The 57,671-nt window shown below is 42.4% G+C and carries 46 protein-coding genes (1 of these 46 running past the window's edge); 25 read left to right on the top strand and 21 right to left on the bottom strand.

Translation table 11 applies throughout. The features are described from left to right. From gatA to sov, 5 genes are all read left to right on the top strand, one after another. Nucleotides 1–1,208, top strand: partial view of an Asp-tRNA(Asn)/Glu-tRNA(Gln) amidotransferase subunit GatA gene (gatA, locus tag AC1DU2_RS25855; protein ID WP_477360986.1) — the 3' portion only. Its footprint begins 217 nt before the window's first position; the window shows 1,208 of its 1,425 coding nt (coding positions 218–1,425); its start codon lies beyond the left edge, outside the window; its stop codon occupies nucleotides 1,206–1,208. Nucleotides 1,209–1,272: 64 nt separating this feature from the next. Then, nucleotides 1,273–2,559, top strand: a complete 1,287-nt coding sequence (locus tag AC1DU2_RS25850) for a lytic transglycosylase domain-containing protein (protein WP_477387979.1) — start codon at nucleotides 1,273–1,275, stop codon at nucleotides 2,557–2,559. A gap of 118 nt (nucleotides 2,560–2,677) precedes the next feature. Beyond that, entirely contained in the window at nucleotides 2,678–4,954 is a 2,277-nt protein-coding gene (locus AC1DU2_RS25845; RefSeq protein WP_477360990.1) for an NADP-dependent malic enzyme, read from the top strand. Nucleotides 4,955–4,987: 33 nt separating this feature from the next. Then, nucleotides 4,988–5,572, top strand: coding sequence for a Holliday junction branch migration protein RuvA (gene ruvA, locus AC1DU2_RS25840; RefSeq protein WP_477360992.1), 585 nt, complete (start codon nucleotides 4,988–4,990; stop codon nucleotides 5,570–5,572). Nucleotides 5,573–5,606: 34 nt separating this feature from the next. Next, a complete protein-coding gene (gene sov / locus AC1DU2_RS25835) occupies nucleotides 5,607–12,635 on the top strand; it encodes a T9SS outer membrane translocon Sov/SprA (protein WP_477388002.1) in 7,029 nt (2,342 codons plus the stop codon). Between the two features lie 96 nt (nucleotides 12,636–12,731). Here the strand turns inward: sov and AC1DU2_RS25830 are convergent, their stop codons facing one another. Next, entirely contained in the window at nucleotides 12,732–14,537 is a 1,806-nt protein-coding gene (locus tag AC1DU2_RS25830) for a hypothetical protein (RefSeq protein WP_477387977.1), read from the bottom strand. A gap of 153 nt (nucleotides 14,538–14,690) precedes the next feature. Between AC1DU2_RS25830 and AC1DU2_RS25825 the strand changes: the two genes are divergently transcribed. The 9 genes from AC1DU2_RS25825 (at nucleotide 14,691) to AC1DU2_RS25785 (ending at nucleotide 23,727) form a co-directional block, all read left to right on the top strand. Then, entirely contained in the window at nucleotides 14,691–16,196 is a 1,506-nt protein-coding gene (locus AC1DU2_RS25825; protein WP_477387975.1) for a MiaB/RimO family radical SAM methylthiotransferase, read from the top strand. A 40-nt stretch (nucleotides 16,197–16,236) separates the two neighbouring features. Next, a complete protein-coding gene (locus AC1DU2_RS25820) occupies nucleotides 16,237–16,617 on the top strand; it encodes a four helix bundle protein (RefSeq protein WP_477360998.1) in 381 nt (126 codons plus the stop codon). A 27-nt stretch (nucleotides 16,618–16,644) separates the two neighbouring features. Then, entirely contained in the window at nucleotides 16,645–17,898 is a 1,254-nt protein-coding gene (locus AC1DU2_RS25815) for a sigma-54 interaction domain-containing protein (RefSeq protein ID WP_477361000.1), read from the top strand. Nucleotides 17,899–17,902: 4 nt separating this feature from the next. Further along, nucleotides 17,903–18,412 carry an LPS assembly lipoprotein LptE gene (gene lptE / locus AC1DU2_RS25810; RefSeq protein ID WP_477361002.1) on the top strand — a complete coding sequence of 170 codons (510 nt, stop codon included), beginning with the start codon at nucleotides 17,903–17,905 and terminating at the stop codon, nucleotides 18,410–18,412. 21 nt (nucleotides 18,413–18,433) lie between these two features. Beyond that, the gene (locus AC1DU2_RS25805; RefSeq protein WP_477387973.1) at nucleotides 18,434–19,891 is read left to right on the top strand and encodes a hypothetical protein; all 1,458 of its coding nucleotides are present in this window, start codon (nucleotides 18,434–18,436) and stop codon (nucleotides 19,889–19,891) included. A 13-nt stretch (nucleotides 19,892–19,904) separates the two neighbouring features. Continuing rightward, nucleotides 19,905–20,249: a preprotein translocase subunit SecG gene (gene secG, locus AC1DU2_RS25800; RefSeq protein WP_477361006.1), complete on the top strand. Its 345-nt coding sequence runs from the start codon at nucleotides 19,905–19,907 to the stop codon at nucleotides 20,247–20,249. A 241-nt stretch (nucleotides 20,250–20,490) separates the two neighbouring features. Continuing rightward, the gene (gene groES / locus AC1DU2_RS25795; RefSeq protein ID WP_090641441.1) at nucleotides 20,491–20,766 is read left to right on the top strand and encodes a co-chaperone GroES; all 276 of its coding nucleotides are present in this window, start codon (nucleotides 20,491–20,493) and stop codon (nucleotides 20,764–20,766) included. Between the two features lie 174 nt (nucleotides 20,767–20,940). Continuing rightward, on the top strand, nucleotides 20,941–22,572 hold the full coding sequence (gene groL / locus AC1DU2_RS25790) for a chaperonin GroEL (protein ID WP_477361009.1): 1,632 nt from the start codon (nucleotides 20,941–20,943) through the stop codon (nucleotides 22,570–22,572). Between the two features lie 366 nt (nucleotides 22,573–22,938). Then, nucleotides 22,939–23,727: a mechanosensitive ion channel family protein gene (locus AC1DU2_RS25785; protein WP_477361011.1), complete on the top strand. Its 789-nt coding sequence runs from the start codon at nucleotides 22,939–22,941 to the stop codon at nucleotides 23,725–23,727. A gap of 88 nt (nucleotides 23,728–23,815) precedes the next feature. Here AC1DU2_RS25785 and AC1DU2_RS25780 read toward each other — a convergent pair whose 3' ends face one another. Genes AC1DU2_RS25780 through AC1DU2_RS25750 form a run of 7 tightly spaced genes read right to left on the bottom strand, consistent with a single transcriptional unit; the run spans nucleotide 23,816 to nucleotide 31,097 of the window. Next, nucleotides 23,816–24,976 carry a hypothetical protein gene (locus AC1DU2_RS25780; protein WP_477361013.1) on the bottom strand — a complete coding sequence of 387 codons (1,161 nt, stop codon included), beginning with the start codon at nucleotides 24,974–24,976 and terminating at the stop codon, nucleotides 23,816–23,818. A 4-nt stretch (nucleotides 24,977–24,980) separates the two neighbouring features. Further along, nucleotides 24,981–26,327, bottom strand: a complete 1,347-nt coding sequence (locus AC1DU2_RS25775) for a DUF58 domain-containing protein (protein ID WP_477387971.1) — start codon at nucleotides 26,325–26,327, stop codon at nucleotides 24,981–24,983. A 10-nt stretch (nucleotides 26,328–26,337) separates the two neighbouring features. Beyond that, nucleotides 26,338–27,315, bottom strand: a complete 978-nt coding sequence (locus AC1DU2_RS25770) for an AAA family ATPase (RefSeq protein ID WP_090641457.1) — start codon at nucleotides 27,313–27,315, stop codon at nucleotides 26,338–26,340. Beyond that, nucleotides 27,305–28,489, bottom strand: coding sequence for a DUF4350 domain-containing protein (locus tag AC1DU2_RS25765; protein WP_477361017.1), 1,185 nt, complete (start codon nucleotides 28,487–28,489; stop codon nucleotides 27,305–27,307). Before AC1DU2_RS25765 ends, AC1DU2_RS25770 begins: the two co-directional genes overlap by 11 nt. Continuing rightward, on the bottom strand, nucleotides 28,486–29,268 hold the full coding sequence (locus AC1DU2_RS25760) for a hypothetical protein (protein ID WP_477387969.1): 783 nt from the start codon (nucleotides 29,266–29,268) through the stop codon (nucleotides 28,486–28,488). Before AC1DU2_RS25760 ends, AC1DU2_RS25765 begins: the two co-directional genes overlap by 4 nt. Further along, nucleotides 29,255–30,151 (bottom strand): hypothetical protein, encoded by an 897-nt coding sequence (locus tag AC1DU2_RS25755; protein ID WP_477361021.1) that lies wholly within the window; start codon nucleotides 30,149–30,151, stop codon nucleotides 29,255–29,257. The genes AC1DU2_RS25760 and AC1DU2_RS25755 overlap by 14 nt, the downstream gene beginning before the upstream one ends. After that, the gene (locus AC1DU2_RS25750; protein ID WP_477361023.1) at nucleotides 30,135–31,097 is read right to left on the bottom strand and encodes a stage II sporulation protein M; all 963 of its coding nucleotides are present in this window, start codon (nucleotides 31,095–31,097) and stop codon (nucleotides 30,135–30,137) included. The genes AC1DU2_RS25755 and AC1DU2_RS25750 overlap by 17 nt, the downstream gene beginning before the upstream one ends. Before the next feature lie 93 nt (nucleotides 31,098–31,190). Between AC1DU2_RS25750 and AC1DU2_RS25745 the strand changes: the two genes are divergently transcribed. Beyond that, nucleotides 31,191–31,934 (top strand): RDD family protein, encoded by a 744-nt coding sequence (locus AC1DU2_RS25745; RefSeq protein ID WP_477387967.1) that lies wholly within the window; start codon nucleotides 31,191–31,193, stop codon nucleotides 31,932–31,934. Here the strand turns inward: AC1DU2_RS25745 and AC1DU2_RS25740 are convergent. Beyond that, on the bottom strand, nucleotides 31,916–32,281 hold the full coding sequence (locus AC1DU2_RS25740) for a DUF2752 domain-containing protein (protein WP_477361025.1): 366 nt from the start codon (nucleotides 32,279–32,281) through the stop codon (nucleotides 31,916–31,918). The two genes, AC1DU2_RS25745 and AC1DU2_RS25740, sit on opposite strands and share 19 nt — an antisense overlap. Further along, nucleotides 32,281–32,748 carry a DUF5684 domain-containing protein gene (locus AC1DU2_RS25735; RefSeq protein ID WP_477387965.1) on the bottom strand — a complete coding sequence of 156 codons (468 nt, stop codon included), beginning with the start codon at nucleotides 32,746–32,748 and terminating at the stop codon, nucleotides 32,281–32,283. Before AC1DU2_RS25735 ends, AC1DU2_RS25740 begins: the two co-directional genes overlap by 1 nt. A 129-nt stretch (nucleotides 32,749–32,877) precedes the next feature. Between AC1DU2_RS25735 and AC1DU2_RS25730 the strand changes: the two genes are divergently transcribed. After that, a complete protein-coding gene (locus tag AC1DU2_RS25730) occupies nucleotides 32,878–34,305 on the top strand; it encodes an L-serine ammonia-lyase (protein ID WP_477387963.1) in 1,428 nt (475 codons plus the stop codon). 98 nt (nucleotides 34,306–34,403) lie between these two features. On the opposite strand, the gene AC1DU2_RS25725 is transcribed toward AC1DU2_RS25730, so the two are convergent. The 3 genes from AC1DU2_RS25725 to dcd all read right to left on the bottom strand — a co-directional run bounded on the left by AC1DU2_RS25725 (nucleotide 34,404) and on the right by dcd (nucleotide 40,439). Further along, on the bottom strand, nucleotides 34,404–36,827 hold the full coding sequence (locus AC1DU2_RS25725) for a carboxypeptidase-like regulatory domain-containing protein (protein WP_477387961.1): 2,424 nt from the start codon (nucleotides 36,825–36,827) through the stop codon (nucleotides 34,404–34,406). 62 nt (nucleotides 36,828–36,889) lie between these two features. Beyond that, the gene (locus AC1DU2_RS25720; protein ID WP_477387959.1) at nucleotides 36,890–39,610 is read right to left on the bottom strand and encodes a TonB-dependent receptor; all 2,721 of its coding nucleotides are present in this window, start codon (nucleotides 39,608–39,610) and stop codon (nucleotides 36,890–36,892) included. A gap of 292 nt (nucleotides 39,611–39,902) precedes the next feature. Next, complete coding sequence (dcd, locus tag AC1DU2_RS25715; RefSeq protein ID WP_477361036.1) at nucleotides 39,903–40,439, bottom strand: dCTP deaminase; 537 nt, start codon at nucleotides 40,437–40,439, stop codon at nucleotides 39,903–39,905. A 202-nt stretch (nucleotides 40,440–40,641) separates the two neighbouring features. On the opposite strand from dcd, the gene AC1DU2_RS25710 reads away from it, so the two are divergent. From AC1DU2_RS25710 to AC1DU2_RS25700, 3 genes are read left to right on the top strand one after another with little or no spacing between them, the layout of a single operon-like run. Beyond that, nucleotides 40,642–41,286 (top strand): 4'-phosphopantetheinyl transferase family protein, encoded by a 645-nt coding sequence (locus tag AC1DU2_RS25710; RefSeq protein WP_477387957.1) that lies wholly within the window; start codon nucleotides 40,642–40,644, stop codon nucleotides 41,284–41,286. Continuing rightward, entirely contained in the window at nucleotides 41,286–42,044 is a 759-nt protein-coding gene (gene lipB / locus AC1DU2_RS25705; protein ID WP_477387955.1) for a lipoyl(octanoyl) transferase LipB, read from the top strand. The genes AC1DU2_RS25710 and lipB overlap by 1 nt, the downstream gene beginning before the upstream one ends. Further along, nucleotides 42,041–42,778, top strand: a complete 738-nt coding sequence (locus AC1DU2_RS25700; protein ID WP_477387953.1) for an SGNH/GDSL hydrolase family protein — start codon at nucleotides 42,041–42,043, stop codon at nucleotides 42,776–42,778. The genes lipB and AC1DU2_RS25700 overlap by 4 nt, the downstream gene beginning before the upstream one ends. Before the next feature lie 54 nt (nucleotides 42,779–42,832). Here the strand turns inward: AC1DU2_RS25700 and AC1DU2_RS25695 are convergent, their stop codons facing one another. Then, nucleotides 42,833–43,705, bottom strand: a complete 873-nt coding sequence (locus AC1DU2_RS25695) for a hypothetical protein (protein WP_477387951.1) — start codon at nucleotides 43,703–43,705, stop codon at nucleotides 42,833–42,835. Nucleotides 43,706–43,818: 113 nt separating this feature from the next. Between AC1DU2_RS25695 and AC1DU2_RS25690 the strand changes: the two genes are divergently transcribed. The 3 genes from AC1DU2_RS25690 to AC1DU2_RS25680 all read left to right on the top strand — a co-directional run bounded on the left by AC1DU2_RS25690 (nucleotide 43,819) and on the right by AC1DU2_RS25680 (nucleotide 45,061). Then, nucleotides 43,819–44,100, top strand: coding sequence for an ATP-dependent Clp protease adaptor ClpS (locus tag AC1DU2_RS25690; RefSeq protein ID WP_147055964.1), 282 nt, complete (start codon nucleotides 43,819–43,821; stop codon nucleotides 44,098–44,100). 38 nt (nucleotides 44,101–44,138) lie between these two features. After that, nucleotides 44,139–44,696: a histidine phosphatase family protein gene (locus AC1DU2_RS25685; RefSeq protein WP_477387949.1), complete on the top strand. Its 558-nt coding sequence runs from the start codon at nucleotides 44,139–44,141 to the stop codon at nucleotides 44,694–44,696. 212 nt (nucleotides 44,697–44,908) lie between these two features. Continuing rightward, nucleotides 44,909–45,061 (top strand): hypothetical protein, encoded by a 153-nt coding sequence (locus AC1DU2_RS25680; RefSeq protein ID WP_477387947.1) that lies wholly within the window; start codon nucleotides 44,909–44,911, stop codon nucleotides 45,059–45,061. A 140-nt stretch (nucleotides 45,062–45,201) separates the two neighbouring features. Here AC1DU2_RS25680 and AC1DU2_RS25675 read toward each other — a convergent pair whose 3' ends face one another. From AC1DU2_RS25675 to ettA, 4 genes are all read right to left on the bottom strand, one after another. Continuing rightward, a complete protein-coding gene (locus AC1DU2_RS25675; protein WP_477361048.1) occupies nucleotides 45,202–46,269 on the bottom strand; it encodes a branched-chain amino acid aminotransferase in 1,068 nt (355 codons plus the stop codon). Between the two features lie 109 nt (nucleotides 46,270–46,378). Further along, a complete protein-coding gene (locus AC1DU2_RS25670) occupies nucleotides 46,379–46,924 on the bottom strand; it encodes a hypothetical protein (RefSeq protein ID WP_477361050.1) in 546 nt (181 codons plus the stop codon). Between the two features lie 102 nt (nucleotides 46,925–47,026). Continuing rightward, nucleotides 47,027–47,563, bottom strand: coding sequence for a hypothetical protein (locus AC1DU2_RS25665; RefSeq protein WP_477361052.1), 537 nt, complete (start codon nucleotides 47,561–47,563; stop codon nucleotides 47,027–47,029). A gap of 126 nt (nucleotides 47,564–47,689) precedes the next feature. Beyond that, the gene (gene ettA, locus AC1DU2_RS25660; RefSeq protein ID WP_477361054.1) at nucleotides 47,690–49,372 is read right to left on the bottom strand and encodes an energy-dependent translational throttle protein EttA; all 1,683 of its coding nucleotides are present in this window, start codon (nucleotides 49,370–49,372) and stop codon (nucleotides 47,690–47,692) included. A gap of 748 nt (nucleotides 49,373–50,120) precedes the next feature. Between ettA and AC1DU2_RS25655 the strand changes: the two genes are divergently transcribed. Beyond that, the gene (locus AC1DU2_RS25655; RefSeq protein ID WP_477361056.1) at nucleotides 50,121–52,655 is read left to right on the top strand and encodes an ATP-dependent Clp protease ATP-binding subunit; all 2,535 of its coding nucleotides are present in this window, start codon (nucleotides 50,121–50,123) and stop codon (nucleotides 52,653–52,655) included. A 65-nt stretch (nucleotides 52,656–52,720) separates the two neighbouring features. Here AC1DU2_RS25655 and AC1DU2_RS25650 read toward each other — a convergent pair whose 3' ends face one another. Both AC1DU2_RS25650 and AC1DU2_RS25645 read right to left on the bottom strand, forming a co-directional pair. Further along, nucleotides 52,721–53,833, bottom strand: coding sequence for a carboxypeptidase-like regulatory domain-containing protein (locus AC1DU2_RS25650; RefSeq protein WP_477387945.1), 1,113 nt, complete (start codon nucleotides 53,831–53,833; stop codon nucleotides 52,721–52,723). A 60-nt stretch (nucleotides 53,834–53,893) separates the two neighbouring features. After that, entirely contained in the window at nucleotides 53,894–55,015 is a 1,122-nt protein-coding gene (locus tag AC1DU2_RS25645) for a carboxypeptidase-like regulatory domain-containing protein (RefSeq protein ID WP_477387943.1), read from the bottom strand. Between the two features lie 129 nt (nucleotides 55,016–55,144). Between AC1DU2_RS25645 and AC1DU2_RS25640 the strand changes: the two genes are divergently transcribed. Continuing rightward, nucleotides 55,145–55,822 (top strand): GDSL-type esterase/lipase family protein, encoded by a 678-nt coding sequence (locus AC1DU2_RS25640; protein ID WP_477387941.1) that lies wholly within the window; start codon nucleotides 55,145–55,147, stop codon nucleotides 55,820–55,822. Nucleotides 55,823–55,910: 88 nt separating this feature from the next. After that, the gene (locus AC1DU2_RS25635; RefSeq protein ID WP_477387939.1) at nucleotides 55,911–56,300 is read left to right on the top strand and encodes a hypothetical protein; all 390 of its coding nucleotides are present in this window, start codon (nucleotides 55,911–55,913) and stop codon (nucleotides 56,298–56,300) included. Nucleotides 56,301–56,367: 67 nt separating this feature from the next. On the opposite strand, the gene AC1DU2_RS25630 is transcribed toward AC1DU2_RS25635, so the two are convergent. Further along, entirely contained in the window at nucleotides 56,368–57,159 is a 792-nt protein-coding gene (locus AC1DU2_RS25630; RefSeq protein WP_477387937.1) for a hypothetical protein, read from the bottom strand. Nucleotides 57,160–57,671 lie beyond the last annotated feature (512 nt).

The following is a 57,671-nucleotide window of genomic DNA, read 5'->3' as shown; positions in this document are numbered from 1 at the left end:
TTATAGCCATAAAAGACAACATTTGCTACAAAGGGCACCAGGTAACGGCCTCGTCCAAAATCCTTAAAGGTTTTACTTCAATATATTCGTCAACCATAGTTGAACGCCTGCTTGCAGAAGATGCTATAATTATAGGCCGCTGCAATTGCGATGAATTTGCTATGGGCGGCTCCAATGAAAACTCATTTTATGGTCCGGTAAAAAACTACGCCGATCAAAAAAGGGTATCGGGTGGGTCATCAGGCGGTTCGGCAGTTGCTGTACAGGCCAATATGTGCCACGCAGCCATTGGTACCGATACAGGCGGATCAGTTAGGCAACCGGCTGCATTTTGCGGGGTGATAGGGTTTAAACCCACTTACGGCCGTATCTCCAGGCATGGTATTATAGCCTACGCCTCGTCATTTGACCAGGTTGGGCCAATTACCCGGTCGGTTGAAGACACCGCCTTGTTATACGAAGTTATGGCAGGCCCCGATGACTACGATAACACATTAATTCAGCAGCCGGTATCGCCAATAACCGTGGATACTCAAAAACCGGGAAAGAAAAAAATCGCCTATTTACAGGAAGCTCTGTCAAGCCCCGGCGTTAATGCCGAGGTTAAGGACGTTCTGGTACAATACATTGATAAATTACGCGCCGAAGGCCATACGGTAAAACCCATAGCCTTTGAACAATTAGATTACCTGGTGCCTACTTACTATATATTGGCTACGGCCGAAGCCTCATCAAACCTGGCGCGTTTTGATGGCGTGCATTATGGTTACCGCAGCCCGGCAGCTGATGATTTGCAATCAACCTATAAACGGTCGCGTTCTGAAGGTTTTGGCAAAGAAGTGAAGCGACGTATTATGCTGGGCACCTTTGTACTAAGCGCCGGTTATTATGATGCCTACTATGCTAAGGCCCAAAAAGTACGCAGATTAATAAAAGAAAAAACCGAAGAGATACTAAACGAATACGATTTTATATTGATCCCAACCGCTCCGGAACCAGCCTTTCCGATAGGCGCTGAAGAAAAAGACCCGGTGGTAACGTATCTTTATGACATTTTTACCGTACAAGCATCATTAGCCGGTGTACCTGCCATATCATTGCCCACCGGCAATAATAGCAAGGGTTTGCCGTTAGGTTTACAATTATTAACGAAACATTTTAACGAACAACAACTGTTAGATTTTGCTGAATATTTCTTAAAGCTGTAAAAAAGCCATATTTTAGTAAAATTAACCGATGCAGGAAGCATCATTACTTAATCAAATCCAACGAATGAAGAGATTATTTACGCTTACCATCTGCCTGTCGCTGTTACAAATTATTCAAGCTAATGCCCTCCCGTCTGCAAAGCAAAGTCATCATTTTGCTGCTTTTCATGGCGAAATTAATGCCGATACCATCATTTTGCCGGTTATAAATCACCCGCTGCCAATGGGCGCGCAAGGCAATATTTATAAGCGCCGTCTTGACTCGATCAAGAAGGATATTCAGCTTGATTACAATGAGTATGTACAAAGCTACATTGAGCTATACATGCACAACCGCGATGAAATGGGCCAGGTTGCCGGCCTTACCAGGTATTACTTCCCAATTTATGAAAAGGCTTTTCATGATGCCGGGATTCCCGACGAGATAAAATTTTTATCGATAGTTGAATCCAAACTTGATCCAAACGCGGTATCAAGGGTAGGGGCAACAGGTTTGTGGCAATTTATGGGCACTACCGCAAAAATATATGGCCTTAACATGAATGAGTATGTTGACGAACGCCGCGATCCTATCCAGGCAAGTTACGCCGCCGCAGCCTATTTAAAGGATGCCTACCAGGAATTTGGTGACTGGCTGTTGGCCATAGCATCATACAACTGCGGGAAAAGCAATGTGGAGCATGCTATGGAAAAAGCAGGTGGCGGAAGCGATTTTTGGGCTATACGCCAGTATTTGCCTGCCGAAACCCGTGGTTATGTACCTGCTTTTATTGCCATGAATTATGTGATGAACTATTTTGGTAAGCACAACATCGTAGCGCAAGCCTGCAACTTTTCGTTGAAGACGGATACTGTTATGGTTAAAAAGTTTGTATCGTTAAGTAATGTTGCCCGTGCTTTAAATGTAGGCATCAGTGAAATAACCATCCTTAACCCGGCTTATCGCAGGTTAATTGTAAACGGTACGCCAAAAGCCCCGCGCAGGCTTATCCTGCCGCAAACCGCTAAAGAGAACTTTGCTGCTTTATATAATGTATTAAATAGTGCCGGTGATGCGGTGGCTCCTATGGAGTTTGCCAGGCTAGCCCCGGTTTATGCGGTAGCGGCCCCTGCCGCCCATCCGGCTTATGTGGATGTGCCAAAATCTGATCGAAAGATAACTACCTATCATAAAGTAAAAAAAGGGGAGACCCTGGCGGGTATAGCCGATTTGTTTGGCTGCGAGGTACACGATCTTAAAGTATGGAACAACCTGGAGAGCAACCGCGCTCCTGTTGGTAAAACAATAAGGGTTGCCGCCGGCGGTGATATCTCGGCAAGTGTATCTGCGGATACGAAACCGACGCTGTAAACACAGGATAATATCCGCTTAAACAATAGCCCGATTTTGACATGTTTCAAAACCGGGCTATTTTATTTCAGGTTACCATAAAAAGAATTGTAATTTTGGGCGCTTGAATTTTGAGAAGATGAACAAGAACAACCGTAAACAGGACGCGCTGAATTACCACTCCATGGGCCGCCCTGGTAAGATACAGGTAGTGCCCACCAAGCCTACCAATTCGCAACGAGATTTAACCATGGCCTATTCGCCTGGTGTTGCCGAACCCTGCCTCCGCATAGCCGAAAACGTTGACGATGTATATAAATACACCGCCAAAGGTAACCTCGTAGCTGTTATCAGTAACGGTACCGCCGTGTTAGGCTTAGGTAATATTGGTCCCGAGGCCAGTAAACCGGTAATGGAAGGTAAGGGCCTGCTGTTTAAAATTTACGCCGATATTGATGTGTTTGACCTGGAGGTGAATGCCAAAAGTGTTGATGAGTTTGTGGCGATAGTAAAAGCGCTTGAACCTACATTTGGTGGTGTAAACCTTGAGGATATTTCGGCCCCAACCTGTTTTGAGATAGAGCGCAGGCTTAAAGCCGAAATGAACATCCCTGTAATGCACGATGACCAGCACGGTACGGCTATTATATCGGCCGCTGCTTTGATGAATGCCTGCGAAATTCAAGGCAAAAAACTGGATAAAATAAAACTGGTAGTTAATGGTGCAGGTGCCGCCGCGGTATCCTGTTCAAAAATGTACCTTTCCATAGGGGTCAAAAAAGAAAACCTGGTGATGTTTGATATCAACGGTGTGCTCGATCAGCACCGTACCGATCTTGACGATATCAGGATGGAGTTTGCCACCACCCGTACCGATGTAAAAACATTATCGGATGCCATGAAAGATGCAGATGTATTTGTTGGCTTGTCTGCCGGTAATGTGGTTACCCCGGCCATGCTGAAATCGATGGCTAAAAAGCCGGTGGTTTTTGCAATGGCTAATCCCGTTCCCGAGATTGATTATGATTTGGCAACTGCCGCCCGTGAGGATATTATCATGGCAACCGGCCGATCAGATTATCCTAACCAGGTAAATAACGTGTTGGGTTTCCCGTACATTTTCCGTGGCGCGCTTGATGTAAGGGCTACCGCCATTAACGAGGAGATGAAGATAGCCGCCACTCACGCTATTGCCGAAATGGCCAAAAAGCCGGTCCCCGAAGCGGTGAACCTGGCTTACAATATCACCAACCTTAAATTTGGCAGGGATTACATCATCCCGAAACCGATGGATCAGCGGTTGATAACTGAAGTATCTATGGCGGTTGCTAAAGCAGCTATCGAATCGGGCGTTGCCCGTAAGGTAATTACCGATTGGGATGCCTATGCAGAGGAGCTAAGATCACGTTTAGGTAACAACGATAAACTGCTGCGCAACCTTACCAATAAGGCTAAGCAGAGCCCTAAAAGGGTAGTGTTTGCCGAAGCAGATAATTATAAGATCCTGAGATCGGCCCAGATAGTAAAGGACGAAGGTATTGCTACCCCGATATTATTGGGTAACATAGAAAAGATAAAACGAATCCTGCGTGAAAACGAGCTTGACCTTGGCGATGTGCAGATCATCGATCCACGCGAGGGCTGCGAAAACATGGACGAATACGTTAATTATTTATACAATAAACGCCAGCGCCGCGGCATTACCTTGTACGAGGCCAAAAAACTGATGGTCGACCGTAATTATTACGGCGCCAGTATGGTGCAGTTTGGCCGGGCCGATGCGCTGATTTCGGGTTTGACAAAAGATTACGTGAGTACCGTAAAACCGGCACTGCAAATTATTGGCACCGAAGAAGGCGTAAACCGCGTGGCGGGTATGTATATGATGATAACCCCTAAGGGTCCTGTGTTTTTTGGCGATACTACTGTAAACGTGAACCCAACGGTGCAGGAACTGGTAGATATTACTGTACTCATAGAGCGCTCGGTAAAACGCTTCAACATCACCCCCAGGGTAGCTTTATTATCGTACTCCAACTTCGGATCAAATGAGGGTGCAATTCCCGAAAAAACAAGGGAAACGGTAAAAATATTGCACGAAAAATATCCCGATATGGTTGTTGACGGTGATATGCAGGCAAACTTTGCCTTGAACTCGGATCTGCTGGCCGATAATTTTCCATTCTCTACGTTAAACGGAAAGCCGGCCAATACGCTGATATTTCCTAATCTTGAATCGGGTAACATTGCTTACAAATTGCTTCAGGAAATTGGTGGTGCCGAGGCGGTTGGGCCCATATTGTTAGGTTTAAAAAAGCCGGTGCACGTACTGCAGTTAGGCAGCTCAGTTCGCGAGATTGTGAACATGGTTACCATTGCGGTAATTACGGCACAGGCTAAAGCAGAGAACCAATAGTTTTTTGATAAACAAAAGAATAAAATAATATTTATGTACGATTATATTAGTGGTAAACTGGTTTTTAAAAGCCCATCGCATGTTGTTATTGATACGGGTGGTGTAGGTTATCATATCAATATATCGGTAAATACATATTCAAGGCTTGGCGCCGATGAAAGCTGCAAGCTATATATATGGCAACATGTAAAAGAAGATGCGCTCACCCTGTACGGTTTTGCCGATGATGGTGAGCGCCGCTTGTTTATGCACCTGATCTCGATATCCGGTATCGGGCCAAATACAGGCCGCATGATGCTATCTTCTATAACGCCGGCCGAGATACAGGCCGCTATTGTAAGCGGTAATGTTTCCCTTATTCAGCGTATTAAAGGGATAGGTCCAAAATCGGCACAAAGAATAATTTTAGAATTGCAGGATAAACTGCGCAAGGAAGGCCCGGATACCCTAACCGTTGTGCCAATAAATAAAACTGCTAAGGATGAAGCACTTACCGCCCTGGTAATGCTTGGCTTTGCCCGCAATACTGTCGAAAAAGTATTAGAGCAGGAAATGAATAAAAATAGCGGCGATTTAACTGTTGAACAACTAATTAAATTTGCTTTAAAAACCCTATAATTACGTATAAATTTCGACTTGACTTTTGATAAGAATATTTACTTATAATATTATTATAAGTGTATTGGTAATTCTCACTTTCGGTGTGCTTAACGGCGCTTATGCGCAGCAGCAAATACCGAAGATAAGGACCGATACGACCCGGAAAAGTGTACCGCTTGACTTAGCCCAACCCAAAAATGTTAGGGTCAGGGAAGGTATTTTTAGTTCCGATCCTCCGGGGCTTGTGCGTACGGTTGAATATGATGCGGCCACAAACCGCTATATTTTGTACGAACGGGTGGGGAATTTGCTATACCGGCCGCCGCAAAACCTCACCTTTGCCGAATATTTAAAACTTACAGATAAATCAAAACAGCGCAATTACTATAAGCAGCTGGCAGATAATTATGCCTACGATTCGCAGCAGCCAGGCTTTATTCCTGTCATAAAAGTAAGGAGCCGCACGTTTGAGCAAATTTTTGGCAGCCAGAACATTGATATCCGCCCACAGGGATCGGCAGAAATGATATTGGCCGGGCAGGTTAATAAAAACGAAAACCCATTATTTAATACCAGGCAACGGAGCCAGTTTAATTTTAATTTCGACCAAAAGATTCAGCTTAATGTTACTGGTAATATTGGCGATAAGCTGAAGATTACCACTAACTACAATACCGATGCGCAATTCCAGTTTGAAAACCAGGTAAAGCTGGACTATACCGGCTCGCCCGACGAGATCATTCAAAAAATTGAGGCTGGTACCGTGAGTATGCCACTGCCCACAACGCTGATAACAGGCAGCCAGGCGCTTTTCGGCGTAAAAACCAAACTGAAATTTGGAAGGTTGGATATCACCAGTATTTTATCGCAGCAGCGGTCGCAGTCAAAAACTATTACGATAACCAATGGTTCGCAGCAGGGCGAGTTCAGGCTTACACCTGCGGATTACGAGGCCAATAAGCACTTCTTTTTATCGCAGTATTTCCGCAATAACTATAACAAGGCGCTGGCCAATATCCCGATTATCAGTTCCAATATCAACATAACAAAAATTGAGGTCTGGACAACTAACCGTACCAACGTAACCACCGATTCGAGGGATATATTAGCGTTCCTTGATCTTGGCGAAAATAAACCTTACAACACATCAAGAATACAAGGCGGGGCTGGCTTTAGCGGCTTGCCGGCCGGTTTTAAGGGGCCTGGTTTTGCGCAGCAATCCAACTCGTTATTAACAAACCTGCCTGCCGATGCAAGGCAAACAAACTCAAACGCAGTAGCCAGTTATTTTCAATCAACAGGTAACACGGATAACTATGCCAAGCTCACTTACGCCCGCAAACTCACCGATAAGGAATATACGCTGCACCCGCAATTGGGCTATATCTCGCTTAATTATCCGTTAAATAACGATGAAGTTTTGGCGGTAGCTTATCAATACACCATTAATGGCGTACAGTACCAGGTGGGTGAGTTTAGCAGCGATGTAGCGGTTGACCCCAATACGCCTAAAGTGTTATTTGTAAAATTGCTCAAAAACGAACTGCTGAAAACCAATTTGCCATCCTGGGATTTGATGATGAAAAACATCTACTCGCTGGGCGCGTTCCAAATTGCTCCAACTAATTTTAAACTGACAGTGACCCGGTTGGACGATAAATCGGGTATCGAAAAAACGGTGATGGAGGAGGGGGCCAACCTGAAAGGTAAACTGTGGCTGCAGGTTGCAGGGCTTGATAATCTTGACCAGCAAAGCGCCAAACAGCCCGATGGGTATTTCGACTTTTTGGAAGGAGTTACTATCGACTCGCAAAACGGCCGCATTTCGTTCCCTACTATTGAACCTTTCGGCTCTGATTTGGCTGCCAAGTTTACCGCCGGCGAAACGGACCTTACCAAGCGTTACGTATATCAGCAACTGTACGACTCTACAAAAACCATAGCACAACAATATTTTCCGGCCTTAAACCGCTATGTAATTAAAGGTACTTACACCTCAACAGGCGGATCAGAATACCAGCTGAATGCTGTGAATATTCCGCAGGGATCAGTAACGGTAACGGCTGGCCAGCTTAAATTAACCGAGGGCACAGATTATACGGTTGATTACAACTCCGGCCGGATAAGGATATTGAACCAGGCCTTGCTGTCGTCTGGCCAAACCATCAGCGTAAAGCTGGAGAACAATGAGCTGTTTGGCGTTCAGCAAAAATCATTATACGGATCGAGGTTTGATTACCATGTGAATGATAAGCTGAATTTAGGCGGTACACTGATGCACCTTACCGAGCAGCCCATTACTCAAAATGAAACAGCAGGCGAGGAATCAATCTCCAACACCATATGGGGTTTTGATGTTAACTACAGTTCGGATTCGCGCATGCTTACCCGCCTGGTTGATAAAATACCGCTGATTCACACCAAGGCGCCATCGTCGGTTACCTTTTCGGGCGAGTTTGCACAGTTATTGCCCGGCAGCCCCGGCGCGTTAAATTTTGCAGGCTCAAAAAACGGTACGTCGTACCTGGATGATTTTGAAAACAGCCAATCCATCATCGATATAAAAAGTGCCAATGCCTGGCAAATTTCGGGTACACCGCAGTTATTCCCTGAAGCCAGCCGGTTTGATGACCTAAGCTATGGTTACAACCGCGCCCGCCTGGCATTTTATAACATCGATCCTATATTTTATACCAATTCAAATAATATCGCTATATCCAGGGCCGACCTGTCTAATCATTACGCAAGGCAGGTTCTGGAGCAGGAAGTATTCCCTTATAAGCAGTCGAGCACAGGGCAGCCATTAACCCTTGCTACACTGAATATGGCGTTTTATCCAAATGTGCGCGGTCCGTATAATTATACCACTACGGGCTTTAATCCCGATGGTACATTACAAAATCCAAAAACACGCTGGGGCGGTATGTTCAGGAAGCTCGAAACCAATGATTTTGAATCGTTAAACGTATCATATATTGAGTTTTGGGTGCTCGATCCTTTTATTTACAAACCCAACTCGGCAGGTGGCGACTTGTATTTTAACTTAGGCAGCGTATCTGAAGATATATTGAAAGATGGCCGGAAAAGCCTGGAGAACAGCTTGCCCGTGAATGGTGACGTTACCCAGGTTGACGAAACCAATTGGGGCCGGGTATCCAAACTACAGCCGGTAATAAACGCCTTTGACAATAATCCCGATGCGCGCCGTTTGCAGGATGTGGGTTTGGATGGATTAAATGATGCTGACGAGCAGAAGAAATTTGCGCCGGTAGTTACCCAGGTTAAAGGGCAACTGAGTGGGCAGGCGGCAACCAGTTTTGCAAATGACCCATCGTCTGATGATTATCAGTACTACCAGGGATCGGCACTTGACCAGGCAAGGTTAGGTATCCTTGACCGTTATAGCAAATACAATGGTACCGATGGCAACTCCAAAACATCGCAGCAATCGCAGGCCGAACTTGGGATCCAGAATTCGGCATCAACCTCATTGCCCGATGGCGAGGATATTAACCGGGATAATAACATGAGCCAGGAAGATTCATACTTTCAATACAAAGTATCTATCCGCCCCGGCGATATGGTTGTTGGGCAAAACAACATCAGCGATAAGGTAACCGCAAATGTTAAACTGCCCGATGGTACAACCCAATCGGTAAACTGGTACCAGTTCAGGATCCCGATTACCGATTACCAAAGCAAGGTGGGTAATATTGGTGATTTTAAGGCCATTCGTTTTATGCGGATGTTCATGACCAATTTTGCCGATACCGCCATCCTCCGTTTCGCGACATTGGAACTGGTGCGCGGCGAATGGCGGGCATTTAACATCGAGAGAAACCCGCTCAATGTTATTGCCGATCCATCTATCAGCAATCCACCATTGGATAACTCGACGCTTGATGTGCAGGCGGTAAACATCGAAGAGAATGGTAACCGTACGCCCATCCCTTACGTGGTGCCACCAGGCATTCAGCGCCAGCGTAATTACAACAACCTGCAAACAAATACTAAGCTGAACGAGCAATCGCTGTCATTAAATGTAAAAAGCCTTCGGGATGGCTATTCAAGGGCGGCTTTCAGGACGTTTTATAATGATTTGCGCAAATACAAACGCGTACAAATGTTTGTGCACGCTGAAGGCGAGCTATTGAAAGACGATGACTTGAACGCGTTTTTACGCCTTGGCGTTGATTACCAGGATAACTATTACGAGTACGAAGTGCCTTTAAAAATTACGCAGCCGGGCACCAGCAGCCCTGATGCTATATGGCCCGACGCCAACGCCATTGACCTGGAGCTTGGTTTGCTTACCCGTGCAAAACTTGCCCGTAACCACAGCAATGTATCCTTTAACCAGGTATTTAAATATACCGAAGGCACCCAAACTGTTTATATAAAAGGCCAGCCCGACTTAAGCCGCCTGCGTACAATTATGATTGGTGTACGTAACCCTTTAAAAGGAAGCCAGGCAACGGGTACAGATGATGGGCTGGATAAAACAGGCACGGTTTGGTTTGATGAACTGCGCCTGACAGATTTTGACCAGCGCGGTGGCTGGGCAGCTACAGCCAGGCTGGATACTAAACTGGCCGATTTTGCCGACGTTACCGTATCGGGCAGCAAAACCAGTATAGGCTTTGGTACGCTGGATTCACGGCTGAACGACAGGAGCCAAAGCGATAACCAGGTTTATGATATATCGGCCACTGCCGAGTTAGGAAAGTTTTTTCCGGCTAAAAGCGGGATAAGCATACCGGCCTACATCAATGTATCGTCGCAAACAAGCTTGCCTCAGTATGATCCGGGGGCGCCGGATATAGAATTGAAGCAATCACTTGCCGCAGCCACAAGTACCAAAGAGCGCGATTCGATAAGGAACGCGGCGGTTGATTACACTTTCAGAAAAAGCTTCAATTTTACCAACGTACATAAAACAAAGCTCGACCCTACGGCCAAAAATCATGTTTGGGATATCGAGAACCTGAGCGCCAGCTATGCCTTTACACAGTTTACCCATCATGATTTTACAACCCAAAGTGATTTAGAAAAAACTTATCACTTTACCTTTGCCTATAATTATACCAACGCGCCCAAATACTATAACCCATTTGCAAAAATCATTAAAAGTAATTTGCTGGCGCTGGCGCGCGATATCAACTTTAGCATATTACCATCAAGGCTAAATTTCAGTATTAATTTTGATCGGTTTTACTCTGAAAACACCTTGCGGGATAACGACCCTAATAATTTTATCCCCATACCAACAACTACCTTTAATAAATACTTTAACATTACCAGGGTGTACGGTATAGGCTGGAATTTGTCGAAATCCTTATCATTAGATATTGATGCCACCAACCTTTCGGTTGTTGATGAACCAGCCGGGCGTGTTAATGGTTTAAAGCGCGATACCCTTTGGGATAACCTGAAAAAGCTGGGCCGTACCACTAACTACAACCACACTATCAATATCAACTATACCCTGCCTATCAACAAAATTCCGGGGCTGGACTGGACATCGGTAACCACTCGTTACAGCACCCACTTTAACTGGCAAACCCAGCCGTTGTTTGCCATTAATGACCCTTCGTATGATGTGGGTAACAGCATCAGCAACCTGCGCGAAATCCAGGTGAACCCGACTTTTAACATGGTATCGTTATATAACAAGTTTCCTTTTATACGCAAGGCCGGTAACCCTAATTCGCCGGGTGGCATTAGCAAGGTGTTAATTGGCCTGCTTACCAGTGTTAAAAATGTAAGCGCTACTTACTCGCGCAAGCAGGGCATCTATTTACCGGGCTATCTGCCCCAATCAGGTATTTTTGGCCAAAACTCTGATTACAACGCACCGGGCATTGGCTTTTTATTGGGCAGCCAAACCGATATCCGTGCCAGGGCGGTGGCCAATGGATGGATATCTACAGATACCCTGCAAAACCAATTATATACAAAATCGCTTAACGAGGATATGCACTTCAGGGCTGTTCTTGAACCAATTCCTGGCCTTAAAATTGACCTCATCGCCTTTAAAACGCAGGATAATAACTACCAATCTAACTTTAAATACCTGGCTGCAACCAATAGTATAGAATCGTTAAGCCCGGTTACCACGGGTAATTATAGTGTCTCTTATTTAACTATAGGCACGGCGTTCAAAAAAACTACCGGTATTAATAATACATCGCCGCTGTTTCAGCAAATGCTTGCCAACCGTTCCATTATATCGCAAAGGCTTGCCGCGCAAAACCCTAATTCAACGCAATTGGTAGATTCTGTTGGGCTTAGAGATGGTTACGGCCAAAACTCACAAAACGTGCTGGTGCCAGCATTTTTGGCTGCCTATACGGGTAAAAAAGCGGCGAAGGCCAGTACATCTCAGTTTCCTAAAATACCTATCCCCAACTGGGATGTCAGGTACAGCGGCCTGGCCAAAATTCCGTTCTTCGCCGATATTTTCGACTCATTCGATCTGAGCCACGGTTACCGGTCGTCATATAACGTAAACGGTTTTACCACCTTGCTGCAATACCAGGAAGCCGCCGGCGCCAGCAGCGCGCGCGATTTAAATAACGACTTTTTACCGCTTTACCAGTTTTCGCAGGTTACCATTTTTGAGCAGTTTGTGCCTTTACTGGGAGCAAGCGCCAGGTTTAAAAACAGCATGACCGCCAACGTGGAGTTCAGGCAGAGTCGTACCCTTAGCCTAAGCCTGCTTAACAGCCAGTTGGCGCAGCAAAATGAAAAGATCATGGTTTTTGGCTTTGGCTATCACACCAAAAACTTTCATTTCCCGTTTGGCCTGTTCCCCGGTGGTAGCCCGAAGGATGTAAACTTTAAGCTTGATTTCTCGCTGCGCGATAATAAAACCCTTATTTACCGTGCCGATGTAGCAGCCGCCGAAATATCATCAGGCGCACAAAATATTACCGTGAGGCCATCAATTGACTATGTGATAAACCAGCGTTTTAACCTCAACCTATTTTACGATTCAAACATTACCCGCCCGTACACCTCGCAAACATTTAATACCGCCTTTACCAATTTCGGCATCAACCTGAAATTGTTGCTGCAATAAAATTGGAGCCGATTTGAAAATTTGAGAATTTGAAGATTTGAAAATGCATAGTAAGTCCCGTTAATTTTCAAATTCTCAAATCTTCAAATTCTCAAATTAATGTGAATCCATTTCCTTTGCCGCTTTTCTTTCAGCTTTATGCTGTTTGCGTTCGGCTTTCCTCACTAATCTTTCCTGCTTGTTTTTTTTGTGTTCGGTTAAGCGTCCCATCGCGGCCTGCTGCGATTTTTCATCCAGGCCGGCACATTCTTTTATGCCCTGTAACAATGTGCGCCAAACGGTCTTAAAAAATGGCGAGTCCTTTGGCCGTAAATAATTAACATCAGAAAAACGGGGCGCCTTGCCAATAGCATCAGGGTTGTTCCGTTTTATCACAAACAGGTTGGCAAATATGGATATCAGCTGCTGCTTTTTTAAACGGTTGTTGGCTGTGTCGGCTTCCAGGATTGATACCTTTAAATCGTTGTATAATAAAGATATCCGCCCCTTAAAGGCCTTGCGGTTGGCATGGATATCAAAATTAAATTGTTTGATATTGCCCGATGTTATCTTGAGCATCGCCAGCGGTACAGTGGCCTGGTTGAGCTTGTTGGCAACCATCGGGCTTAGGGAACCTTTATAGTTGAATGAGCCATCAGCATCGGTTAAATTAAACAGAAATTGAACATCCAATCGCCCGCGGTTCATGAAGTAGCTGCTGAGGCGTACATCGGTGATGTTATTTTTAACTATGGAGGCCTTGTTTGTGGTTACGTTATGAAACTCACCTTCCGTGTTGTCGAATTCAACCGATCCGGTCTTTTTTGTCTCGGCATTATATTCGGAGTAGGATACATTGATGTGTTTTAACCGGATGGTATCTATAGTCAGATCGGCATCGGTATTGCGTACCAGTACATTAGGGAAGGTGGATACTTTGTCTTCCGGTACCTGCTTAGCCTTATTGGGGTTGCCAAATACCTTTAACGCGCCATTCGCAAGCTCAAGGCTTGATGCCTGTACCCGCCGGTATTTATGATAATTCAAAAAATCGAAGTCGTTAAGTTGTATTGAATCTATGCCCAGCGTAAAGCTATCGCTTTGACTTTTGTTAAAAAACAGGTCATTTTTTGCGGCTTGTAATTGCAGTCCCCTGATATTGAGCCGCGCGTACATGGTTGATAGCTTAAGGTATTTTATTTTATAATCATATAGCCCGTTATCTGTTTTGCCGCTATAATTATTTAGCTCGGTAACAATATCCTTACAATATAAAAGCCGCGATTTGTCAGTCTGCGTTGCCGAGTCAATGAGCAGGTCGGTAGCGCTCAGGTTCATTTCTTTAAGGGTTGATATAACTACCTTATGGCCCGAGTAATCCTCGTACTTGAACTTTACGTCGTTAAAATAAATATGGCCGACACTTATGGAGTGCAGGCTTTTTGAAATTTTTTGCCAGGCTGTGCGATGATCTTTTAAAACGGTATCCTGCGTATGGTTAAGCGCATAGCTAACGTTCAGTTCGGGCTCGTTCAAAATTATTTCATTTATTTTTAGCCGTTGCCTGAAATAATAGCTGAATGGGTGTATGTGTTTTAAAATGAGCTTTTTTACATGCAGGGTTACCAGGTTGTTGGGTGCCAGGTGCTGCTTCTTTTTTCGGTTATACAGCGCGGTATCGGGGATAAGGCTAATATCGTATATGGTAACTTTTCCTTCCAGTAAATGCAACTCAGCCTTAATAAAATCGGCCCGGTAAAGGCTGTCGCTGCCGGTTAAAACAGCGTCGCGCACTTGCGTTGCCAAAATAGGGGCCAGGTAATGGTTAAGGATAAGGGCAATAATAAATACTATAAGTACCGGTACCAACACAAAACTAAATGCTATTTTTTGCCACTTATGCCTTAAAAATTTAAGCTTCATTTAAAGATGTCCGTTTACTTTATGGTGTTACTGGTACTGTTATACGTATAGAATCAGAAATATAACAATAAAATTTCGATTTTGTTAAATACTGACAATATGTCATCCGTGTATTTAAATTTTGTGTATTTTTGCAAACTAATTTTTAATTGAATGATGGATTTGGTTCTTCCGGATAAGGTACATGATGAGAGCAGGCAAGGCGAGGCTTTAGTTTTAGAGCAGCCGGTGACGGGTAAAAATAACGGCCGTAAACTTTATATTGAAAGTTATGGCTGTGCAATGAATTTTAGCGATAGCGAAATTGTTGCATCCATATTGTCTGAACAGGGCTTTGAAACCACCGGCGATCATAATTTAGCCGATGTTATATTTATAAATACTTGTTCTATCCGCGAGAATGCCGAAACCCGTGTGCGTAATCGCTTGAAGGAGTTTGCCATTACCAAGGTTAAAAACCCTGGCCTGGTGGTAGGTGTGTTGGGCTGTATGGCCGAACGCCTGAAATCGAAATTTTTAGAAGAAGAAAAACTGGTTGACGTAGTTGTTGGCCCTGATGCATACCGCGACCTGCCTAACCTGATAGACCAGGTTGATAGCGGCCAAAAAGCCGTAAACGTATTGCTATCCCGCGAGGAAACTTATGCGGACATAAGCCCGGTACGTTTAAACAGCAACGGTATTAACGCCTTTGTATCTATTATGCGTGGCTGCGATAACATGTGTTCGTTCTGCGTGGTACCGTTTACCCGTGGCCGTGAACGCAGTCGCGACCCGCAATCAATAGTAGCCGAATGCACCGATCTGTTTGAAAAAGGATACCGGGAGGTTACTTTGTTGGGGCAGAATGTGGATTCGTATAAGTGGAAAACGCCTCACCCTGCCCTCTCCAAGGGAGAGGGTTCTGATGAGCAGGATGGACGAGATGCTAAGCAAGTCCTCTCCTTTGGAGAGGATTTAGGTGAGGCTCCCGTTACCAATTTTGCTAACCTTTTGGAAATGGTGGCGCTCATTAATCCCGATTTGCGTGTGCGCTTTTCTACGTCGCATCCGAAGGATATTACCGATGAGGTTTTATATACTATTGCCAAATACGATAATATTTGCAACTATATACACCTGCCGGTACAATCGGGTAATACCCGCATCCTTGATTTGATGAACCGGACTTACGACCGCGATTGGTATATCAACAGGATTGACGCTATTCGCAGGATAATTGGCGATTGCGCAATTTCTACAGATGTAATAACCGGCTTTTGTACCGAAACCGACGAGGAACACGCCGAAACTGTAAGTATGATGGATTACGTGAAATACGATTTTGCCTACATGTTTAAATACAGCGAACGCCCCGGAACATTGGCCGCGAAACGCTATGCTGATGATATCCCCGAGGAAGTAAAGCAAAAACGATTAACCGAGATAGTAGCAAAACAGCAGGAGTACTCATACTACCGTGCACAGGCACGCGTTGGCAAAACAGAAAAAGTGCTGATTGAAGGTTTCTCCAAAAAATCAAAAAATGATTATTGTGGCCGCAGCGATCAAAACGCCATGGTGATTTTCCCTGTAGCCGACAACTACAAGCCCGGCCAATACGTGAACGTTTTGATTGAAAGGACTACTACGGCTACGTTGATAGGGAAGGTTGTATAGAGTCAAGAATCAAGAGTCAAGAATCAAGACCGAAGCGCATATGCGGCATAATTTTAAGAATTTGAAAATATGGCTAAAGGCAATGGATTTGACAGATATGGTTTTTGAATTTAGCAGGGAGTTACCCGCTAATGAAAGATATAATTTAATTGATCAGATAAACAGGAGTTGTTGTTCCATCCCCTCGAATATAGCCGAGGGATCTGGAAAAAATACCGATAAACATTTTGCCGAATTTTTGTCGATAGCAATTTCATCTTCATTTGAATTGGAAACACAATTATTAATATGTGAGCGTAGAAAATATGGGTCGGTAGGTAAACTAAAGGAATGTATAGATTTAGTTTCTGAAGTTCAAAGGATGTTATTTTCGTTCAGAGAGTATATCTTAAAAACGGAAGTTAAAAGTCTTAATTCTTGACTCTTGATTCTTGACTCTTTTTCAAACATGGAAATACAAGAAATAAAACAACGCTTCGGTATCATTGGCAATTCGCCATTGCTTAACCGGGCCATAAATATAGCCAACCAGGTGGCGCCTACAGATATTTCGGTGCTGATTACCGGCGAAAGCGGGAGCGGTAAAGAAGTGTTTTCGCACATTATACACCAGATGAGTCCGCGTAAGCATGGGCCTTTCATCGCGGTGAACTGTGGGGCTATACCTGAAGGAACTATCGATTCGGAATTGTTTGGTCACGAAAAAGGCTCCTATACCGGTGCTGTTGGCGAACGTAAGGGTTACTTTGAAACCGTAAACGGAGGTACTATATTTTTGGATGAAATTGCCGAGATGCCTTTAGGTACCCAGGCCCGTTTGCTTAGGGTGCTGGAATCTGGCCAGTACATTAAAGTAGGATCATCAAAGGTAGAGAAAACCAATGTGCGCGTTATTGCCGCTACCAATGTTGATGTTTACGATGCCGTAAAAAGCGGTAAGTTCAGGGAAGATCTTTACTATCGTTTAAATACGGTGCCTTTAAAAATCCCGCCATTGCGAGACAGGAAGGAGGATGTTTACCTGTTGTTCAGAAAATTTACATCAGATTTTACCGATAAATACCGTACGCCGCCAATTCAATTGGATGAAGAGGCGCAGCAGGTGTTGATAAACTATAGCTGGCCGGGTAATGTACGTCAGCTTAAAAATATGGCCGAGCAGTTAGCTGTATTGGAGCGTGATCGCATTATTACGGGGCCAACCTTGTTAACATATATTCCACAGGAGGCTAACGGCCGCAATTTGCCCATGCGTGTAGGTAACCCGGGTAAAGAAGATTTTTCGGAACGCGATATATTGTACAAGGTACTGTTTGATATGAAACGCGATATGGTTGAACTGAAAAAGCTTGTGGCCGATATTATTGAACATGGCGGCGTATCAACCAATTACGCCAATCACTCACAAACGATTAACCAGTTGTACCGCGATATTGAAATTCCGGGCGGCCCCGAGGGACAATTTACTTTGCAGCAACCCGTTAATACAAATAATAATAGCAACAATATTGGCGGTAACGATGCGTATAACATAACCCACGAAGCCGAGGAGGTAGAAGAATCGCTATCGCTGATTGAAAAAGAATCAGACCTGATCCGTAAGGCTTTAAAGAAACATAAAGGGAAACGCAAACTGGCTGCCAATGAGCTGGGCATATCCGAGCGTACGTTGTACAGAAAAATAAAAGAGTTAAATTTATAGGTTGATGAAAAGAATAATCGGTTCTGTAATTATAGTTTTAAGTTTAGGTTTGCTTTCATCATGTTATACACTCCGTAATGAAGCTATTCCACCCGGTTTGAAAACACTGAACATCCAGTTTTTTGAAAATAACGCACCGCTGGTGGTAAACAACTTAAGCCAAACATTTACCGAGGCTTTAAAAGAACGTGTACGTACCCAAAGCCGGTTGAGCCTGGTACGTGGCGAGGCCGATGCAACCCTGTCCGGGAGTATAGTTGGTTACACCATCGCTCCTGTGTCGATAGAGGCTACTTCAACTAATACCGCACCTATTGCCGGTGCAAACAGGTTAAGCATAACCGTAAAGGTGAAATTTGTTTATGATAAGGACAAAAAGATTAACTTTGATGAAAGTATGACGAGGTTTGCCGATTATAAAGGTGACATAGGATCGCAGGAACAAAACCTGATCCAGAATATTACCAAGCAATTAACCGAAGATATTTATAACAAGGCCTTTTCTAATTGGTAGGCATTTCGTACTTTCAACCACGTGGATCAATATTTAAATAACAGGCAAAACGAGATATTATGGGAGTTGTTGGCCAATCCGGCCGATAATGGCCAGTTGCATAATTATGATTTGCAGCAGTTGGTTGATGAGTTTCCGCAAAGTGGCATATTAAGGGCCATGCTTGCCCACGCAGGTAACGGAACCGACTTAAAACACGCCGCTGTTTACTTTAATCCCCGGTTGCTGCACAAACTTATTAATGATCCTGAGAGCCTGCCTGTAGTTTCGGCCGGGCAAATTGCCGGTTTAAAAAACGGTGCTGCACCCGTTTATGCACCGCCCGCCGCTGAAAGCGAAAACTATTTTAATATAGGTACCGCCACCGAAATAACTGAGGAGCCGCAAGGCATCAACGAACCGGGAAATCAATTTGGAACATTGGTTGGGGAACCAGAGCCTGAATCTGTAATAAAAGATGAGGCCAATGCTATAACCGGGGGGGTGGAAGAGCCGGCTGTTGAAGAGTTATCTTTGGAAAATGATAAAACAGGGGGTGAAGCAGCGGTGACTGTTGAAGAAACTGCACCATCCGTTGTACAGCCAGAGATAGCTGAAGGCAAAAACGAAGAAGATATTGAAGACGAGATTTTTGACGAAATTGTAGGTATCGAAGATATCAGCTTTAGCGGCAACGCGTCGGACATCAAAGAGCAAGCTGTTGAAGAGATAGAAGCCGCGGAAGAAACGCCGGTCGCTGCTGATAAATTAACCGCTGCCGAGTCTAAAAGCAAGTCGGCCGATATTAATTTTGAAACAGAAAAATGGATCATTGGCAGTATTGCTGCTACCGATTATTTTATGTTTGATAATTCGATAGCCGATCAAAAAGGTGCCGGCAAGCCTGTACCTGTTGAAGCTGAGGAACTTCCGGTACTTGCCAAAACCGAAGATAGTGCCCAGGAAGCCGAAACGGTATCAAAGTATCATGATGAAAAGATGCCTTATTCTTTCATGTGGTGGCTTGATAAAACACGTAAAGAGTACGCGTCAACCTATCAGCCATATTTGCCGCCGATACAACAGCAGGTACCGCTGGGGATAACTAACGAAGAAAAAAAGGAACATGCTGCTGATGAATTGCAGCAGCAATATTTTGAAAATATATTTCATGATAAATCGCTTCTTGACCTTGAAAATGCCCCCATTCCAGATGCTCCCGAGATAAAGCGCAAAGAAGATATCATTATTGAAAAGTTTATTAAAGAAGAGCCACAAATAAGACCGCGATCAATAAACAAGATAGATAATGAGAATAAAGCCAAAAAAAGTTCGGAAGATAAAAACGAGCTGGTAAGCGAAACCCTGGCACAGATATATGCCGACCAGATGCTATATCACAAAGCGATTGCTACTTATAAAAAATTGATGTTGAAATTCCCGGAAAAAAGCCGTTACTTTGCCCACCAAATTGAACAATTAGAAAAGAAAACGAATTAATATAAATAAAGAAATGTACATTTTAATTATCCTTACTGTTATTGTATGTGCTCTGTTAGGGCTAATCGTATTGATCCAAAACCCTAAAGGCGGCGGTTTGTCATCTAATTTTTCAAGTTCATCGCAGCTGATGGGCGTTCAAAAAACAGGCGACTTTTTAGAAAAAGGCACCTGGGTATTGGCAATTACCGTAATGGTATTGGCATTAGCCATTAACGTGGTAGCCAAAGGTGGTTCGGCAAGTACTGCAAATCCTTTGCAAAACCAAATTGATAAAGCTTCAAAACCTTCATCAACCGCACCTGTATCGCAGCCGTTGAATATTCCTGCAGCGCAAACTCCCAATAAAACGAAATAAGCTTACACTTAATAAATAGTAAAAAAACGGCTTTGGATTGTTCCAAAGCCGTTTTTTTGTGGCCTGCTTAACTGACACGATGGCACGGGCAGGTTAAAATACTGTTAAGGGTAAAAAGTAAAAAAACGTTTTTGCTGCCATTACAACAGTTATGTATGTCAATATTTGCCATTGCCCGGCCTTGGCATAATTGATGAGGATTTGGTGGTTGAAAAACTTAAATAAACAAACAGTTATAACTATGTCATTAAACATTAAACCAATCGGCGACAGAGTGGTTGTAGAGGCTGCAGCAGCCGAAGAGAAAACCGCCTCGGGAATCATTATCCCTGATACCGCTAAAGAAAAACCTCAGCGTGGAACTATCGTTGCAGTAGGTAACGGTAAAGTAGATGAGCCTTTAACAGTAAAAGTTGGTGACCAGGTTTTATATGGTAAATATGCCGGTACCGAAATTACTTACGAAGGAAAAGAGTATTTAATTATGCGCGAATCTGACGTATACGCGGTACTGTAACTAATTATTGAATTATTGAAGGATTTATTTATTTATTGAATTATCCGGCACAAACAATAATTCTTCAACTCACAATCAAAAGTTAAAACGAAAATAGTTATTGGATGCTGAAAAAAAGATTAGGCGATCAGCCAGATCAATAATTCAGTAATTCAATAATTCAAAACTAAAATCATGGCAAAACAAGTTAAATACAATGTTGAAGCACGCGACGCCTTAAAACGCGGTGTTGATATTTTAGCTAATGCGGTTAAAGTAACATTAGGCCCTAAAGGCAGAAACGTAATTATTGATAAAAAATTCGGCTCACCATCAATCACTAAAGATGGTGTTACTGTTGCTAAAGAAATCGAACTGAAAGATGCTTTAGAAAACATGGGTGCCCAAATGGTTAAAGAAGTTGCATCAAAAACTGCTGATATTGCAGGTGATGGTACTACTACTGCTACCGTTTTAGCACAAGCTATTGTTACCGCAGGTATTAAAAACGTAGCTGCAGGTGCAAACCCTATGGATTTAAAACGTGGTATTGATAAAGCTGTTGCAGCTGTTGTTGAGGACTTAAAAGCTCAATCGCAAACTGTAGGCGAAGACAATAACAAAATCAAACAAGTTGCTGCAATTTCTGCAAATAACGACGAGATCATCGGTTCGTTAATTGCCGAGGCTATGGCTAAAGTTGGTAAAGATGGTGTTATCACTGTTGAAGAAGCAAAAGGAACTGAAACTGAAGTTAAAACTGTAGAAGGTATGCAGTTTGACCGCGGTTACCTTTCTCCGTACTTTGTTACCAATGCTGATAAAATGGAAGTTGAATTAGAAAATCCTTACATCCTGATCTACGATAAAAAGATCTCTTCGATGAAAGAATTACTTCCTATCCTTGAAAAACAAGTACAAACAGGCAAACCATTATTAATTATTGCCGAAGATCTTGATGGCGAAGCATTGGCTACTTTGGTAGTTAACAAAATTCGTGGTTCACTGAAAGTTGCTGCTGTTAAAGCACCAGGCTTTGGCGATCGCAGGAAAGCTATGTTAGAGGACATCGCTATCCTTACTGGTGGTACTTTGATCTCTGAAGAAAGAGGTTACAAATTAGAAAATGCTGACCTTACTTACTTAGGTACTGCCGAGAAAATCATTATCGACAAGGATAACACAACCATCATTAATGGTGCTGGTTCTGCCGATGAGATCAAAGGTCGTGTTGGCCAAATCAAATCTCAAATCGAATCAACTACATCTGATTACGATCGCGAAAAATTACAGGAGCGTTTAGCCAAATTATCTGGCGGTGTTGCTGTACTTTACGTAGGTGCTGCTACAGAAGTTGAAATGAAAGAGAAAAAAGACCGTGTTGACGATGCTTTACACGCAACACGTGCTGCTGTTGAAGAAGGTATTGTTGCTGGTGGTGGCGTTGCCTTCATCCGCGCGGTAGCTGCTTTAGCTGATCTTAAAGGCGATAACGAAGATGAGAACACTGGTATCCAGATCATCCGTCGCGCTATCGAAGAGCCATTACGTCAGATTTGCCAGAACGCTGGTATCGAAGGTTCAATTGTAGTACAAAAAGTTAAAGAAGGTACAGGTGATTTTGGTTACAATGCACGTACTGATAAATACGAAAACCTGATTGCAGCGGGCGTTATCGATCCAACTAAAGTTGGTCGTGTAGCTTTAGAGAACGCAGCTTCTATCGCAGCTATGTTGTTAACAACAGAAGTTGTATTGGCTGATGATCCTGAAGATGCTCCAGCCGGCCCACCAATGGGTGGCGGCGGCATGGGCGGCATGATGTAATAGCCCCCCGGCCCCCTGAAGGGGGTCTGAAAATATATACTATTTGAAACCCTGTATGCTTTTGTATACAGGGTTTCTGCTTTTTAAAGATCGCTTACGGTCATTTGAACGTAAACGGATGGTCATTAATTAATCATTTGATTAGTTTTTAAAATTATCTTAACAGCGAACCTGTATTTTTGCGTAACAATCCTGAAAGTTAGTTTCTTAGGCACAGGATTTGAATAGCGTAGGATGATATGAAAAATATAACACAAAAATCAAAACAAATACACAGCGCCATCGTAGATTGGTTGTTGTTTAAAGGCCCCGAATTATTTATAACCATTTACGGTAAGTAATTAATTTTTACTTTTGCCTCCATATATGGAGTTAAAAGATTTTTACATTGATACGCACAAATGGATAGTAGATAATTGGGTGCGTTACTCGTTCGGGTTAATAGTACTAATTGTCGGTCTTTGGTTCATCAAATTTTTAAGGTCGCGGCTACGCAACCGGATGCTTCAAAGGCAGGTACACTCATCGTTACAGCCTTTTCTTCTTAGTCTTACAATTACCAGTCTTTATATATTACTTATAATTTCGGTAATTAATATTTTTGGCTTCCAGCTTACTATTTTCACTACTATAATTGGCGCGTTTAGCGTTGCCGCTGGTTTGGCCCTTTCTGGTACGTTTCAAAATTTTGCAGGCGGGGTACTCATTTTGCTGTTAAAGCCATTTGAGGTTGACGATAGCATAATAGCCCAGGGACAGGATGGTAAAGTAGTATCTATCCAGATTTTTTACACCGTTTTAATTACTGCCGATAACAAGCAGGTAATTATTCCTAACGGGAAGCTTTTTAACGAAGTGATTGTAAACGTAACCCGCGAGGGTAAACGCCGGTTGGATTTTGAGATTAAGATTGCTTATGCCAATGACCTGGATAAAGTAAAGGCTATCATTAATGAAGCAATTAGCTTAAACCACGACCTGCTTACAGAGCCGGCCGCGAGAGTAGGCATCATCAGTATGGAGATAGATTCGGTACGCATAACCATAAATGTATGGGTAGAGCCAGCCAACTTTTTAACCGCCAAAATAGCCCTGCAGGAAAAGATATTTAAAGATTTTAGTGCTAATGGGGTTGCGTTTCCAAAGGCGGGATAAGAATAAGAGTCAAGATTTAAGACTTTTTTGTAAAGCATCGGTTTTAAACATGGCTGTGCAGGGGGCGATCAGCCAGACAGGAAAACGATTATGGTCTGATTGGTTGTAATGCTGCTTTTGTTGACGCAATCTCGCCTTGAAACCACAATCTGCCTGTAACCAGCATTCCTTTATGTATTTTATCCGTTTTTATATTATCGTTAGATACATACGCATTTATGATCAGATGCTTTCCTGGTATTTGGTTGTGTGCAAATTTTACAGCCATCACACAACCTATTGATAGAGAGTCAACAGCTGTTCCTTTTATTTCGAGAATTACGCCTTCAAATGAAAAATAGCTTTTGTTGCTAAAAGTCTCACTTGGCTTAAAACCTTTGGGTTGCTGGTCGATATCATTGTTGTTTCTGCCAGATTTATAAAGCGCTAATACAAAGGCCGAAAGCTGTACTTCAATCATACTTTGACTTTGGTAGCTTTGTTTATTAACCGCGTAATCTGTGGCAAAAAAGCATAACGGCGTATCTTTGTCCAGGCTGCCATCAATCTCAGCTTCTATAACAGGATGGCCATTGTTCCACTCTATAATTTGTTTGGGATAAAAATTGTATTTGATATCTGTTTGTAAATATGGATAAATAGCTTCTCGTTGGTCATTGATAGTTACTACCCGCAAAAAAGGATTATTTGCATTACCACCCCACCTGGCAAAAGTTGACTGCCTTATGGCCACATCTTCATTAAGTATAATGGGTGCACTCTTTAAAGCCTGGTTAGCAGCTGCATATAGCAGGTTTCTTCCATTTAGGTGATAGTATCGCTTATCATTTATTAAAGCACAAAAATGAAATGAGTGATCTTCTCCCGGCTCGAAAACTATGTCCACCAAGGGTTTTGCGATTGGTCGCGGACTTTGGGCTAATTGCTCATATATTTCAAAGGAGGTTAATGTTGGCCTGCTACGGGTTTCATTAAACCACTTTTCATAGTTACGTTGTGCCCGGTCTAAAACCACGTCGAGGTGATCTTCATGCAGGCCCATGTTAATTAATATGGTTTTAACTTCATCTTCTTTTTTTCCATCATTTATCATGGCATTGGTGGCAATATCAATGTATTGCAAAATACTTGTTGCCCGCCTGGTATATAAAGAAGGATCTAATTGGCGTTCGGGTTGGTGTTTTTGAGCCTGCTTGGCGGCAAATTCTACCCCATGAATAAGCAATTTGATTAATTCAAATATCGCCATAGCCTTAAATCTTTTGCTTGGCCTTCAACTCCAGGTACTTGTTTATGGTATTAATCGTAAGGTTTTGAGGTGCACTCAATATAGATTGGATACCATATTTGGCCAGCTCTTTTACAATCAGTTTTTTGTCATAAGCAAACTTTTCTGCTATGGTTTTTATATAGATGCCTTCCAGGTCGGTTGCCTGTTTTTCGCTTAGGGTTTTAAGTTCTGTGTTTTCAAAAAAGACAACCAGCAGCAGGTGAAATTTGGCTATTCGTTTCAGATAGGGTAACTGCCGGTTAAGGGCGTTCATGCTTTCGTAATTGGTAAAAAATACCACCAGGCTGCGTTGCTTTATTACCGTACGTACGGTGCTGTATAATAACTCCATATTGGTTTCCAGGTAGCGGGTACGCTCCTTATACAAAACCTCCAGTATCTTATTCAATTGCGACGATTTTCTATCAGCAGGAATAACAGCGCCAATTTTTTCCGATGCAGTAATTAAGCCGGCTTTGTCCTCCTTTATGAGCGCAACACTTGAGAGTACCAGGCTGGCGTTTATAGCATAATCCAACAGGCTTAAGCCTTCAAAAGGCATTTTCATTGCCCTCGATTTATCTATTACGCAATACACATGCTGCGATTTTTCATCGGTATAGGAGTTAACCATCAGGTTGCCTTGCCTGGCAGTGGCTTTCCAGTTAATGGTGCGGTAATCATCACCGGCAACATAATTTTTTACCTGTTCAAACTCCAGGCTGTGGCCAATACGGCGTATTTTTTTGATGCCGATATCTGTGAGTCGGTTGGAGATAGCCATTAACTCATATTTACGCATCTGGAGAAAGGACGGGTATACCGGCAATGTCTCGGCCTGCTGAAAAGTGTAACGCCGCCTGATGAGCCCTAATGGCGATTTGGCGTAAACCCGGATATCGCCAAATTCGTACTCGCCGCGTTTGGTGGGCCGCAAGCTATAGCTTATCAGTTTGCGTTCATGAGGTTTTAACGTTGTTTTAAACCAGATATCGCGTTTTTGAAACTGAAAGGGAATCTCGTCGATAATACCGATGCTAACATTAAACGGGTACCAGTTTTCAACATACACACCCAGTTCGTTTTCGTCGCTGTTGCTTAATCTTTCGGGGGCATGGCGCTTGGCAAACACGCCTTTGGCGGTTTTATAAAGCATAAGCACATCAATCAAAAACAGCAATACCAACGCCCAGAAAACCAATGCCGGTATAACACCAAGCCAAGGGAAAAAGAATGATAGCACAAACGCTACCACGCTTATTGCCAAGCCGGTAAACAGGCGGTTGGTTAAAAAAAGATCTTTATAAAACAGGCCGTAAATGTTTTTCACAAAAAATGGGTTATCGTGGTACCTCTATTTTTTGAATAATTTGCCCAATTACATCGTCGGGGCTCAGGCCTTCCATTTCCTTATCTGGCGTAAGCATTACCCGGTGCCTTAATACAGGCGCTGCAACGTAAATAATATCATCGGGCGTAACAAAATCGCGCCCTTTAATAGCTGCCAGTGCCTTAGCCGCGCTAATCATAGCCAGCGAAGCCCTTGGCGAACCACCCAGGTATAATGATTTATGGTTGCGGGTTTCAAAAACAATTTTAGCTGTAAATTCCAACAGCTTGCGCTCAACATGCAAAGCCCGTACCTGTTGCCTTAAAGATATAATTTCGCCAGCCGATAATACAGGAGTAATATTGTTTAACTGATCTGTATTTTTTTGCTGATGCTGTTGGGTAATTATAGCTATTTCCTCTTCCAGCGACGGGTATTTAATTTCTATTTTAAATAAAAACCTATCCAGTTGTGCTTCGGGCAGGCGGTAGGTACCTTCCTGCTCAACCGGGTTTTGGGTAGCTAATACAGTAAAGGGTTCCTGCATTTTATAGGTGTGCCCGTCAATTGTAACCTGCTTTTCTTCCATCACCTCAAACAAAGCCGATTGTGTTTTTGCAGGTGCGCGGTTAATTTCATCTATCAGGATGATATTGCCAAATATAGGACCCTGCTTAAATTCAAACTCTGTTGATTTAGGGTTGAATACAGAAGTACCTAATATATCTGATGGCATCAAATCCGGCGTAAACTGAATGCGGGAGTATTTGGCGTCAATTGCTTTTGAAATAAGTTTGGCGGTAAGCGTTTTAGCCACACCGGGTACTCCTTCAATCAAAATATGCCCATCGGCCAGTATACCGGCTATCAGCAAGTCGATAGACACGGTTTGCCCCACAATAATTTTACCCAGTGTAGCTTTTATCTGGTCAACAGCCAGGCTTAACCTGCTCATATCAGTTCGTTGTTCAAAAAAATCATTTTCCATTGTGTCCGGTTTGGCTGTAAAATTTCTCTATAAGTTTATTTAATCTGATTAATTCATGATCGGTAACGTGGTGTTGCGCACCTATAAAAATCACCGAATGCACCAGGTCGGTAATAAATTCGATGGCTACGCCCGTCTTTTTTGATAAAGTATCTATAAATTCGTTATCAAGTTTGTTGGTTTTAAGGCGGTAATAGTCTCTGAAATGCTCCAACAAATAAATCACTTTTTTATGGGCAATGTTGGCATTGTCGCGTTTTTCGTAATAAACCTGCCCCACAACAGTTACAAACTCCAGGGTCGAATTTTGTAAGGGCTCTACTACCGGTATAACCCGCTGGCGGCGTTTCATTTCGTAAAAAATGAAAACTAAAATACCGCAAAGGCTTAAATAGTATGCCCATTGCAAAGCTGGGTTAGCAAAAAACACCCTTAATGGCGAAAGATCTTCAGGTATATCGCCATTTTGAAATTGGTCCCAATACAAATGGTCGGCAGCAGGCATGTAGGAGAAAGCCTTTTCGACAAAATCGTTCCCTTGCCTGGTTAAAAGGCTGTAGTTAGTAAATAAGTCGGGTGTCGCGCATAAATACAGGTGCCCCTTGCCAAAACTGTAACTCATAAAAGTACAGTGATTAGCATAGTTTTGTGCCAAAACGGTTGCTTTGGCGGTATCAAGACTGCTAAAATATTGGTTTGCAATATCACGATTGAACAGGTAGCTACTTTGAGCCCGTAATTTGCCGTTAACAAAATTAAAGGATACGTTATGTTTAGCATACTCGGCCTGTGACTCAATTTTTAGCGAATCGGCAAGGTAGCCACTCCAGTTAAATGCCGACATAAACACCGAGTTACCCGCTTTGACGTATTTCATCATTTCGTCAAAATCAAATTTATTGAGCTTTATGCTTTTGGCTATAATGATGTAATTACCCTGCTGCAGGCTATCGTTGTGGAAAACGTTGTAAATGGATTTGTTGGTATTGGCAATTTCGGCGTCAGGAAAAAGCTTTTCAAGCTGGTTATGCAAAATATAAGTACCAAACGGAATTTTATCATTCTTGGCAAGTGTTGATTGCCAGTTAATAGCGTTGGGTTTATTGTATTGCGCAACAAGGTATACTATAAGCAGGATACTGGCAATTGAAATGTAGATTTTAAAATCCTTCATGATATCTCCTTTTTAAAATCTGTAAATAATGTACTGATGTTTTTAAAAACGGAGGCATCAATGCCAAACTCGCCATACCAAATATATTCAAACTGCAGGGTTAGAGTTTTAAATACCTGGCGCTGATTGGGGTTGGTTAATTCATTAATGTAGGCATTGTTTGTTTTATCTATCTGCCATTTAATAAGGTCGGCATCGCTAAGCTGTTTCAGGCATTTTAAGTACAGCAGCCGTACAGCCAGGCGGTAATTATGCTGCGCGATAGCCCGCTCCAGTTCGTCGTCAAAATTGATGTCGTGGATGTTTTCCAATGATTCCTGGTAGGGTAAATTTGCCCCCATTGATTTGCGCCTGAAAACATGCAGTAAATCGATACCAGCCAGCTTGAGAACCAGGAAAACCACAGCCGCCAACCCTGCGCCTATGAAAAGATACTGCAGTACATATAACAGCACCTGGAAAAACGGGTTCACTTTATTATCCGAAATTTTTGCTGGTTTAAACAGGTTTTTAAGCCAGGTCCAAAACCAATGCCAAAAGCGAGTCCACCATGAAGGGTCTTTTTGTATTTCTTCATCGTATTTAAACTCGGGGAGTTTGCTGAAGGCTTTAATAGCTGTGCTATCCAGGTGGCGCACATTTACCTGTTGAGTGTCCAGCTTCAGTACCAAAGGTTTAGTGCTCTTTTTAACAGGAACAACACCTTTAACTGAATGAACGGGAACAGCGAATGAAAAAAATATAAAGCAGAGCAGGCGCAGCATATTAATATTCTTCAAGCGGTAAATCATTGTCGGGCGTTATGGTGCCCACTTGGTTTATCCTGTTTAATAGGCTGGTGCCATCTTTACTTTCGGTTAAATTGAAATAGCAAAGGCAAAGGCTAACTATAGGGATGATGATGAATACCTGGCACACTTGCTGAAGTGCCGCTCCAATTACAGCGGCAACAATAGAAAAATGGGCACCTCCCTTAACATGTGTTACTAAACTGACAGCATTAACTATGGTAACCGGAATAACTATAATGGCGCGGCATACTGAAAATATTATCCAGGTAACTATCAATGCGCCAAAAGTTGCCCACCAGTTTTCCTTTATCAAAACAAAGCTGCGGTTAAAAGCGTAGCCAAAACTGGTGTTTTCCATGATCATAATGGGGGCCACTAATGCCAGGATAGGCGACATGTATATACCAGGGATTAAACAAAATACAAAACCAACCACCAGCAGGAGGTTGATCAATATTGAGCTGCCCAATATTTTCAGAAAATAAAATTTGATATAACCCCACATCTCTTCGGCTGCAGGCACCTGGTTGCCCTTTTCTTTATACAAAGCCATATAGCAAAAAACAGTAACTATTATGGCCGTAATACTTAATAGGGTAAACACCATAGTTAATACAAACTCGGTTCCCAAAAAATTAAAAAAGGATGGCGCGTACTGGTTAGTATAGGCCCCGCTGGAAAGGTTATTAAAATTAGTGGTCATTTTTAGCTGCATTAGGCAAGCGCTAATGGTTGCTGCTACTATAAAAATACCGCAAAACGTGAAAAAGTATTTAAGCAGGGGTTTTAGGTTTTGCTTAATAAAAAGAAATGTGTCGCTTATTATTTCGCCAAAATCGCGGGTTTTAGCTAATTCAATTTTTGGTTGCATTGTGGTTTAGGGTTTTATAAATTTTATTAGGGTATATAATTACATACCAAATGATAAACAATAATGACGATGTTAAAATGGTAACGCTAAGCCAAAGGGGCATTTCGGTATGGCGGGTTACAAAACCTTCAAAAAAGGCGGCCACAATTAAAATTGGTACTATGCCAATAGCTACTTTCATGCCATCTTTAGCCCCTCTTTTTAAGGATACCATGCGGGTATACGTTTTAGGGAACAAAAGACTGTTGCCTAAAATAATGCCTGCAGCACCGGCTATCATGATAGCCGAAATTTCCAAAGTGCCGTGTATCCACACCACCAGGATTGATTTTAAGCCCAATCCCTTGCTGAAAAAATAATATTGAAACGATCCCAGCATCAGCCCGTTACGGAACAGAAAGTATATTGATCCGACAGAAAATATAACACCACTTACAAAAGTAACCAGCGATACATAGATGTTGTTGGCTGCTATCGCCAGAAACATCAGGGTTTCGCCGCCTTGTTTGTATACACCAAACGGATCGCCTTTGGCAATGTTGGCATTGGTCATATCTACATATCCATCGCCCAGGATAAGGCGCACAAAGTTTTCATCATATTTTGCCGATAAGGCACCTATAGAACAAAAAATGATGAAAAATATAAATGAGTACAACAGCGGCCTTTGGTAGGTTTTAAACAAAATGGGCAATTCGTATTTCCAAAAGGTTAAGAAACGGTTGCTTTTTTCGCTTTTGTTTTTGTAGATGGATTGGTGTAAACCAGCTGCCAGCCCGTTAAGGTAAGCTGTGGTTTTTGATTTTGGGTAAAATGTTTTGGCGTAAGCAAGGTCGTCGGTTATTTGGATAAACCTTTCGGCAAGCTCATCAGGATCGTCTGTTGGCGATTGTTCAAAGCTGCTCCATTTGGCAGCGTTTTGTTTTACAAAAAGAGGTTCGCGCATCAGTTATCCAACATTGAAATATTTTGTTAAAATAATTACAAATGCGATATATAACAACTAAAAAAAACATAATTAGCGTTTATATTTGATGATATGCAAACTATAAGGATAACCACATCACAAAACATTGATATTGACTACGAAGTTGCCGGCCTGGGCRAACGTATTGTTGCTTACCTGATTGACATGGCCATGTTTATAGTGATATTCATTGCTGCAATGATCGTGATGTCGATGTTAAACATCCTAAATTCCGAAGGCGCACTAATTGGCGTTTTGGTGATTATATATGCATCACTATACGTGTTTTATGATTTGGCTTGCGAAATTGCCATGAACGGGCAAAGTGTTGGTAAGCGCATCATGAAAATAAAAGTGATAAGCCTTGACGGAGCCCGGCCAAGGTTTAGCCAATACTTGTTACGCTGGCTGTTCAGGATCATTGATTTTTTCCCCGGCACAATGCATTTGTGTGGGTTGATAAGTGTAGCCGTATCTGATAAATCGCAGCGCGTAGGCGATATGGTTGCCGGTACTACACTCATCCGCACCCAGGCACGTACAAAAATCAATAATATAGCTTTCAGCCCCTCTGCCGATGATTACCAGCCGGTTTTTGCTGCTGCTGCCAGCCTTAACGATAAAGATATTGAATTGATAAATGAGGTAATAAACAGCTACATTAAAAATCGCAACAGCGTGTTGGTGTTTAATATGGCACAGCGCATCAAAGATCTTTTAGGGATAACTCCGCCAGCCGAAATGAACGATATGTTGTTTTTGCAAACTATTATAAAAGATTACAGCCACATTGTAGCTCAGGCAGATGTGCTGTAATGTAGGTAAATGCCATACATTTTAATGCAGTAACTGATAAGTACTATACTGCCAACAATCATAAACAAGATTTTTTTTACCGCGAACTTTTTGGTGTCGAGTTTAAAATAACTATCGGCGATGCCGTAAGCAAAAAATAAAATGAGGGGAATGGCAGGAGGGTATAATACAAGGCTTTTATGTAAATCGCCTTGTACAAGGGCAACTACGGAACGCTGAAAGCCGCAGCCAGGGCAATCAATCCCCGTTAAATATTTAAATGGGCAGGGTATTAAATGATTTTGCAGCCAGTGGATAAAACCCAACTGACTGCAAAATAATGGTAATGTGCTATAATTAGGCAGCATTAAGCTTGCGGTGGCGTATTAGAATTAAACGGATCCTGATAATCTTTTGAAGGATCATATGGTTGGAAGCCCGCAAAACCAGCACCTGCGGGGCCTATGTATTGATACTTTCCGAAACCCAGAATCGGGAAGAATATGTAAGGTAACAGAATCATGCCAACGGTAAAGCCCTCACTTTGCCCAAAACTTTTACTCAATAAATTCAAAGCCCAAATAGCAAAGATGAAACTGGTACATGGAAAAAATATTACAATTAACCACCACATTGGTTTCCCGATAATTTCTAGTAAGACAATTAAATTGTAGATGGGAATTAATGAAGCCCAGCCAGGCTTGCCTGCTTTTTCAAATATCTTCCACATACCAATAGCGCAAATTACACCAGCTATAAGCCCGGGAATCATAAAGATACCCATAATAGCAAAAATAAAAGGCGCCCCGGGATTTGACGGATCGTAGTTTTCCATGTTTTTAAGGTTTGAGTGTTTTTATAAGTTTTAGTTGTTGCAAAATATAAATTTTTTAAACAAAAATTAAGCGCTCCATCATATTTATTACAAAGCTTGGTTAGCTTATTATTTTTAAATTTGACGCCAATGGTAAGGGAGCAAATTTCGGTATTTGATATGTTTAAGATAGGGATAGGGCCATCAAGCTCGCATACCCTTGGGCCCTGGCGTGCCGCCCAGCAGTTTGTACTATCGTTGCAACTACAGGAGGTGCTGCCGGTTGTTAACCAGGTGCAAATACTGCTTTATGGCTCTTTAGCAAAAACAGGCAGGGGGCATGGCACTGATATTGCCGTACTGCTGGGCCTAAGCGGAGATGATCCCGTAACTTTTGAGGTTGACCAGATTACCCCGAAAATTGACCATATTGCCTCTTCGCATAAATTGATATTGGGTGGGGTTAAAGAAATTGAATTTTCGGTAATTGACGACCTGCTGTTTTTGTTTAACGAAAGTTTGCCTTTTCACCCTAATGCTGTCACTTTTCAGGCGTTTTTGAGTAATGGCAAAGCTGTATCCGAAACGTATTACTCCATAGGCGGAGGGTTTGTGGTTAAGGACGGCGCATCAGCCCAGTCAAAACATGAGGTCGATCTGCCGTTCCCGATTGATACTGCTGCCGATTTATTGCATTGGTGTATAAAAACCGGCCTTCGCATTTCAGAAGTGGTTATGGAAAACGAACTGGCCTGGCGTAGCGAACATGAAACGCGTACCGGTGTACTCCATATTTTTAATGCGCTAAAAGAATGCATGTACCGTGGCTGTCATACTACCGGTCAGTTACCCGGGGGATTAAATGTTGCCCGCAGGGCTTTCAAACTAAATGCCAAACTACTGGGTAACCGGCCTTACAATAATTACGAAGAGTGGATTATCGCTATACGGCAAACGGGTGATAGTTTTAAAAATATATTGGATTGGGTAAGCTGCTTTGCGTTGGCGGTGAATGAGGAAAATGCTTCATTTGGCCGTGTAGTTACCGCACCTACAAACGGCGCTGCCGGTGTTATCCCGGCAGTGTTGCAATATTATATTGTTTTTTGTGAGGGTAATACCGATGAGAAGGTCATCCAGTTTTTACTAACTGCATCCGAGATTGGCAGCATCTTTAAAAAAGGGGCTACGATATCCGCAGCAATGGGCGGTTGCCAGGCCGAAATTGGCGTTTCGTCTGCCATGGCTGCTGCCGCGTTAACAGAATGCCTGGGCGGCACCCAGCGACAGGTACTCATGGCTGCCGAAATAGCCATGGAACATCACCTTGGCCTTACCTGCGACCCTATTGGCGGCCTGGTGCAAATCCCCTGCATCGAGCGCAATACCATGGGGGCCATAAAAGCCATTACGGCCTCACAGTTAGCGCTGCAAAGCAATCCCGAAAAGGCCAAAGTAAGCCTTGATGCCGTAGTAAGAACAATGTGGCAAACCGCGCTGGATATGAATTCTAAATATAAAGAAACATCAGATGGCGGGCTGGCCATTAATATACCTATCAGCTTGCCCGAGTGTTAGGTAATGATGTGCAAATGTGCAGATTTCAGATATGCAAATGATAGATAAAAAAGTATGTGGTCAAAAGGGTTGATTTCGGAGGCTTGAAGGAGCATCATTTACTCAACATTATATTTGTATACAACTCTGCCCATATTACCGTCGGCATCAATTCCTTCCACGGTTACGCGGTAAGTGCCCTTGGTGTCGGCGTTAAAATACTCAAAGTCGGTAGTGCCTTTGTCAACAATAACGGTTGGGTTCCAATAAATGGTTGTCCGCAAATCGGGCTTTGAGTTGCTTTCATTGATCTTATCATATTTGGGCGAATAAAACTCCCTTGCCTTGTATAATCCGTTTGATTGGTAGGTGATAACATCGGGAGTTGATGGTTTGATTACCGCGCCCGAATGTTTCCTTGAAATCAGGTAAAGTACTTCCCTTGCACCTGTTGTCATATCCATTTGCCCGGTTGTTCTTATCACTTCGGCACTTTCAATATCTGTTAGTAATACGGTGCTAAAAATGGCAGGGTCAATTATACTTCCGTCAAGCTTTACCATCATTGGTGGCGGGTTTGGGTAATATTTAGCTATAGATCGTGCAGTATAAAAGGAAGCGCCTTCTGCCGAGCTCCTCATCTCGATACCACGCAGGCGTACGCCCAAAAAAGTACTCAGGCTTTCTCCGGTCGGCTCTTTCGGAAAATCGTTTATCACCTGGTCGGGATGTTCTGCATGGCTAAAAATGTCTTTTGGCGTATCCTTTTTGTCTTTTATCACTACTTCTTTAAGCTGTATAGTGCGCTTATCTAAGCTTAGTTTGAGTTGTTGTTTAACCTGCTTTTGGTAGGTAGTTAGTTCTTTTATCGTATCCTTTTCGCCGGTTGCATTTCTAAATATCAATGATTTATAATCGGATAGCGTATCAAGCACAACCATTACATTTTTTTTATCCTTATCAGTGCGGGCCTGTATTACGTACCGGGCACTATCCTCAGGAAGCCTGTTAAAGCTGAATTTTCCGTTTTCATTGGTTACGGTATCCAACATAAAAATGCCCGCTTTGGTTGTTAACAGCTTTACTTTGCCGTTAGGTACCGGTTTGCCATCTAAGGTTTTTACGTATCCGGAAATCTGCAGTGATTTTTCGGCTTCAAATAGCGGTTGTTGATCTTTATTAGCTAAAACCTGTTTCCATTCAAAACGACGATAACCTTGCGTAAGCATCAAAATATCCAGGTCGGCCCGGGTTTTATCGGTTATATCAGTAAAGTAATAGTTGGGCTGCTCGATATACCCTTTAATATCCGAAGTAAGTAGCAAATTGTTCAGGATCGTGTTTTCTGACAATTCATCCACAGGTGTAAAATCTTCGTTGATCACAGATACCGAAAAGCTTCCGGTAATATTGCTACCATTGGCGGTTTTAGCATCTAAGCTAAGTTGTACCTTTTGCCTGGCTGTTAAGGGTTTGCTTACCGGTGTTATGTTGAGTTTGAGCGCATCGTTATTTTGGATAAAGACTACACGTTCGTTAAGCGGCTCGCCATTAGCAGCAAATAGCGTAAATCGTGTTATACCCGTCGGGAAACGTTTTTTATCGATAACAGTATTGAAGCTTTGTGCCGCCAGCCTGAAGGCGGCTGTATAAAAAATTTTACCACCCGATTGTGCAAGCAGGTAATAGCCTGTGCTTTTTTGAGTTTCAAATAATTTATTTGAGGCAACTATGCGCACACTTAAACTATCTGCCTGTGTATTATTAATGGCGATGGCAAAACCATCGTCACGTGCTTTTGGTAAATCAAAGCTATACCGGCTACCATTTTTACACGTTATTTTAACTTTATAAAGTTTGCCTGCTGTTGGTGTAATAGCAAATACCCCCATCCCCAAATGACGGGTTTTAAATTCCGCTACTTCATTGTCGTCATTATCTGTTACTAATCCTTCCAGGTCTTCGCCCAGTCCTTTTTCATCTACCGACTTTACAGCTACTTTTGATCGCAGGCCGTTAATGAGCAGGCCTCCCTCCGGGAAAAACTGCACATCGGGCTTAGCAGTTATATTTTGTTTTTTTGCCTTTACCGTTTGTAAATCGCCTATGCTTATCTGTTGGCTAAAGAAATATGCCGGATCATCGTTACGCATCCAATTAGTATACGCCCTTAATTGATATTTACCCGTTTTTAATAAGGCGGGCAAGGCAATATCGCCCCAGCCTATGCCCGAGCTTAAAGGCATGGCCATCCGGCTTATTACCGAATCTTTTGCCGTAAGTAATTCAACATGCACCACATTGCTGATTGCCGATAAGGAGTGGTTTTCGCCGGTTACTACATAAGCCTTAAACCAAATGGTATCGCCGGGCATATACCCTTGTTTATCAAAGTGCAGATGAACTTTCTCTACCGGATTTGCCAATAAATATTTTTCGAGCGAATTAACCGTGCGCGCCAAAAATGCCGAATCAGTTTGGGCAAGGCTGTTCAATGTGCAAAATAAAGTAAACAGGAAAATGAAGGTTAGGCCAAGTTTCATAAAAAAAACAATAAATTCAGTATTTGAGGGATACGCAATAAATTAGCTGCCATCACCCCGATTTACTCCACCCGATAATTAAAAACCTGCCGGCCAAGGTTACCCTCAACATCAATCCCTTCAATTAAAATGCGGTAAGTGGCTTTTGCATCGGCATTAAAGAACGAGAATGTGGCATTGCCATCTTTGTCCGTTATAATATTAGGTTTCCAGTATATCGTTGAGCGTAAATCCTGCATCTGTGTATTGGTTTTAGGATCGTCATATGCCGGCGAATAAAATTCGCGGGCTTTATAATATCCCTTTGGTGCATAGGTTACTACACCCGGCGCATAGCGGTTGTAAACAGAGCCATCGCCGCCCCGCCTGGTAGTGATAACCAAAACGCCACCGCCGCCACGGAAACCATAAATTGCCGTATTGCCTATCGTACGTAAAACTTCCACCCCTTCAACGTCACTTGTGGTTAAGTTATTTAAATAATCGCCTTCAACCTCAACGCCATCAACCATAATGGTCATGGGTTGGTTTTGGCTGCGGGTTGAGTAGGGCACCCCATTTTTGAAAATCACCCCAAATATTTTCATTTGTAAGGCATTGGTAAACGTGCCACCCATGTTTTGAAAGTCCTTGTAAGTAAGTACCTGGTCGGCATTGCCGGCACCATTTAAATTGTTAGAGTTTTTAATCAGGTCTTTTTTATCCTTCACGTCTTTTATAAACACTTCTTTTAAAACAATGGTATGGTTGCCAATGCCATATTTAATATCCTCATTAAACTTGCTTTTACTGTTTTTAAGGTACACTGACTGTCCATCGCTGATGTTTACCTGTACATCGGGTGCGTTTTTGTTTTTGCCAACGGCTTGCGGGGCAATATTATCAAGCTCAATTTCCAGGTTTTTGCGGTCTTTGGCCGTGCGTGCCTGTACTACAAAACGAATGCTGTCCCTGAACACCAGGTCTTTAAAAACAAAGTTTCCTTTGTCGTCAGATACCGTATCGAGAATAAAAATGCCTCCTGATGTGGTGAATAAAGTCACTTTACCACCCACAACCGCCTTGCCGCCAAAAGTTTTCAAATGGCCCGATACCTGTAAAGTTTTTTCGGGTTTGTAAACTATAGGGCTAAAACTGTCATTCAATATTTTTTTCCATTCAAAACGGCGATAGCCCTGGGTAAGGAGCAGGGCATCAAGGTCGGTTTGGGCGCTTGCGTTGTGAAAGTAGTAGCCTGGTTTTTCGATATAACCTTTTAAATCGGATGTAAGCAGGATGTTTGATAAAATGCTTTCTTCTGCCGTTTCATCAACCGAAATTTTCGACAGATCCACAATCGCGGCGGAGAAGCTGGCGCTTACAGGTTTATCCTCTACGTTTTTGGCGTTCAGGCTAATGGTCACTTTTTCACGTGGGGCATACTTCTTCTTATCGGCAGATAACGACAGTTTTAAATCGTCGTTATTTTTTACAAAAACCAGGCGCTCGTTTAGCGGCTCGCCCTTATCTGAAAATAAAGTGAATTGCACAATACCCGAAGGGAATTTGCTTTTGGGTACTTCGGCGGTAAAAGTCTTTCCGCCATCGGCACTGTTGCCTGCGTAATAAATCTCGCCGCCCACCTGCGCTACCAGCAAAAGCCCGGCTGTAGGTGTAGCACTATCTAACAAATCTTTGCCCGGCAGTATTTTAATCAAAATATTGTCGTCATATGAATTGTCAATAGCTAAGGAGTACGCGTTATCAACCGCCTTGGGCAAATCAAATATTCCTTCAGTTCCGTCGGGATAGGTAATGTGTGCCTTGTAAGTTTTTCCCGTTGTCGGCAGAAATTTGAAAACACCCATACCCAGGTGAGTACTATTAAAATTGGCAGTTAACTGGTTTTGCTCATCTACTATAGTACCCTTTACATCTACCCCCAAACCATCGGCGCCAATAGCCTTAAATGCTATTTTTGAATTTACCCCATTAATAAGGCTGCCGCCTTCGGGAAAAAACTGAACATCAATTTTGTTGGATACTGCCTTTATGGCAATGGCTTTCTCGGCCATTTTCTTCTCGGCATATTTAATGGTGGTTAGTATTTGGCCGGTGGCGGCTAAATTGTTAGTTGTATTTATAAAGCTTGCATCAATATTGCCTTTATCATCAGTAATCCCCTTGCCTTTAAAAACGGTTTTCCCGTTTAGTTGTATGTGATAGCTTACCTCTTTAGCCACATAAGGTTCGCCGTTAATGTTGCTATAGCTAATAAGTGCGCTTACCTTTTGTTTGCCGTTTTGAGTGGAATAAGTAAACGCAGTTTTAGTAAAAACGTTATTGCTGATGCTATTTGTAACGGTGATGGTTTTATCAAAAAAATAAGCATCGCTTTCGTTACGCATCCAGTTGGTATAAGCGCGAATGCGGTAGTTGCCTTCTTTCATCGAATCGGCAAGGGCAAAATCGCCGCTGGCCAGGCCGCTGATAAGCGGGAGTTTGATGCTTCGTTTTACAGAGTCGTTTTCGTCAATCAGGTCTACATTCAAAATCTCACTTAGTGCCGAGAGCTGGTGTTTGCTGCCGATAGTTACATAAGCTTTAAACCAGATGTCATCGCCAATGGCATAACCTGGTTTATCAAATTGCAGGTAAACTTTTTCCTGCGGATGCTCGGCCCGCCATTTATAAAGCTGGTCGACCATTTTGTGCAGCAGCTCTTCGCCCGGCCCTTTAAAACTCAATATAGCTGTAGCAATAACAGTTATCAATAAACCGGTAAAAAGACGTTTGTTTTTCATCAGGTAAATAATTTTCAATCTACGGAAAATATTATAATAATATTATAACAAGTGTGTTACGGGAAGGGAGGCAGGCGGTTTAGGTTTTACGTTATAAGTTTTACGTTGAAAGAACGGAGCTTAAAGTTATGGTTTTTGTTTTTCATGGGTAAAGGTTTTGGATAGTTGGCGGTTTGACTGTTGGTTTAGGTAAAGGTTTAATCGGTCAGAAAAAAAAGCGAACGTATTTCTTATAACTAAAGGTTAATTAGCCAAAAACACGTACAACGTACCGCGTCCAACTTACAACGTCCTAAAACTTATTCTTCCACATCATACTTTCAACCGGGCGGGTGGTAGGGTTGTTGTATTTGGCGTTGTTTTTGGTGTTATACAGGGTTTCAATTTCGCCTTCAACAACAAAATATATCAGCTGGCCAATGGGCATGCCGGCGTATACGCGCACGGGTTGGGCGCATGATATTTCAAGTGTCCAGGTGTTGCAAAAACCAACATCGCCTTTGCCGGCTGTGGCGTGTATATCAATACCCAAGCGGCCGGTGCTCGATTTTCCTTCCAAAAAGGGTACATGTTTATGGGTTTCGGTATATTCTACCGTTACGCCCAGGTAAAGGGTGTTGGGCTGCAGTACAAAGCCCTCTTTAGGTATCTCGAAGGCATCAATCTCGTTATGTTTTTTGGCATCAAGTACCCTATCGCGGTAAGTAGCCAGGTGTTTACTCAAATGCACATCGTAGGAGTTTGTGCCAAGTTGCTCACGCGCAAATGGTTCAATAATGATGGTCCCTTTTTCTATTTCTTCGAGGATGCGCTTATCAGATAATATCATAGCAAAATTTGATGAGGGGCGAAAATATGACTAATTACCGCAACAGGCAATAGTAAACAACCAAACATTGTTGAAATTGATTGTTGAATAGAATTTGGTATACAGTTAATTAAAAATCAATCGTTTATGAATATGATATGGCAATTATTATAATTAAATTTATTTGGCATAAGTTTGCGTCCGATTTTGCAATTTTACTTTTATGGCGATAGCGTACCGGCAGCGTATTGATGATGATACTGAGTTTGCACTCTGGAAAATAGAGGAGCAGGCTGATGACCTGTATAAACAATTGCAATTGGATGAAGCCGAGAAAGCGTATGTTGAAAAGCTAAGCCATAGTAAGCGTTACCTTCACTGGTTGGGTACCCGCGTATTGTTGCGTAAAATGCTGAGTACTGATGAGTATATTGATTGCAAAGTTGACGTACATGGCAAACCTTACCTGGTAAACCTGCCATACCATATCTCGCTGAGTCACTCGTTTGATTATGCCGCGGTGATGATCAGTAAAACTCATAAGGTAGGCATTGACATTGAACAGATAAAAGAAAAAGTTGAGCGTATAGCCCCTAAGTTTATGCGCCCAGATGAGCTTGCTTTTATTGGCGAGGATAAAAAAATAGAACACCTTTATGTTTGCTGGTGCGCCAAAGAAGCCGTTTATAAATGCAACGGGCAAAAAGAGGTATCATTTGCCGATAACATTTTTTTAGAGCCTTTTAACTTTGAACACCACGGCGTGCTAAATGCCAATTTGCATAAAAATGAACTTAATTTAGACTACACAGTTGGCTATATGCAATATTCTGATTATATGATTGGCTACGTAAAAGAAGATAAGTGATGAAGAATAAGAAAGTATTTTTCCAGGATTGGGGCCTGATAGATTACCAGCAGGCCTGGGACAGGCAGGAAGACCTGTTTGCTGCAACGGTAAAAACCAAGCTTGATAACCGTAATAACGAGCTGGCTTATGCCGAGGCAGCTAAAACATTGGTGCCTGCCGATGCATTTGACCCCTTTGAAGCCGACGAAACCTTCAATTACCTTGTTTTTTGCGAACACCCCCATGTATATACCTTAGGCAAAAGCGGCAAAGCCGAACATTTACTATTGGATGAAGCCGGCCTGGAAGAAAAACATGCGGTTTACTATACTATTAACCGCGGCGGTGATATTACCTATCATGGTCCGGGGCAGATAGTATCATACCCGATATTGGACCTGGATAATTTTTTTACCGATATTCACCTGTACCTGCGCACGCTGGAGGAGGCTGTGATATTGACCCTTGCCGATTATGGTTTAAAGGCCGGCCGTTACCCAGGTTACACCGGTGTTTGGTTTGATGCTGATAACAAAAAGGCCCGCAAAATTTGCGCTTTGGGCGTGCGGTGCAGCCGTTGGGTAACCATGCATGGGCTGGCATTTAACGTAAATCCTAACCTTGATTATTTTAAAAACATTGTGCCTTGCGGTATTGATGATAAAGCTGTAACCTCGATGCAGCAGGAACTTGGCTACGAGGTAAATATAAATGAAGTAAAAGAAATCCTTAAGCACCACATTTCCGTATTGTTTGATATGGAGATGTTGTCATGAAAGCACTATTTTTAATTTTATTTTCGATAAGCGCGCTAACAGCGTGCTCAAAAAAGACCGATCAGATGCAAAACAGTAATAGCGGGCCTATTCCGCCCTCAACAGGTACAGTACCGGTAACGGGCACTACCACTGATACCCTGAGCTACCTTGCACTTGGCGATTCATATACTATAGGGCAGTCTGTTACCGCGGCAGAGTCGTTCCCTTATCAGCTTGCAGCCGTTCTGCCAGGGTTTAAAGTAACCGAACCGACGATTATAGCCCGCACCGGATGGATAACCGACCAGCTAATAGCTGCGATTAAAAGCAGCACTATCAATGATAAAACTTATGATTTTGTAACCCTGCTTATTGGTGTTAACGACCAATACGGAGGCTATAGTAAAGATAACTACCGTGTGAAATTTGCGGAGGTTTTAAAAATAGCCATTAAGTTTGCAAGAGGCAATAAAAAGCATGTATTTGTTTTATCTATTCCGGATTACGGTGTAACGCCCTTTGCCAATGGCAATGATGCCGTTATCGGTCCCGAAATAGACCTGTTTAATGCCATCAACCTGGATGAAAGCAAAAAGGCAGGGGTTAATTATGTAGATATTACCCCTATATCAAAGCAGGCAGCGTTTGATCTTACCCTGCTGGCCAATGATGGCTTGCATCCATCTGCCAAAATGTACTACCAGTGGGTATTAAAATTGATACCGGAAATGCAGGAGCAGCTAAAAAAATAGGCCCGGGTTTAAGCCGGTATTGATCGGTTTAAACCCAGGCCCGGTAATAAATTGTTAATTTTTATTAAGAAAAAACTTAGTCCAAAAATCGGTTGATTTGGATAGTTCGCTGCGGCTGCCTTCGGCACCGCCGCCGCCAAAGCCGCCTCCGCGACCGCCTCTGCCTCCACGTCCGCCGCCACCTCCCATACCGCCGCCCCGTCCTCCGCGACCACCGCTGCCGGCCATGCTGCCACCTTGCCGTTCACCATTGTTTTCCGTTCCGTCGCCTTTTGGTTTTTGGATGCCGTTTATTTTAAAATTGAAAGCCCATTCGGTTTTAAATTGATCATCAGCATGAAAAAAACTCAGCGGTATGGCCATTTCATAAATGAGATTGCCTTCGGCATCATAATCAATGGCAGCTTTAATTCCGTAGGTATTTGAGGTAGTGATCATGTCGCCTTCAATATCTTTAAACCCAACCACCTTAATATCGCGCAGCTTGGTTATGCGTTCGCGCTGCAAATCGTCGCGGTCTTGCTGGGTAACTTCGGTATTGTCGTCGGGGCGCTTGCCAAAATCGGGTTTGCTGCCCGGTTCGGCTAAGGGGAAGGTGAGCGAGAAGCTTTCTTTCTTTTTACCTTTATTATCAATGCTTAGGGTGATGCCTGCATTCAGCGTGCGCATCTGATCCATTTTATCGGTTATTTTGATGGCGGCGTAAAGGGTTGCCTGGTCATTAGCCAAAGCGTAGTTTAGTTTCCGGTCTTCGTTAAAGTAGCGCAGGCTATCGCCCCAATCTTTGTCATCACCGTCTATTGTTATGGTTGGAGGTGGGGCTTGTAGCCTCGTCGGGCCGTTTTTTGATGCCTGTGCGTTTGCCGTGGCAATGGCAAAAACTTGTACTGCTAATGGGATGATAATGCAAACAGCGATTTTTTTCATGATGTTTAGATTGTCCGGTGTGTAGCAGGCACACCGTTGGGGTATGTTTTTAAGTGAATTGAACACGATTTTACTATTTTTATTATTGTTTTTGAGTAATTTTGTAGTTACGTATGCCAACTGAAACACAGGAAGAAACATTTACCCTCGAAGAATTACTGGCAGGACTTAAGGAAGTTCACCGCCTGATATTATGGAACGATGATTTCAACACGTTTGACCATGTGATCCATTGTATGATGAAGTACCTGGATTACTCCGAATCGCAGGCCGAGAAAATTGCCTGGAAGGTACACAACGAAGGCAAATGCGCAGTGTTGGAAGGCTCGTTTACCGAAATGGAGATATACCGTAAAATTCTTCAGCAAGAAGGATTGACCGTATCGGTTGATTAAATTTTTGACAGCACTTCAGGAATTGTATCTTGCCTTATATGAAAAGATACGCCATACTCCCCACCATAGTTTTATTGCTGTTGTGCCTGGTAACGTACAACGTTAAAGCACAAAACAAAAATCTTAAACTGATTTTTATACGGCATGCCGAGAAGCCTGCTGATGGTGATAACCTTTCCTGTATAGGCCTAAATCGTGCCCTTAAACTTCCTGAAGTTTTGAAAGCCAAATTTGGGTTGCCCGCTCAAATTTATGTACCTGCACTGCATCTAGGTAAAACAACCCCAAGAGCAAGAATGTTCCAGACTGCTTCGCCCTTTGCCAGCAAATATAACTTACCTGTTAATACCAAGTTTGAGGAGGAAGACGCCAAAGACCTGGCCGATGACCTGGAAGGCAAAAAAGGCACCATCCTGGTTGTTTGGGAACACAACTATATTAAACCGGTAATAAAAGCCCTGGGCGTTAAAGTTAAAGGGATGGATTGGCTCGATGACGATTACGATAGTATATGGATTGTAACCTTTAAAAATGGTGAACCAGTTTTAACAAAGGATAAAGAGGGGATAAAGCCGGTAGGGAATTGTAGTTTGTAGGTTAATAAAATCGTCATTGTGTGTGACCACCAGTCTACGCTGTAAAAAACAGTAATAACATATATGGGTATCACAGCTTTCTCGAGACCGTCATTGCGAGGTACGAAGCAATCTCCAAACTATGCAGCGAAAGCTATTTGGGTACTCCCAATAGATAGTTGTAACGACAGCATCGGCCCGCTCAATTGCCGCGGGAGGGCTGTTACTTTGTCTTGATACAAAGTAACCAAAAATCAAGTCATCAGAAATGCTTCTTTGCAGCACTGGCCTTTGCCCTGCAAAACGGCCAAAACCTGGGCTGGGATTATTTTGCCGCCGGTGCACTTAGCCCTACACTGCAAAAACTCCCTATGCTGTTCTGCTGACGATTTGAGGACGACGAAAGTCTTGGCAAAAAAAACGTATTTTTATAATCAATTATTCGCAATGAGGGGTGGTAATAGCACGATAACAAACAAAAAAGGTGCCTATCAGAGCACCTTTTTAACTTATAACAATATCCTGATTATCCAACCAAATAATTCCAGCTGTGAGTATCTTCGGCACGGCCGTATTTAATGGCATCAAGGGTGGCCAATACTTTTTGCGAAAACTCGCGTGTTTTTGGATCGCTCAGGAAATACTCCTCGCCATCAACACTGATAGAGCCTACTGATGCTATGGTTGCGGCTGTGCCTGCGCCAAAAGCATCAGTCAGTTTGCCGGTTTTGGCGCCTTCAATAATTTCGGCAACCGAAACTTTGCGGGTTTCAACCGGGATGCCCCACTCTTTGGCCAAAGCAATAACTGTATCGCGGGTTACGCCATCTAAAATGGTGTCTTTTGCTTCGGCGGTTATCAGTTTGCCATCCAGCATAAACATGGCGTTTGCGGCACCCATTTCTTCAACGTATTTATGTTCTTTGGCATCTGTCCATATCAATTGGTCAAAGCCTTCTTCTGCCGCTTTGCGTGCGGGCAGCATCGAACTTCCGTAGTTACCTGCAGCTTTTGCGTAGCCCATACCGCCTTCGGCAGCGCGGGTGTAATAGGTTTCAATTTTTACGCGCAGTGTTTTTGAAAAATACGGGCCAACCGGGCCGCACAATACCATGTATTTGTAAGTTGCCGATGGCGTTACGCCCAGGTAAGGGTCTGTAGCAAACATGAACGGGCGGATGTATAAAGCATGGTTTGGTTTTGATGGCACCCAGTCGCGGTCAAGGTCAACCACGGCGGCCATACTTTGTAAAAATATTTCTTCGGGCAGGGTAGGCATACAAAGCCTTTCTGCCGATTTGTTAAAACGGATAGCGTTTTTATCAGGGCGGAAAATGGTAACCTTTCCATCGGCATGTTTGTAGGCTTTTAAACCTTCAAAAAATGACTGGCCGTAATGTAAGGCCGAAATTGCCGGGCTTAAACCAATCTCGCCGTAGGGAACGACCTGCAGGTTTTTCCATTCACCATCAGCATAATCGGCCACAAACATGTGGTCAGAAAATGTTTTTCCGAAAGGTAAGTTGTCAAAATCCGTTTCTGCTAAACGGGAATGCGTGGTCTTGGTGATCTTGATGTCCAGCGTCTCTGTCATGGCCTTAAAGTATTATTTATTAGAAAACGGCAAGTTAGGGATTTTTTTAATGAGTTAAGTTAAGGAATTGATACTAAGTGTGTTTTTTTGACGGAGGGTTGAAGAGTTATTAATTCTTCTTTAAGAACTTTTGATTTTTTATAACATCATATCCAAGTAAACCTTTGTCGAGCGTGAGTATGACTATGTCAAGATTTTTAAGGTTTGAGGTGTCACATGAAAATACCAGATCTCTTTGCACCTCTTCATATTCAACTTTTATATTAAGGATATAACAGCCATTTCTATTACTATAGGAATGCTCTGAATGTAAAATAGGCAAGGTTACAGAATATATGTCTCCTTTTCCCCAGTAAAAATTGACGGCCATAAAAAGGGCGGCAACTACGCCTCCCCAGGAAATTGTATTAAACACATATTGCCAGAGTAATCCACTTCCGTCTAAAGTTTGCCGAAGGGTGTTAAGAAAAAACGGTGTTGAAAGTACCCCGCTAATAATATATAAGGAAACAGGGATGTATATTGGAATGAATGTTTTTTGATAAACATGTATTTCAAATATGGTTGACGCCAATCCAATAAAAAATAGTATAGTAAAAAATATTTTACTATGTTGATTGTCGACTTGTTTGAGAGGAGCAATGTGTTTTTTCACAAATAAGTACTGATTGAAGAGTTCTAATTTTAAGCGCAGGGACTTACTTTCTGTAGATAGCAAATCGAGATCAGCGCTAATCGTTCTTGATTTGCCCCGTGCCTACCTAATTGATGTAAGGTTATCTTTATAAACAATCTTCCCACCCGGCCCTAATTCTAAATTACCGCCATTTACCACCCAATCTTTTACATCATCAGATATTCTCCAGATGCTGTTCAATTTATCGAGCCTTTTATCAATTAAACGTGATACTCTTATGCCCCAATTTTTATGCTTCTGCCTTAGTGCTTCATGTTCTACCCATCCGGCCTTATAAAAAATACGACCGGGCGAGATCAATGTTGGTGTTCTTTTACAATCGGTAAATTGTATGATGGGGTCTTTGTAATAATCAAACATAAATCGATCTTTGTTATCGCCTTGATTTAATTTAAATCCTTTCGGTTCTCTAAATTCATTTTTTAGCCAGAGTATAAAGCGATTGGAATCTATTGAATCTGTAATTTGGGTAACGGGTTCCGGTTTTTCCGCCTCAAAAGATTCTCCGATAAAGATGTCAACTTCGCCTGTATCGATAAGGACGTTCAATATACTTATCGTTTCGTCACGGGTTATAAAAAAGTTTAATTGGCTCATTGATGTGTAAGGGATTCAGGTTTGGCTTGAAGACTTACGAAGTTTTTAAAACTTCGTAAGTCTGGGAATATTCGCTATGCAATTCAAAAGTCTCCCCCTTCAGGGGGAGATTTAGAGGGGGCTTCCTTACACCGTCAATTTCTTATACTTAATCCTCTTCGGCGCAACATCACCTAAGCGTTTCTTGCGGTTTTCTTCGTAGTCGGAGTAGTTACCTTCAAAGAAGTAAACCTGCGAGTTGCCTTCAAAAGCAAGGATGTGGGTGCAAATACGGTCGAGGAACCAGCGGTCGTGGCTGATCACTACGGCGCAGCCGCCAAAGTTTTCAAGGGCTTCTTCCAGCGCACGTAAGGTGTTTACGTCGATATCGTTGGTTGGCTCATCCAGCAGCAATACGTTCGACCCTTTTTTGAGGGTGATAGACAGGTGCACCCGGTTACGCTCACCGCCCGATAATACGCCTACTTTTTTCTGCTGATCGGCGCCGTTAAAGTTAAACTTGGATACGTATGCACGCGAGTTTAAGGGTTTGTTGCCCACCATAATGGTTTCCAGCCCGCCGGTTACGTTTTCCCAAACAGATTTGTTGGGGTCAAGGTCGTCGTGCATCTGGTCAACATAACCTAAGGCTACCGTCGGGCCTACACGGAAGGTACCTGCATCTGGCTGGTCCTGCCCGGTAATCAAGCGGAACAACGTGGTTTTACCCGCGCCGTTGGGGCCTATGATGCCCACAATACCTGCGGGAGGTAACGAGAAACTCAGGTTATCAAACAATAATTTATCGCCGTATGATTTACTTACACCATTGGCCTCAATCACAATATTACCCAAACGCGGGCCTGGGGGGATAAACAGTTCCAGTTTGTCTTCGCGTTCCTTGGTTTCTTCGGATGCCAGTTTTTCGTAATTGCCTAAACGTGCTTTTGATTTGGCGTGGCGGCCTTTTGGTCCCATGCGTACCCATTCCAGTTCGCGCTCCAGGGTTTTCTGGCGTTTGCTTTCGGTTTTATCTTCCTGGGCCAAACGTTTGGCTTTTTGATCCAACCATGAGGAATAATTTCCCTTCCATGGGATTCCTTCTCCACGGTCAAGCTCCAGGATCCATCCGGCAACGTTATCCAGGAAATATCTATCATGCGTCACGGCTATAACGGTACCTTTATATTGTTGTAAATGTTGCTCCAGCCAATCTATCGATTCGGCATCCAGGTGGTTGGTAGGCTCATCTAACAGTAACACATCCGGTTCCTTTAATAAAAGGCGGCACAAGGCCACGCGGCGGCGCTCACCTCCCGATAATACCGAAATTTTGGTATCCGGCTCCGGGCAGCGCAGGGCGTCCATGGCGCGTTCCAGTTTGGTGTCCAGTTCCCATGCGTTTACGGCGTCAATCTGGTCCTGCAATTCGCCCTGGCGGTTCATCAGCTTGTCCATTTTATCGGCATCGCCATAATACTCTTCCAGGCCAAATTTTTCGTTTATCTCTTCGTACTCCTTTAATAAGGCCGTGGTTTCGGCAACGCCTTCTTCCACAATTTCGCGTACGGTTTTCTCAGGATCAAGCTCGGGCTCCTGGCTCAGGTAACCAACGGTATAGCCCGGCGAAAAAACAACCTCGCCTATATTGGTTTTATCAATGCCTGCAATAATTTTTAATAACGATGATTTACCCGAACCATTTAAGCCGATAACGCCGATTTTGGCGCCATAAAAAAACGATAGGTAAATGTTTTTTAATACTGTTTTTTGCGGGGGATAAACTTTGCTAACCCCAGCCATTGAAAAAATGATCTTTTCGTCTGCCATTATAATTGATTTGAAATGCTGATGTTATGCTATCGTTTAAACAAAAATAAAAAGGTGTCATTTCGAACGAGCCTGGGGGCCTGGTGCTCAGGGGTGAGGAGAAATCTTGTACGCCATGCCTGCGAAATACAAAGCACACTTGGCAAGTTGTTTAAGATTTCTCCTCGTACCTCGTTCGAAATGACATTTTTCTTATCTTAAGGTTTGTCTTGCACGAATAGGATGAATATCGCAACAAATATGAGTAAAATTGATGGATTCGCTTAAAAAACCGGTGGCAGAAAAAATATTTACTGCCAAATACAAATCCATGTTACTTTATACATACTTGTAAGTATTTAATTGCGTTTAACACAGTAAAATGGCAACTGTTTTGCTTGTATTTGCGTACATATAGATGAACACAAGGTAAATATTATGTTAATGCCTTTATGGCATATGTTATGACGAAATGCCTGTTTTGTTGCTATCGTGATAATTTATTAACACAATGTTTAAACTATTTTGAATTTTTTGTATCAAAATGGTGAGTTTCGTTCGTATATTGTAAAAATATTAGGTGATTGTTGGATTTTTTGATAAAAATTATTGTTTAAACCCAAACTTTAATAGCTTGCGTATCATATCAATGTCTGTTTCTGCAAAGTGTTAAATGTTGGCAATATTGTTGATAAATGTTAAACCGTGCGTCGGGTTTGTAAAAACAAAATTTATAGATTGCGGCGTTCATAATAATTGAAAGGTATATATGGAAGCTAAATTTTCGCCGAGGGTTAAAGATGTCATTCAATACAGCAGAGAAGAGGCATTGCGCCTTGGGCACGACTATATAGGAACAGAGCATCTTTTACTGGGCCTCATCAGGGATGGTGATGGCGTAGCAATTAAATTGCTGAAAGGTTTGAACGTTGATACTGCAAAGCTTCGCCGTGCTGTGGAAGATGCCGTTAAAGGTACCATTGGAACCAATGTACACATAGGCAGCATCCCCCTGACCAAGCAAGCCGAAAAAGTATTAAAAATTACTTATCTGGAAGCCAAAATATTTAAAAGTGATGTAATTGGAACCGAGCACCTGCTGCTATCTATATTACGCGATGAGGATAATATCGCATCGCAGATATTGGTACAGTTTAACGTAAACTACGAGGTGTTTAAAGGTGAAGTGGAATCACATAAAAACGATGTAACCGACGAAATGCCCGGATCACCAACCGGCGGCGATGACGACTTTAAAGAAGAAGAATCATTCAGCCAGCCTAAAAAGGTATCTGACATTAAATCAAAAACACCGGTGTTGGACAACTTTGGCCGCGATTTAACCCGTGCCGCCGAAGATGGGAAACTTGACCCGATTGTAGGGCGCGAAAAAGAGATTGAGCGTGTATCGCAAATCCTGTCGCGCCGTAAAAAGAACAACCCTATACTAATAGGTGAGCCGGGTGTGGGTAAATCGGCTATTGCCGAAGGCCTTGCACTGCGCATTGTACAGCGTAAAGTATCGCGTGTATTGTTTAACAAACGCGTGGTAACGCTTGATTTAGCTTCATTGGTAGCAGGTACAAAATACCGTGGCCAGTTTGAAGAGCGTATGAAGGCGGTAATGAACGAACTGGAAAAATCTCCTGATGTAATTTTATTTATTGATGAAATTCATACTATAGTTGGTGCAGGTGGTGCCTCTGGCTCGCTTGATGCATCAAATATGTTTAAACCTGCTTTGGCAAGGGGCGAAATTCAATGCATTGGCGCAACCACTTTAGATGAGTACCGCCAGTACATCGAAAAAGATGGCGCTTTGGATCGTCGTTTCCAAAAAGTAATGGTTGAGCCAGCTACCCCTGTTGAAACTATCGAGATACTAAATCGCATTAAAGAGAAATACGAAGAGCACCATGGTGTAACTTACACCCCGGAAGCTATCAATGCCTGCGTTAACTTAACCACCCGTTACATTACCGATAGGTTTTTACCGGATAAGGCTATCGATGCTTTGGACGAATCGGGGTCGCGCGTTCACTTAACCAATATCCATGTGCCTCAAAATATACTGGATATTGAGCAAAAGATTGAGCAGATTAAGATTGAGAAAAACAAGGTTGTAAGAAGCCAAAAATACGAGGAAGCTGCCCAGTTACGCGATACCGAAAAGAATTTGATTGCCGAACTTGACCAGGCTAAAGCCATTTGGGAGGCCGAAACCAAATCAAAACGTTATACCGTAACCGAAGATAATGTTGCCGAAGTAGTATCTATGATGACCGGCATCCCTGTACAAAGGGTAGGCCAGGCAGATAGCCAGAAGCTATTGAATATGGCAGATACTGTTGCCAGCAAAATTATTGGCCAGGACGATGCTATCAAAAAGTTAACCCGTGCCATTCAACGTACACGTGCCGGCTTAAAAGATCCTAAAAAACCAATTGGCTCGTTCATTTTCTTAGGCCCAACAGGTGTAGGTAAAACCGAACTTGCAAAAGAGCTTGCCCGCTTTATGTTTGATACCGAAGACGCGCTGATACAAATTGATATGAGCGAGTACATGGAAAAATTTGCGGTATCACGTTTAGTAGGAGCGCCTCCGGGCTACGTAGGTTACGAAGAAGGTGGCCAACTGACCGAAAAAGTACGTCGTAAACCATATGCTGTAGTGTTGCTGGATGAGATTGAAAAAGCTCACCCGGATGTATTCAACATATTGTTACAGGTATTGGATGAAGGCCAGCTAACCGATTCATTGGGCCGCAAGGTTGATTTCAGGAACACCATTATCATCATGACATCGAACATCGGCGCCCGCCAGTTGAAAGACTTTGGGCAAGGTGTAGGTTTCAGCACCAATGCTAAAAACTTACAGGCCGATACACATTCAAGAGGTGTTATCGAGAACGCTTTGAAACGTGCTTTCGCCCCTGAGTTTTTGAACCGTATTGACGATGTTATCGTGTTTAACTCATTAGGTAAAGACGAGATATTCAAGATCATCGATATCGAACTGGCATTCCTGTTTAGCCGTGTAAATGGCCTGGGATACAAAATCGAGCTTACTGAAGCCGCTAAGGAATTCATTGCCGAAAAAGGTTACGATTCGCAATTTGGAGCACGTCCGTTAAAACGCGCTATCCAGAAATATTTGGAAGATCCAATTGCCGAAGAGATACTGAAAGGTGAATTGAGCGAAGGTGATATTATGAAAGTTGATTTCGACAAAGAAACCAGCCAGATCACCATCATCGACGAAAAAGGCGAAAGCAAAACCCCAACCGAAGAGGAAACCAAATAAGTAAAGCCTTATTTAAAAATACAACCCCGTTTGCACAAGCAGGCGGGGTTTTTTGATGGAGGAGGTTAATTAATATCGGCCTCGGGTGTATAATCAACCGGCAGCAATTCTGCAATACGCTTTACGCCAAAATCACCTTCATAGGTCACGCTGTGAGGATTTATGATAATGCCGTTGTTATCAAAAAAGGCATAGGGCTCATCAAACGTGACAACAGTTACAGGATTATCTGGAGGCACGCCATCAGGCAGGTAAACCAAATTATAACCGTATGTTATACGCTTTTTGGTATATATCACATAAAGACAATCCTTAAAACCTAAAGCAAATATGCCGGGCTTATCGGCAAGGTTCACAAAATTGTTTCTACTTAAAGGCTCTTTCAAAAATAAAGTTTGGATATACTTAATCCCTTTTTTTTGAAGATATTCAGGTGCAGTGCTCCTTTCTAATCTCAAAGTTTTAAAACCATCTTCGCTAAGTCTTCCGGCAATGGCAGCCCTCAAAAAATGCATGGATGAGCCGTTGTAAGCGTCAAGCCTGTTTTTTTTCCATTTAGTTTGATCGGCGTTGGTGCCTGTTAATGGTTCAAATACTGATATGCCTTCAAAATAGAGGATATTCTGCGCATCATAAGTGAATTTGGAGAGTTTATATTTTACCCTATATCCCAGGGCTTTATTTTCGATAATCAAAAAATCATCTGTAGATGCGGTTAGCGTTTTTGTCTTTTTATTATATTCTACATCTACAACCTCCGGATTTATAATGGTGCACTGTCTTGAATAATCAGATTGGCCTAAAAAGTAATATAAAAAGTCGCCAAGGTCCCGTTGCCTGTTAAGATTGGGCTTTACTGCTACCTCCTGTAGTAGTATTGTTTTGGGCGAGATGCTGATTTTAGGCAATACGATATGATGACTGTCAACTGATAACGGCTGGCTATGCGTTTCAAATCCCAGTATGGTTACTATCAGATCATATTGGCCTGGTTTAACGTTACTAAGGGTGTAAGAGCCATCGTCGGCTGTTTTATCACCCACTATAGCATTATTTAAAAAAACACTGACGTTTGATATCGGTTTTTTATCGTCGGCATTTATGATTCTGCCCGTGATTTTTATTTGCGAAAAACAAGCAAGCGGAAGAATCAGTAATAAGAGTAAAGGTTTTAGCATGAATAAAGCTAACCAATAACTTTTATTTTATACATAGCCCATGGTTACCATATATAGGATTTATTTAGCAACCATGGGCTCATAATCCACCGGTAACAACTCCGCAATCCGGCTTTTGGCCCAATCGCCTTCAAATACGATACTGTGCGGATTGGCGATAATGCCGTTGTTATCAAAAAAAGCATAAGGTCCATCAAATGCAAGGATGGTGACCGGGTGGTTTGGGATCTCGAGCGGATGATAAACAGATAGGTCGGTTTCTTCCCTTTTTTTGGTGTAGATGATATACAGGCAGTCGGGAAAGCCAATGGCAAATAACCCGGGCTGGTCGGTAGGGTGGGCAAAGTCTGGCGGGCCCAGCGGTGGTTTGGTGTATAGCGACTGGCTATATTTATAGTTGTTATTACCCAGCCGCCCTTCTTTATAATCGGGATTGGGCTTGCGCACAAGCCGTAAAACCTGGAAGCCTTCCTTATCTGTTTGGCTGCTGATAACCGAACGTAAAAAATGCATAGACGAGCCAAGATAAGCTGCCTGCCGCTGTTTTGCCCACTTACGCTGCTGCGATTTACTTCCTTTCATTTCCTGGAATACCGAGAGTCCCTCGTAATAAAAAAAGCCTTTGGCATCATAACTGAATTTTGAAAGTTTATACTTTATCAAATAACCCAGGGCCTTGTTTTCAACCTCGATAAAGTCGTCATTACTGGTGGCCGACAGGATCATCGTTTTGGTGTCGAAATCAACATCCACAACATCGGGGTTCAGGATTTTACACAGGGCGGCATTATCTGAAGTGCCCAGGAACAATCGTTTAAAATCGGCATAATTGCGTTGCCGGTTTGGGTCGGGCCGGATATTAACTTCCTGCAGCATGATTGTTTTTGGAGCCAGCGAAATATCAGCGAGCACAATATTAGCCGCGCCCGCCATCAGCGTAACGCTATGAGTTTCGAAACCAATGGCAGTAACAATAAATGTATACTGGCCGGGTTTTACATTGCTGAGCGTAAAAGTGCCATCGTCGGCAGTTTTATCGCCAACTATGGTGTTGTTTAAAAATACACTGGCATTGGCAATTGGCTTTTGGTCGGCAGTATTAATTACTTTGCCGGTAATTTTTATTTGCGCTACGCAAACTCCCGGTATCAGCAACAAGAGCAAGGCAAGGGTCTTTAGCATAGATAAATTAAACTAAAATTTTAGTTATTTCAAAATGCTTTTATTCGCGCCTCGTAAACGGCCGGTGATGATGTTAAATTGTATCTTTATAGCCTATAAATATGGGGGAATTCATTGTTTTATTTGGTAATGCCGGTAAATAAAAAGGTGATCTATAAGTGGCTGTTTGCGGTTTCGGTTATACTGAACCTGGTTACGGTGGGCTATTTTATAGATCGCAAAGTTTATTTTGGTTACATGCGCCGCCATCAGTTTGAAAAGCAAAAATGGAACGCGCTTTTTAGCACGCAAACAGATAAACAGGAAATTATATTTATTGGCACAAGCTTAACCGAGGGCTTCGCGTTAAGAAGCACCTTCGATAACATTCACCTGAAAAACATGGGCTTTGCCGGGTTGGAGACTGATGAAATTCTGAAAAACCTGGAAAGGATCATTGTACGCAAACCGCCAAAGATATTTTTAGAAGCCGGGATAAACGATGTACGCAACGGCAAGAGTATGAACGATGCCTACAACAACTTTGTGCAAATGTGCACGTTAGTTAAAGCTGTTTCGCCGGCAACAAGGCTGTACGTACAATCGGTATTACCTACTTTGAGTAGCCAGTTTAACCAAAAGATAAAAGTCTATAACCGCAGGGTGGCAAATTATTGTTTAGCCAACCATGTGGTTTATATAGGTATGTATGATTGTTTTTTAGTTGATAATAAGCTAAACGCGCTTGCTACTACCGATGGTATCCACCTTACTCCTTATGGCTATTATTTATGGAAAATGCAGCTGGAAAAATATATTACTGAATAGTTAATGCTGTTTTTGAAATAAATTATCTCAGATTCCGTTAAACCTTTTTTAATTATATTGTTCTTACAGTATATACAATCGAAACATTATGAAAAAAATCTTGACTTTAATTTGCTGCACAGTGATATTGGCAGCTACATCCTGCAAAAAAGAAACAATTATCGGCCCTGGTGCAACAACCATTTTTACATCAACAACTGGCTGGAGTTTTGACACTGGGATAAATGCTTATACTACCACTATCCCGATGCCCGAAATTGATAGCTATTATGATAAACACGGCGCTGTTTTAGTTTATTTGCAAGATACAGACAACGGAGGCACCACCTATGAACAACTCCCAGATGTATTTGATGGTGTCACTTACCGGGCTGTTTATACGGGGGGAAGCCTTTATATTGATGCGCAAAATGCTGATGGTAGTAAGCTTGCAGCTGCTCCCGGAAAGATTAATATTAAGGTGGTTTTAGTACAATAAGTTCAAAATCTTAACCGACAAAAAAGGAGCCTTGCATCGCAAGGCTCCTTTTTTATTATAGTAAAAGTTAATTATAGTAAATCGTATATCCTGTTCCCAAATTGAGAGTGAAGCCTAGGCTGGAGGCAGTAGGCACTGTTGTCGGTAAAGGTGGTGTAACTCGTTGAGCCAATGCAATTTGTCCAATGCTGAAATGTGTGCCACTGGCATTAACCGTAAAATCATGTACTCCCCTCCCATTTGCATCGTGATAATTAATAGGTAGATTACTGACATTAAGAGGCCCAGTCAAGTTAGAATATTGATAGAAATACACGGAAATATCGAATATGCCGCTATAGGGATCTGTATCTGTAGGGCTTTGCTTTACTTTAGTTGCTATAAGCCTTGCAAAAGTTCCTGGATGAGGCGTGCCTGGAACGGGTTGTATAGTAACTGTATATGATACATATACCGAGCCGGTAATCCCTCCTGTGCCATTAGTTTTTCCCCAGGCATATTGAGTTGGGATCTTAAATGTTACAGTAATTGGATCGTAATAAGTGTTCGTGGCATCAATTTTAAACGTAGTAGGAGTCTGATTTAAAGGATCAAAGTAATGTTGCACGCTGTTCAATGAAATATGAATATACTGCGCGGCATTACCTGGTGCAATTGGATAAGTTATCTGATCGCTGGGAATCGAAATAATATTTGTGAAGTAATAAAAATCAGCCGAGCGATTGTTGTTATACGACTCTCCTACGCCTGTTAATGTAAAAGTTGATCCTGATGCAACTGAGGTAGGTCCGGAAAATGACTGTGCGAAAGCAATTGTATTTAAAAGTACAATGCTAAATAATAAATAAATTTTTTTCATTTGATAGTTATATTTGATAAGTTATCAAATATAACTATTGTAAATATTAATTAATGATTGTGGTGTTATTTTTTTATTAAATTTCTTTTTTATATTAAATACTACATGGATTTGTAATTGTTTAAGCATTTCCAGTTTATTTCATATTATTGAAGTTGAAGCTAACTCCGAATATAAAATACCTCTTTATATTTGAAAAGCTTGTTGTTTCTGTGTATGATGCTCCTATTAGGTTATTGTTATATTTAAATGAATTAAACAAGTCGTATCCTTGAATCCAGATTCTGGCATAATTTTTAAAAATAGACCGCTTTATCAGGCCGTTCGTAGAAAATGAAGTTATGGTATTTATATTATGACTATAGCTTATGAAAGGGTACAAATCGATTTCGAATTTGGCAATGGAGAGCGATAGTTTATCAGAATAACTTAGACTGATTGAACTTGCGGATGACGATTGATAGTAGTACTTAACATAACCTACGGTTATTACAGGGGAAATAGTAATAGTA

Source organism: Mucilaginibacter sp. P4_C11, from assembly GCF_056402115.1.
Note: the sequence above shows the minus strand (reverse complement) of the source record. Positions and strands in the feature narration are given on the sequence as shown.

Excerpts from the sequence above, each read along its gene's own strand:
- AC1DU2_RS25850 (WP_477387979.1), top strand. The coding sequence starts at position 1,273 with ATGAAGAGATTATTTACGCTTACCATCTGCCTGTCGCTGTTACAAATT.
- AC1DU2_RS25845 (WP_477360990.1), top strand. The coding sequence starts at position 2,678 with ATGAACAAGAACAACCGTAAACAGGACGCGCTGAATTACCACTCCATG.
- ruvA (WP_477360992.1), top strand. The coding sequence starts at position 4,988 with ATGTACGATTATATTAGTGGTAAACTGGTTTTTAAAAGCCCATCGCAT.
- AC1DU2_RS25830 (WP_477387977.1), bottom strand. The coding sequence starts at position 14,537 with ATGAAGCTTAAATTTTTAAGGCATAAGTGGCAAAAAATAGCATTTAGT.
- AC1DU2_RS25825 (WP_477387975.1), top strand. The coding sequence starts at position 14,691 with ATGATGGATTTGGTTCTTCCGGATAAGGTACATGATGAGAGCAGGCAA.
- AC1DU2_RS25820 (WP_477360998.1), top strand. The coding sequence starts at position 16,237 with ATGCGGCATAATTTTAAGAATTTGAAAATATGGCTAAAGGCAATGGAT.
- AC1DU2_RS25815 (WP_477361000.1), top strand. The coding sequence starts at position 16,645 with ATGGAAATACAAGAAATAAAACAACGCTTCGGTATCATTGGCAATTCG.
- lptE (WP_477361002.1), top strand. The coding sequence starts at position 17,903 with ATGAAAAGAATAATCGGTTCTGTAATTATAGTTTTAAGTTTAGGTTTG.
- secG (WP_477361006.1), top strand. The coding sequence starts at position 19,905 with ATGTACATTTTAATTATCCTTACTGTTATTGTATGTGCTCTGTTAGGG.
- groES (WP_090641441.1), top strand. The coding sequence starts at position 20,491 with ATGTCATTAAACATTAAACCAATCGGCGACAGAGTGGTTGTAGAGGCT.
- groL (WP_477361009.1), top strand. The coding sequence starts at position 20,941 with ATGGCAAAACAAGTTAAATACAATGTTGAAGCACGCGACGCCTTAAAA.
- AC1DU2_RS25785 (WP_477361011.1), top strand. The coding sequence starts at position 22,939 with ATGGAGTTAAAAGATTTTTACATTGATACGCACAAATGGATAGTAGAT.
- AC1DU2_RS25780 (WP_477361013.1), bottom strand. The coding sequence starts at position 24,976 with ATGGCGATATTTGAATTAATCAAATTGCTTATTCATGGGGTAGAATTT.
- AC1DU2_RS25770 (WP_090641457.1), bottom strand. The coding sequence starts at position 27,315 with ATGGAAAATGATTTTTTTGAACAACGAACTGATATGAGCAGGTTAAGC.
- AC1DU2_RS25765 (WP_477361017.1), bottom strand. The coding sequence starts at position 28,489 with ATGAAGGATTTTAAAATCTACATTTCAATTGCCAGTATCCTGCTTATA.
- AC1DU2_RS25755 (WP_477361021.1), bottom strand. The coding sequence starts at position 30,151 with ATGCAACCAAAAATTGAATTAGCTAAAACCCGCGATTTTGGCGAAATA.
- AC1DU2_RS25750 (WP_477361023.1), bottom strand. The coding sequence starts at position 31,097 with ATGCGCGAACCTCTTTTTGTAAAACAAAACGCTGCCAAATGGAGCAGC.
- AC1DU2_RS25740 (WP_477361025.1), bottom strand. The coding sequence starts at position 32,281 with ATGCTGCCTAATTATAGCACATTACCATTATTTTGCAGTCAGTTGGGT.
- AC1DU2_RS25735 (WP_477387965.1), bottom strand. The coding sequence starts at position 32,748 with ATGGAAAACTACGATCCGTCAAATCCCGGGGCGCCTTTTATTTTTGCT.
- AC1DU2_RS25730 (WP_477387963.1), top strand. The coding sequence starts at position 32,878 with ATGGTAAGGGAGCAAATTTCGGTATTTGATATGTTTAAGATAGGGATA.
- AC1DU2_RS25725 (WP_477387961.1), bottom strand. The coding sequence starts at position 36,827 with ATGAAACTTGGCCTAACCTTCATTTTCCTGTTTACTTTATTTTGCACA.
- AC1DU2_RS25720 (WP_477387959.1), bottom strand. The coding sequence starts at position 39,610 with ATGAAAAACAAACGTCTTTTTACCGGTTTATTGATAACTGTTATTGCT.
- dcd (WP_477361036.1), bottom strand. The coding sequence starts at position 40,439 with ATGATATTATCTGATAAGCGCATCCTCGAAGAAATAGAAAAAGGGACC.
- AC1DU2_RS25710 (WP_477387957.1), top strand. The coding sequence starts at position 40,642 with ATGGCGATAGCGTACCGGCAGCGTATTGATGATGATACTGAGTTTGCA.
- lipB (WP_477387955.1), top strand. The coding sequence starts at position 41,286 with ATGAAGAATAAGAAAGTATTTTTCCAGGATTGGGGCCTGATAGATTAC.
- AC1DU2_RS25700 (WP_477387953.1), top strand. The coding sequence starts at position 42,041 with ATGAAAGCACTATTTTTAATTTTATTTTCGATAAGCGCGCTAACAGCG.
- AC1DU2_RS25695 (WP_477387951.1), bottom strand. The coding sequence starts at position 43,705 with ATGAAAAAAATCGCTGTTTGCATTATCATCCCATTAGCAGTACAAGTT.
- AC1DU2_RS25690 (WP_147055964.1), top strand. The coding sequence starts at position 43,819 with ATGCCAACTGAAACACAGGAAGAAACATTTACCCTCGAAGAATTACTG.
- AC1DU2_RS25685 (WP_477387949.1), top strand. The coding sequence starts at position 44,139 with ATGAAAAGATACGCCATACTCCCCACCATAGTTTTATTGCTGTTGTGC.
- AC1DU2_RS25675 (WP_477361048.1), bottom strand. The coding sequence starts at position 46,269 with ATGACAGAGACGCTGGACATCAAGATCACCAAGACCACGCATTCCCGT.
- AC1DU2_RS25665 (WP_477361052.1), bottom strand. The coding sequence starts at position 47,563 with ATGAGCCAATTAAACTTTTTTATAACCCGTGACGAAACGATAAGTATA.
- ettA (WP_477361054.1), bottom strand. The coding sequence starts at position 49,372 with ATGGCAGACGAAAAGATCATTTTTTCAATGGCTGGGGTTAGCAAAGTT.
- AC1DU2_RS25655 (WP_477361056.1), top strand. The coding sequence starts at position 50,121 with ATGGAAGCTAAATTTTCGCCGAGGGTTAAAGATGTCATTCAATACAGC.
- AC1DU2_RS25650 (WP_477387945.1), bottom strand. The coding sequence starts at position 53,833 with ATGCTAAAACCTTTACTCTTATTACTGATTCTTCCGCTTGCTTGTTTT.
- AC1DU2_RS25645 (WP_477387943.1), bottom strand. The coding sequence starts at position 55,015 with ATGCTAAAGACCCTTGCCTTGCTCTTGTTGCTGATACCGGGAGTTTGC.
- AC1DU2_RS25640 (WP_477387941.1), top strand. The coding sequence starts at position 55,145 with ATGCCGGTAAATAAAAAGGTGATCTATAAGTGGCTGTTTGCGGTTTCG.
- AC1DU2_RS25635 (WP_477387939.1), top strand. The coding sequence starts at position 55,911 with ATGAAAAAAATCTTGACTTTAATTTGCTGCACAGTGATATTGGCAGCT.
- AC1DU2_RS25630 (WP_477387937.1), bottom strand. The coding sequence starts at position 57,159 with ATGAAAAAAATTTATTTATTATTTAGCATTGTACTTTTAAATACAATT.